The organism is Achromobacter pulmonis (genome assembly GCF_002885955.2).
GTDB classification, from domain to species: Bacteria; Pseudomonadota; Gammaproteobacteria; order Burkholderiales; family Burkholderiaceae_B; genus Achromobacter; species Achromobacter pulmonis_A.
In genome coordinates this window covers 56,014-113,563 of the sequence record NZ_POQS01000001.1, presented here as the reverse complement: position 1 = coordinate 113,563, position 57,550 = coordinate 56,014, and the positions used below count along the sequence as shown (strand labels likewise).

The following is a 57,550-nucleotide window of genomic DNA, read 5'->3' as shown; positions in this document are numbered from 1 at the left end:
TGTGGCCGTCTTCGTGCTGCAGGCCTTCGCCGTTGAGCGTGGTGCGCCCGGCGGTGCCGCCCAGCAGGAAGCCGCGCGCCTGCATGTCGCCGGCCGCCCAGGCCAGGTCGCCGATGCGCTGGAACCCGAACATCGAGTAGTAGATGAAGAACGGGATCATGATGCGGTTGTTCGAGGAATACGACGTGGCCGCCGCGATCCACGAGCTCATGGCGCCCGCTTCGTTGATGCCTTCCTGTAGGAGCTGGCCGTCGGCCGCTTCCTTGTAGTACATGACCTGGTCCTTGTCGACCGGGGTGTACTTCTGGCCTTCCGGCGCGTAGATGCCGATCTGGCGGAACAGGCCTTCCATGCCGAAGGTGCGCGATTCGTCGGCCAGGATGGGCACGACGCGCGGACCGAGTTCCTTGTCGCGCAGGATCTGGTTCAGGATGCGCACGAAAGCCTGGGTGGTGGAGATTTCGCGGCCTTCCGCGGTGGGCTCCAGCACGGCCTTGAAGGCGTCCAGCGCCGGGGCCTTGAGCTGCTCGTCGGCCTTCTGGCGGCGGTGCGGCAGGTAGCCGCCCAGCGCGGCGCGGCGCTCGTGCAGGTACTTCATTTCGGGGGAATCGTCGGCCGGCTTGAAGTACGGCAGATCGGCCAGCTTGTCATCCGGGATGGGGATGGCGAAGCGGTCGCGGAATTCGCGGATGGAATCCAGCTCCAGCTTCTTCTGCTGGTGGGTCGGGTTCTTGGCCTGGCCGACGTGGCCCATGCCGTAGCCCTTGATGGTCTTGGCCAGGATCACGGTGGGCTGGCCTTCGTGCTTGGTGGCCGCGTCGAAGGCCGCGAACACCTTGTGCGGGTCATGGCCGCCGCGGTTCAGGCGCCAGATGTCCTCGTCGCTCATGCGCGACACGGCTTCCAGCAGCTTGGGGTGCTTGCCGAAGAAGTTCTCGCGCACGAACTTGCCGTCGTTGGCCTTGTACGCCTGGTACTCACCGTCCACGGTGTCTTCCATGATCTGGCGCAGGATGCCTTCCTTGTCGTGGGCCAGCAGCGGGTCCCAGTAGCCGCCCCAGATCAGCTTGATCACGTTCCAGCCCGAACCGCGGAAGTCGCCTTCCAGTTCCTGGATGATCTTGCCATTGCCGCGCACCGGGCCGTCCAGGCGCTGCAGGTTGCAGTTGATCACGAAGATCAGGTTGTCGAGCTTTTCGCGCGCGGCCAGGGCGATGGCGCCCAGCGACTCGGGTTCGTCCATTTCGCCGTCGCCGCAGAACACCCAGACCTTGCGCTTGCTGGTGTCGGCGATGCCGCGGGCGTGCAGGTACTTCAGGAAGCGCGCCTGGTAGATGGCCATCAGCGGGCCCAGGCCCATCGACACCGTCGGGAACTGCCAGAAGTCCGGCATCAGCTTGGGGTGCGGGTACGAGGACAGGCCCTTGCCGTCGACTTCCTGGCGGAAGTGGTTGAGCTGGTCTTCGGTCAGGCGGCCTTCGAGGTAGGCGCGGCCGTACATGCCGGGCGAGGTGTGGCCCTGGAAGTAGACCAGGTCGCCGCCGTGGTTTTCGTCCTCGGCGTGCCAGAAGTGGTTCTGGCCGCAGCCGATCATGGTGGCCAGCGAGGCGAAGGAGGCGATGTGGCCGCCCAGGTCGCCGCCGTCGGGCGGGTTGTGCTTGTTGGCCTTGACCACCATGGCCATGGCGTTCCAGCGCACGTACGAACGGATGCGGGCTTCCAGTTCCAGGTTGCCCGGATGCGCCGGCTCCAGGCCGGGCGGGATGGTGTTGACGTAGGCGGTGTTGGGCGAGAACGGGATGTGGGCGCCGGAACGGCGCGCCTCATCGATCAGGCGTTCGAGCAGGTAGTGGGCGCGCTGCGGTCCTTCGCGGTCGAGGACTGCCGCCAGGGCTTCGAGCCACTCCTGGGTTTCTAGGGTGTCTTCGTCGTTGGCGGCCTGCACGGCGCCAGCCTGGGCGAAAGAGGACATCGTGTGTCTCCTGTTGGGTTCGTTCGTGACCACACCCGCTTCTTGTCTGCTCGCGGACATGCCATGGTAGCCGGGATCATCCGGGCTACCATGTCATGCATGGGTCGGGGTGTACAGAGAGCTGCCAGGGGCCCGGTCAGGGGTTCCCTATCAGCCGGCATTCTAAGAAGGAAGGATAACCGGTCGCAAGGAAAATTTCATGTTGCGGTACGGCATTTCATAATATGGAAAATTGACCGGAAGCTGAACGCCATCTTTTCATCCCTTTGGATATGTCCTCCAAAAGGAGGTGTCGATTCCCGGCAATTCACCGCCAATAGGCACTAAAATGCCCGGTCTATCTGGCCCGAATTCCATGTCCAGCGCGCCCAAGTCCAATATACCCACGCCGTTCCACGACCACGCCCGCACGCGCCGACGCGGGGTGTACTGGGTCACGCCCGCCATGGTGCTGATCCTCTATATCTGCGTGATGGCGGTGTTCTTCTGGTTGCAGCGCATCCACGACGACAGCGTCATGTTCGTGACGATCGACCAGGAAATGCGCCAGCAGCGCCTGATCTGGGTGGTGCTGGCGCTGTCCTGCGTGATCGTCATCAGCCTGCTGATGCTGTGGCGCTATACGCGCTTTCGCTCGTCGGCCGAGGCCGCGCTGATCGCGGAAACGGGTTTTCGCCGGGCCATGGAAAACTCCATGTCCACCGGCATGCGCGTGCTCGACATGGAAGGCCGCATCGCCTATGTCAATCCGGCCTTCTGCCGCATGATCGGCTGGAACGAGGCCGACCTGATCGGCCGCAGCCCGCCCTTCCCCTACTGGGTGCCGGGCCGCCACGAGCAGCACCAGCACACGCTGGACGTGCTGATGTCGGGCAAGACGCCCAGCAGCGGCCTGGAAGTCGAGGCCCAGCGCCGCGACGGCTCTCGCTTCACCGCCCGCATGTACGTCTCGCCGCTGCTCGACCCCAACGGCAACCAGATCGGCTGGATGACCTCCATGACCGACATCACCGAACCCAAGCGCATCCGCGAGGCGCTGACCGCCGCGCATGAACGCTTCATGACGGTGCTGGAAGGCCTGGACGACGCCATCTCGGTCACCGCCGACACCCACGACGGCCTGGAGCTGCTGTTCGCCAACCGCACCTACCGCCGCGTCTTCGGCGCCCAGACCGGCGGCCACGACGAGCTGCTGGCCGGCCGCCGCGGCCGCTTCACCGACGAGTCGGTCGAAGTCTTCGCGCCTTCGGTGCAGCGCTGGTTCGAGGTGCACCACCGCATGCTGGCCTGGACCGACGGGCGCCGCGTGCGCATGCAGGTGGCGCGCGACATCACCGAGCGCCGCGTCCACGAAGAAGCCTCGCGCGTGCAGCAGGAGAAGATCCAGCTCACCAGCCGCCTGACCACCATGGGCGAAATGGCCTCCTCGCTGGCCCACGAACTGAACCAGCCGCTGACCGCCATCGCCAACTACAGCATGGGCGCGGTGGCCCTGGTCAAGGCAGGCCACACCAGCCCCAACATGCTGCTGCCGGCGCTGGAAAAGGCCGCCTCGCAGGCCGAGCGCGCCGGCAAGATCATCAGCCGCATCCGCGAATTCGTGAAGCGCAGCGAGCCGCGCCGCCAGCGCGTGGCCATCGGCCGCATCGTCGACAACGCCATCGGCTTCGCCGAGATCGACGCGCGCAAGCGCCGCATCCGCATCGACAGCTTCGTGCCGTCGAACGCGCCGGACGTGCTGGCCGACCCCATCCTGATCGAGCAGGTGCTGCTGAACCTGCTGAAGAACGGGCTGGAGGCCATGGAAAAGAGCGAATCCGACGAGCTCAAGGTCGCCGTGATCCTGCACGACCAGCATATCGAAGTGGCCGTGGTCGACCGCGGCCACGGCCTGGCCGAGCCCGAGCGCCTGTTCGAACCCTTCTTCAGCACCAAGACCCAGGGCCTGGGCATGGGGCTGAATATCTGCCGTACCATTATCGAATCGCACCACGGCCGCCTGTGGGCAGACCCCAACCCCGCCGGCGGCACCATCTTCCGCTTTACCCTGCCCTGCGCTGCGACCCAGACGCAGGCCCAGAACGATCAGTCCGAGGAGTTGCACGCATGAACACGCCCCCCCTGTCGAGCACGGTATTCATTGTCGACGACGACGAAGCGGTACGCGATTCGCTGCGCTGGCTATTGGAGGCCAATGGCTACCGCGTTCGCGCCTACGCCAGCGGCGAATCGTTCCTGGAAGACTACGACGCCAGCCAGGTCGGCGTGCTGATCGCCGACGTGCGCATGCCCGGCATGAGCGGCCTTGAACTGCAGGAACAGCTGATCGCCCGCAATGCGCCGCTGCCCATCGTCTTCATCACCGGCCACGGCGACGTGCCCATGGCCGTGTCCACCATGAAGAAAGGCGCGGTCGACTTCCTGGAAAAGCCGTTCAACGAATCCGATCTGCGCGAAATCGTGGCGCGCATGCTGGAGCAGGCGACGCAGCGCGTCAGCAAGCACCAGGCCCAGAAGGACCACGAAGCCATGCTGGCGCGCCTGACCGCGCGCGAGCAACAGGTGCTGGAGCGCATCGTCGCCGGCCGCTTGAACAAGCAGATCGCCGACGACCTGGGCATCAGCATCAAGACCGTCGAGGCGCACCGCGCCAACATCATGGAAAAACTTGAAGTGACCACTGTTGCAGATTTGATGAAAGTGGCCTTGGCCAAACCCGAGGCTCATGCATGACAGCCAGGATTATTGACGGCGCCGCCCTGTCGCAGCGCATCCGCGAAGAAGTCGCCCAACGCGTCGCCGCCCTGGCCGCCAAGGGCACCCGCCCCGGCCTGGCCGTGGTGCTGGTGGGCGAAGACCCCGCCTCCCAGGTCTACGTGCGCAACAAGGTCGCCGCCTGCGAAAAGGCCGGCCTGCATTCCGTGAAAGAGCAGTATCCCGCCGACATGACCGAGGCCGAACTGCTGGCCCGCATCGGCGAACTGAACCGCGATCCGTCCATCCACGGCATCCTGGTGCAGCTGCCGCTGCCCAAGCACATGGACTCGCACAAGGTCATCGAGGCCATCGCGGCCGAGAAGGACGTGGACGGCTTCCACATCAGCAACGCCGGCCTGCTCATGACCGGCCAGCCGCTGTTCCGCCCCTGCACGCCCTACGGCGTGATGAAGATGCTGGAATCCGAAGGCGTGGCGCTGCGCGGCGCCGAGGCCGTGATCGTCGGCGCCAGCAACATCGTCGGCAAGCCGATGGCCATGCTGCTGTTGCAGGCCGGCGCCACCATCACCATCTGCAACTCCAAGACGCGCGACCTGGCGGCGCAGACCCGCCGCGCCGACGTGCTGGTGGTCGCCACCGGCAAGCCCGGCATGATCGACGGCTCGATGATCAAGCCCGGCGCCGTCGTCATCGACGTGGGCATCAACCGCGGCGCCGACGGCAAGCTCTGCGGCGACGTGGACTTCGCTTCCGCCAAGGAAGTGGCCGGCGCCATCACGCCCGTGCCGGGCGGCGTGGGCCCCATGACCATCGCGATGCTGCTGGTCAATACCGTCGAGGCGGCGGAACGGGCCGCGGCCTGACGGCCGGCGCGCCGGCGGCCGCCCTGGCCGCGGCGCCTGTCCTGCGATCTGCCCTTGCGTTCGGGCAGATCGCCCTCACCTGATTCTCATGCCCTTGCCGGCGCCCGGGCGCCGTTCACCCCTTTCCCGCCTGTAACACCATGACCCAGAATCCCCTGCTCGCCCCAGTCTCCGACCTCGTCGATTACGCGGCCGTCAAGCCCGCGCACATCGTGCCGGCCGTCGAGCAGCTGCTGGGCATCGCCCGCCAGGCCGTGGACGCGGCCGCCGACCCGCAACTGGCGCCGACCTGGGAAGCCGTGGTCGAGCCGCTGGACACCGCCTCGGAACGCCTGTGGCGCGCCTGGTCGGTGGCCGGCCACCTGAACGCCGTGGTCAATACGCCGGAGCTGCGCGAGGCCTACAACGCCGCCCTGCCCCTGGTCACCGAATTCTCCACCTGGGTCGGCCTGCACGAAGGCCTGTACAAGCAATACCAGCGCCTGGCCGCCGCCCCCGATTTCGCGTCCTGGACGCCGGTGCGCCGCCGCATCGTCGACATGGCGCTGCGCGACTTCCGCCTCAGCGGCGTGGAGCTGCAGGGCGCCGACCGGGAACGCTACGCCGCCATTTCCGACCGCGAGGCCCAGGCTTCGCAGAAGTTCTCCGAGAACGTGCTGGACGCGATCGACGCCTGGTCGCTGCTGGTCGAGGATGAATCGCGCCTGGCCGGCATCCCCGCCGACGTGCGAGCCGCGGCCCGCGCCGCCGCCGAGGAAGACGGCAAGCCGGGCTGGAAGCTGACGCTGAAAATGCCCTGCTACCTGCCCGTGATGCAGTACGCGCAGGACCGCTCGCTGCGCGAGGCGCTGTACCGCGGCTACGGCACGGTGGCCTCCGAACAGGGCGACGCGCGCTACGACAATTCCCCGCTGATCGAAGAACTGCTGGCGCTGCGCGCCGAAGAGTCCGGCCTGCTGGGCCTGGGCACGTTCGCGGCGCTGCGCCTGCAGACCCGCATGGCGCGTGACGCGCGCGAAGTCACCGTGTTCCTGCGCGACCTGGCCGCGCGCGCCAAGCCGTTCGCCGAACGCGACCTGGCCGAACTCAAGGCCTACGCCAGCGCCGAACTGGGCCTGGACGAACTGCAGCCCTGGGACGTGCCCTTTGCCTCGGAACGCCTGCGCGAGTCGCGCTACGCCTATTCCGAGGACGAGGTGAAGCAGTATTTCACCGAACCGCGCGTGCTGGCCGGCCTGTTCGAGGTCATCGAGACGCTTTTCGACGTGCGCCTGCAGGAAACCCCGGTCTCGTCCTGGCATGCCGACGTGCGCGGCGTGCGCGTGGAAAGCCCGGACGGCAAGCTCATCGGCCATCTGTACCTGGACCTGTACGCGCGCGCCGGCAAGCAAAGCGGCGCCTGGGTCGACAGCGAGCGCACCCGCCGGGTCGTGGCCGGCCGCCTGCAGACGCCCATCGCCTACCTGACCTGCAATTTCTCGCGCCCCAACGGCGACAAGGCCGCGGTCCTGACCCACGACGACGTCATCACGCTGTTCCATGAAACCGGCCACGCGCTGCATGCCCTGCTGTCCGAGGTCGACGAGCCGGGCGCGGCCGCTTTCGCCAGCGTGGAATGGGACGCCATCGAACTGCCTTCGCAGTTCATGGAGAACTTCTGCTGGGAATGGGCCGTGGTGCAGAAGCTGTCTGCCCACGTCGACACCGGCGAGCCGCTGCCGCGCGCGCTCTACGACCGCCTGGTCGCCGCCCGCAACTACCAGAGCGGCATGCAGACGGTGCGCCAGATCGAGTTCGCTCTGTTCGACATGCTGATGCACGACCGCGCCACCGGCGCCTCGATCGCCGAGGTGATGGATCTGCTGCAGGAAGTGCGCAAGGAAGTGGCGGTGCTGTTCCCGCCGGCCTGGCACCGATTCCCGCATGCCTTCTCGCACCTGTTCGCCGGCGGCTACGGCGCCGGCTACTACAGCTACAAGTGGGCCGAGGTGCTGTCGGCCGACGCCTACGAGGCCTTCGAGGAAGCCGCCGCCCTGCAGGCCGGCAACGCGCTGGGCACGCTGGACCCCGCCACCGGCGCGCGCTTCCGGCGCGAGGTGCTGGCCGTGGGCGGCTCGCGCCCGGCGGCGGAATCCTTCGCCGCCTTCCGCGGACGCGCCCCGCGCATCGACGCGCTGCTGCGCCACAGCGGCATGACGCCGGCCTGATCCCACGACGCCACGACGCCTGACGGCCCGCCGCGCGCGGGCCGTTTGTATTTTGCGGTCACGGCTTGCGGGTAGAATCCAGAGGTTTACCCTGCAACCGGCCTTTGGACTCATGCGACACCTCATTTCCGGCCGCGCCTGGCGTGGCCTGCTGCTGGCTTTCTGCGTATTCCTTGCCGCCTGCGGCGAAAGAAACGTCGACTGGACCCTCTACAACGTCAAGGGCCACCTGCCCGACCTGAAATTCTCGCTGTCCGGCGCGGGCGGCAAAACGGTCAGCAGCGACGACCTCAAGGGCAAGACCGTGCTGCTGTTTTTCGGCTACGCCAGCTGCCCCGACATCTGCCCCACCACCATGGCGCAACTGACGGCCGTGCTGCAGAACCTGGGCGACGAGGCCAAGGACGTGCGCATCCTGTTCGTCAGCGTGGACCCGCACCGCGACACGCCCGACATCCTGCAGGCCTACGTCAACGCCTTCAACAGCAACGCCATCGGCGTGACCGGCGACGAAAAGCAGATCGCCGACCTGGCGCGCCGCTACCGCGTGGCCTACCAGATCGAAAAGCCGCGCCCGGGCGACGACGCCGACATGTACGAGGTCACCCACAGCCGCGGCGTGTACATCTTCGACAAGGACGGCAAGGCCCGCCTGCTGGCCTCGGACACCGACAGCGTCGAGGCGCTGACCAAGGATGTGCGCCAGCTGATCGAGCTGACTTCCTGAGCCGGCGCGCGCCGCATACTTGTTGTTACAGCCGGCGCGACCCGGGCATGGGTATCATCTGTGCACACTGCCCCCTTTTACTCTAGTAAGGAGTACGCGCATGAGCATCATCATCATGATCATCGTCGGGTTCATCGTGGGCCTGATCGCCCGCGCCATCATGCCCGGAGACCAGAACATGGGGATCATCATGACCACGATTCTGGGTATCATCGGCGCCGTCGTCGCCGGCTTCCTCGGGCAATCGCTGGGCTGGTACGCCCCCGGCGAACCGGCCGGCTGGATCGGATCGGTCGTCGGCGCGATCATCGTGCTGTTCGTGGTGGGCCTGATCGCCAAGAAACGGGCTTGACGGTATGAATGGATGAAAAACGGGGCTGGTCTTTCGACCAGCCCCGTTTTTTTTGTAGAGGGTGTTGCCGGCTGGCGCCGGCTGATGGGTTTCGCGCGGTGGATGTCCGGGTTCTTGCTTAGCAGGTCTCGCGCTGCACCCATCCTACGCAGGTAGCGCCGCCAATCGTAGGATGGGTGCAGCGCGGCACCCTGCAGCCAAACCCCCCGGACTCGATCGCGCGAAACCCATCAGGACCCCGCCTGCGCGCTCGCGGTGCGTTCCGTCCAGCCCCCGCCCAGCACCTTGTACAAGGTGACCAGGTTGGACAGGCGGGCCCGCCGGGTCTCCACCAGCGCCTGCTGCGCGCTGTAGAGCGAGCGCTGCGAGTCCAGCACGCTCAGGTAGTCGTCGATGCCCTGGCGGAAGCGCTGGTCGGACGCGTCATAGGCGCGCTGGTTGGCGGCCACCAGCAGGCGCTGGGCCTCGATCTGCTCGTCCAGCGTGCCGCGCCCGGCCAGGGCGTCGGCCACTTCGCGAAAGCCGGTCTGGATGGCTTTCTCGTATTGCGCGACCTGGATGTTCTTCTGCACCTTGGCCAGGTCCAGGCCAGCCAGCAGCGAGCCGCCGGCGAAGATCGGCATCGTGATCTGGGGCACGAAGCTCCAGGCGCCCGAGCCGCCTTCGAACAGGCCGCCAAGGCTGGCGCTGGCGGTGCCGGCCGAGCCGGTCAGGCTGATGGTCGGGAAGAACGCCGCGCGGGCCGCGCCGATGTTGGCGTTGGCGCCCTTCAACTGGTGCTCGGCGGCGCGGATGTCCGGACGCCGCACCAGCAGGTCCGAGGGCAGCCCGGCCGGCAGCGTGGTCGGCAGCATGCCGTCGTCCAGCCGCTGGGCCTGGTCGAGCGCCGCGGTGATTTCGGGCGACAGCGGCTGGCCCACCAGCAGCACCAGCGCGTTGCGGTCCTGCGCGGCCTGCCGCGTGTACTGCGACAGGTTGCGCTGGGCGGTGCGCAGCGAGGTTTCGGCCTGGCTCAGGTCCAGCGCCGTGGACAGGCCCTGGTCGTAGCTCTGCTGGGTGAGCTTGAAGGAATCCTCCTGGCTCTTGAGGGTGTCGCGGGTCAACGCCAGCAGTTCCTGGTCGGCGCGCAGCGTCAGGTAGGCGTTGGCCACCTCGGCGATTAGCGTGAGCTGCGCCGCCGTGCGCGTTTCGTCCAGCGCCAGATAGGTCTCCAGCGCCTGGTCGCTCAGGCTGCGGATGCGGCCGAACAGGTCCAGCTCCCAGGCCGACATCGCGGCGCCCACCTGGTAGCTGTGGCTGGTGGTGGCGCGTCCGCTGGGCGACAGGTCGGCCGGCGTGCGCTGGGCGCTCTCCTGCCCGGCGATGCCGACGCTGGGCATCAGGTCGGCGCGCTGGATGCGGTACTGCGCGCGCGCGGCCTCGACGTTCAGGGCCGCCACCCGCAGGTCGCGGTTATTGGCCAGCGACTGCTCGATCAGCTGCTGCAGCAGCGGGTCTTCGAAGAAGTCGCGCCACCCGATATCGGCCGTGGCCAGGCCGCCCGCGTCGGCCGGCTGGGCCAAGTCGTAGGCCGCGCCGGTGGGATAGGCCGACTCGACCGGCGCCTCCGGCCGTTCGTAGGTCGGGGCCAGTGAGCAGCCCGCCAGGGCCGCCGCCAGGGATACAGACAGCAAGGTTCTCATCGGGTATTTCATTGCGATTGTCCTTCCGTGGCGCTGGCGTCGTGCTCGTCGACGTTTTCGCTCATGCGCTTGACCTTGAACACGCGCAGCATGACCACGAAGAAGGCCGGAACAAAGAAGATGGCCAGGAAGGTGCCGGTCAGCATGCCGCCGATCACGCCCGTGCCGATGGCGTTCTGGCTGCCCGAGCCGGCGCCGGTGGAGATCGCCAGCGGGGTCACGCCCAGGATGAACGCCATGGACGTCATCAGGATGGGACGCAGGCGCTGGCGGGCGGCGTGGATGGCCGATTCCGTCAGGCTGGCGCCGGCTTCGTAGTGCTCCTTGGCGAACTCCACGATCAGGATGGCGTTCTTGGCCGCCAGGCCGATGGTGGTGAGCAGGCCCACCTGGAAGTACACGTCGTTGGACAGGCCGCGCATCATGGTCGCCAGCAACGCCCCGATAATGCCCAGCGGCACCACCAGCATCACCGCCGACGGGATGGTNTGAGCAGGCCCACCTGGAAGTACACGTCGTTGGACAGGCCGCGCATCATGGTCGCCAGCAACGCCCCGATAATGCCCAGCGGCACCACCAGCATCACCGCCGACGGGATGGTCCAGCTTTCATACAGCGCCGCCAGGCACAGGAACACCACGATCAGCGAAATCGCGTAGAGCGCGGGCGCCTGGGCGCCGGACAGGCGTTCTTCGAACGACAGGCCGGTCCACTCGAAGCCCACGCCCACCGGCAGCTTGGCCGCCAGCCGCTCCATTTCCTCCATCGCCGCGCCCGAGCTGTAGCCCGGCGCCGCCTGGCCCTGGATGTTGTACGACGGCACGCCGTTGTAGCGGTTCAGCTTCTGCGGGCCGAAGCTCCAGGTGGCCTTGGAGAAGGCCGAGAACGGCACCATGTCGCCGGCCTTGTTGCGCACGTACCACTTGTCCAGGTCTTCCGGCAGCATGCGCGAGGAAGCCTCGCCCTGCGCGAACACCTTCTTCACGCGGCCGCGGTCGATGAAGTCGTTGACGTACGACGAGCCCCAGGCGGTGGCCAGCGTGGCGTTGATGTCCGACACCGCCACGCCCAGCGCGCGCGCCTTTTCGCGATCGATGTCGAGCTGGTATTGCGGCGCGTCCTCGATACCGTTGGGACGCACGCCGCGCAGCACCGGGCTCTTGGCCGCTTCGCCCAGCAGCTGGTTGCGCGCGGCCAGCAGCTTCTCGTGGCCCACGCCGGCGCGGTCCATCAGCTGGAAGTCGAAGCCGGTGACGTTGCCCAGCTCCATCACGGCGGGCGGCGGCACCACGAACAGCTGCGCGCGGCGCTCGGTCTTGGCGAAGTGCGCATTGGCGCGCGCCGCCACGGCGCCGGCCTTCAAGCTGGCGTCGCCGCGCTCTTCCCAGTCGCGCAGCTTGATGAACAGCATGGAGGCGTTCTGGCCGCGGCCGCCGAAGTTGAAGCCGTTGACCGCGAACACCGACACCACGGCGTCCTTCTCTTCGTTCAGCAGATAGGCGGTGGCGTCGTCGATGACGGCCTGGGTCGCCTGCGCCGTCGAGCCGGCCGGGGCCTGGATCTGGGCGAACAGAATGCCCTGGTCCTCGTCCGGCAGGAAGGCGGTGGGAATGCGCGTGAACATCCAGCCCATGGCGATCACCAGCGCCAGGTAGATCAGCATCAGGCGCTTGCTGCGGTTCAGGCCGCGCGCCACCGTGTTGGCGTAGCCGTTGCTGCTGCGGTCGAAACTGCGGTTGAACCAGCCGAAAAAGCCCTTCTTTGAACCGTGATGGCCCTTGGGAATCGGCTTGAGCAGCGTGGCGCACAGCGCCGGCGTGAACACGATGGCCACGATCACCGACAGCACCATGGACGACACGATGGTGATGGAGAACTGGCGATAGATCACGCCCGTGGAGCCGCCGAAGAACGCCATGGGAATGAACACGGCGGCCAGCACCATGGCGATGCCGATCAGCGCGCCGGTGATCTGCGACATGGACTTGCGCGTCGCCTGCTTGGGCGACAGCCCTTCTTCGGCCATCACCCGCTCGACGTTCTCGACCACCACGATGGCGTCGTCGACCAGCAGGCCGATGGCCAGCACCATGCCGAACATGGTCAGCGTATTGATGGAATAGCCGAACGCCGCCAGCACCGCGAACGTGCCCAGCAGCACCACCGGCACGGCCAGCGTGGGGATGATGGTCGCGCGGAAGTTCTGCAGGAACAGGTACATCACCAGGAACACCAGGATGATGGCCTCGATCAGCGTCTTGAACACTTCATGGATCGACAGGCTGACGAACGGCGTCGTGTCATACGGATAGACGACGTCCATGCCCGGCGGGAAGTAAGGCTTCAGGCTGTTGATGGTGTCGCGCACCGCCTGCGCCGTGTCCAGCGCGTTGGCGCCCGGCGCCAGCTTGACGGCCAGGCCCGAGGCCGGCTTGCCGTTGTAGTAGCTGTCGATGGCGTAGGTCTGCCCGCCCAGCTCGATGCTGGCGACGTCGCCCAGGCGCACTTGCGAGCCGTCGGTGTTGACCTTGAGCAGAATGCGCTCGAAGTCTTCCGGTTTCTCCAGGCGCGACGGGCCGATGATGGTGGCGTTGAGCTGCTGGCCGCGCACCGACGGCAGGCCGCCCAGCTGGCCGGACGACACCTGTACGTTCTGCTCCTTGATGGCGTTGACCACGTCGACCGTGGTCAGGCCGAAGTTCACCAGCTTGGCCGGGTCCAGCCAGATGCGCATCGCGTACTGCGAACCGAACAGCTGGAAGTCGCCCACGCCCTGCGTGCGGCTGATGGGGTCCTGGACGTAGGACGCGACGTAGTCGGCCAGGTCGTCCTTGGTCATCGAGCCGTCGGTGGACACGAAGCCGGCCACCATCAGGAAGTTCTTGGTGGCCTTGGTGACGCGGATGCCCTGCTGCTGCACTTCCTGCGGCAGCAGCGGCTGCGCCAGCGACAGCTTGTTCTGCACCTGCACCTGCGCGGTGTCGGGGTTGGTTCCCTGCGCGAAGGTCAGCGTGATGGACATGCTGCCGTCGGAATTGCTTTCCGAGGAGATGTATTGCAGGCCGTCCAGGCCGTTCATCTGCTGCTCGATCACCTGGACCACGGTGTCCTGCACGGTCTGCGCCGAGGCGCCCGGGTAGGTCACCGCGATGCCGATGGCCGGCGGCGCGATGTTGGGGTACTGGGCGACCGGCAGCCCCAGGATGGACAGCGCACCGGCCATCATCAGCACGATTGCTATCACCCAGGCGAATACCGGCCTATCTATGAAAAACTTTGCCATGCGAGCTCCCTGACTACTGCTTCGCCGCGGCGGCCGCCTGCGGCTGCCCCGCTTGCGGCGCCTTGGCGCTGGCCTCGGTGGCGATCACTTCCACGCCCGGGCGCACCATCTGCACGCCTTCGACGATGACCTTGTCGCCGGCGGCCAGGCCTTCGGTGACCAGCCACTTGTCGCCGATGGCGCGGTCGGTCTTGAGTTCACGCAGTTCGACCTGGTTCTTGGCGTTGACCACCAGCGCCGTCGGAACGCCGCGCTGGTTGCGGGTCACGCCGCGCTGCGGCACCAGCAGACCGTCGGCGGCGACGCCGTCGGCCAGGCGGGCGCGCACGAACATGCCCGGCAGCAGGCGGCGGTCCGGGTTAGGGAACACCGCGCGCAGCGTGACCGAGCCGGTGCCCGGATCGACCGTGACTTCGGAGAATTGCAGCTTGCCCTGCTGCGCGTATTGCGAACCGTCTTCCAGCGTGAGCGTCACCAGCGCGGCCTGTTCGCCGTCGGCCTTCTTCAGCTCGCCGCTGGCCAGCGCGTTCTGCAGGCGCAGCAGCTGCACGGTGGACTGCGTCACATCGACGTAGATCGGATCGATCTGCTGCACCGTGGCCAGCGCCCCGGTCTGGTTGGCCGTGACCAGCGCGCCCTCGGTCACCGTGGAGCGCCCGATGATGCCGTCGATGGGCGACAGCACCTTGGTGTAGACCAGGTTGATGCGCGCCGTGTCCAGCGCGGCGCGCGCCGACAGCACGTCGGCGGCCGCCTGGTCGCGCGCGGCGACGGCGTTGTCGTAGGTCTGCTGGCTGACCGCGCGCGTGGCCACCAGCGGCTTGTAGCGCTCGGCCAGCAGCGCGGCCGTCTTCTGCTGCGCCTGGGCGCGCGCCAGCGCGGCGCGCTGGCTGTCCAGGCTGGCCTGGTACAGCGCGGGATCGATCTGGTAGAGCTGCTGCCCGGCCTTGACCTCGCCGCCCTCGGTGAAGAGGCGCTTCTGGACGATGCCATTGACCTGGGGCCGGACCTCGGCCACCCGGAAGGGCGAAGTCCGGCCCGGCAGTTCGGTGGTCAGGGAAACCGGTTGGGTGGCCAGGGTCACCACGGTCACCTGTGGCTTGCCTGCCTGGGGGGCCTCTTGCTGCTTGCCGCAGGCCGCCAGTGTAAGTGCCGATGCCGTCAGCGTGGCGATCGCCGCGCCGCGCCACATAGCGCTGTTCTTATTCATAGATTGCATTCCCGATTTNACACCGTGCGCCCATCGCCTTCAGGCCACACCACGCGATCCACCCGATAGCCGTCCCAGCCACCCAGGGACTCCAACAGCTTGCGATCCAGCATCGTCCGATCCTCCTGAACACCAGAAACTGGCCTCAAGAGTACGAAATCTGGCCAAATCGCTCCACGCTATTCTGCGATGAACCAAAAAATTACCCATGCCGCACCCGCTGCGCGGGCCCTGCGGCCCGTAGGCGTCGCCTGCCGGGCGGGCCCCGGAAGAAAACGCGTCCCCGGGACCGCTGTCGCGCGGTCCGCGTGGATTGGCCGGATGGATTTGCCTAGAACACGCAGGCTGGGCTTTGTCGCATTGCTGCATTGCAGAACTCGCATTCTGCGTTATCCCGCCCGAGAAACAAAGAGTCATCTAGAGAAAACTTCATTCCATATATGGGACAATTTCCAAGCCCTTGATATGACAGAATTCCGCCATGAAACGCTTGCAAGGCATGGAACTTTTCGTCGAAGTCGCGAAAACCCGCAGCTTCAGCCGCGCCGCGGCCACCCTCGGGGTGCCCAAATCGACGCTTTCGCGCCAGGTCGCCGACCTGGAGCGCTCGGTCGGGCTGCGGCTGCTGAGCCGCACCACCCGCAAGGTCGAGCTGACCGACGCCGGCCGCCTGTACTTCGAACGCTGCCAGCGCATCGTGGCCGAGGCGCAGATCGCCCACGAGGAACTGCAGAACCTGGTGGACACGCCGGCCGGGCCGCTGCGGGTCAACATGCCCGCGGATTTCGGCACGGACTTCCTGGCTGAATCGTTCATGGAGTTTTCCCGCCGCTACCCCGACGTCACGTTTTTCCTGGACCTGGCCAATCCGGATCACGCTTCGCGCGTGTTCCAGACCTGCGATGTTTCCATCGAGATCGGCGAACTGCCCGACTCGACGCAGATCGCGAGGCTGCTGGGCATGCTGCCCGCCTACCTGTACGCCTCGCGCGAATACCTGGAGAAGCACGGAGAACCCCGGCACCCCAGCGACCTGACCCGCCACGAGTGCATCGAGTTCCGCGCCGAAGGCGCAGGACGGGTGACCCGCTGGCCGCTGACCGACGGCATTCAGCACATCGAATTCACGCCGGGCAACCGCTTTTCCGTCAACGGCATGGCCATGGCGCGGCGCCTGGCCATGCTGGGGGCCGGCATCGCGGTGCTGGTGGGTGGCCAACTGGCCGAACAGCAGTCGGGCCAGTTGCAGCGTGTGCTGCCGGACTGGCAACTGGGGCCGTTTCCGGTGTATGCGGTGACCGAGACCCGGCTTCTGCCCGCCAAGACCCGGATCTTCATCGAATTCCTGATGGAGCGCCTGGGAAGCAGCGGGCAGGCGAAGGATACTCCCGGTTTGATGACATAAGCCTGTGCCGGAAACAGACTGAAAAAACTGGCGGGTCCCGACTACAGATGTCGGCGCACACGACCAATCGGGCCGCGCCGCCCGGCGTTCAGAAACGCTCGTCTTCGCGCAGGTAGCGCCATTGCCCCAGCGGCAGGTCGCCCAGCGCCACGCGCCCGATGCGCACGCGCTTCAGGCCCACCACTTTGAGGCCGACCAGTTCGCACATGCGGCGGATCTGGCGTTTCTTGCCTTCGCGCAGCACGAAACGCAGCTGGTCGCTGTTCTGCCAGCGCACCTGCGCCGGGCGCAGCGGCTTGCCATCGAGCGACAGGCCGTGGTTGAGCAGCGCCAGCCCGTTCTCCGACAGGCTGCCCTGCACCCGCACCAGATACTCCTTGTCCACGCTGGAGTCCTCGCCGATCAGGTGCTTGGCGATGCGCCCGTCCTGCGTCAGCACCAGCAGGCCCTGCGAATCGATGTCCAGCCGGCCGGCCACCGCCAGCCCGTCCAGGTGGCCGCGCTCGAACCGGCGCGGTTCGCGGTCGCCCGCATAGCGCGACCGGGCGTCGATCAGCGCGACCGCGGGCGTATAGCCTTTTTCGGCCTGGCCCGACACATAGCCCACCGGCTTGTTGATCAGAATCGTGACGCGCGCGGTCTGGCGCGCCTGCGCGGCGCGCTCCAGCGTAATGACCTGATCGGGAAAGGCCCGGGCGCCCAGCTCGGACACCACCACCCCGTCCACGCGGACCCAGCCGCGCTCGATATAGGCGTCGGCCTCGCGGCGCGAACACAGCCCACGCTCGGACATGAGCTTGGAGATACGTACTTTTTCCATGGGCGGCATTGTAAGCGCAGGCCCGAGGCGGCCAAACCCGGTCCAGTGCCCGCATCGCTTGCAATCCTTGACGGTTGGCCGCTAGCGATACATTGCTACACACTGTAATCTTTTCCGACACAACATTTGCTGCATCCGTTCCACGGTCTCACCCGTCTATGCCCGCAACCCTGCTTGAATGGTCCGTGCCCGCGGCGATCCTGATGTGCGCCATCGGACTCTGGGCCGCGCGCATGGTGGGCTTCAATACCGTCCGGTGGGGCAGCGCCCTCGCCTGCCTGGGCACCGGGTACGCCGTCATGCTCGTGCCGGCCAACGCGCTTTCCCCTTACAAACAAGTGGTCGAGGACGCGTTCATTCTGGGCGGCGTCATATTGGCCTGTCGCGCGCTCCAGAGCCGTCGCCGCGCACCGCCCTCTCCCTACATCGATATTGCGGTCCTGCTGGCCTCGACGGCGATGGTGATCGTCTCGGTCGTCCTGTTCTCCAGCGCAAAACTGGAGACGTTCTTCGTCCAGGCCTGTTGCGCGCTCGTGATCTGGCGGGCCACTGTCTCCTTTGCAAGGCAGGTCGCGACCACGTCGGACAAGGTGCTCACCGCCGCGTTTCTCTTCATCGCGCTGGTGCTGACCGGACAGTGCATCCTGTATATCGCCGCGCCGACGCCTGTCGCCATGGACGAATGGAGGACGTCCGTCTGGGGAACCCTGATCCAATACACGGGGCTGCTGGGGAGCATCGTCCTGACGTTCGCGGTGTTCATCGCGACGAGCTACGACGCCATAGAGAAATACCGCCAACAAGCCCATACCGACGCGTTGACAGGCCTGCTGAACCGACAGGGCCTCGATGGTCTTTTCACCACCGTCGCCAGGTCCGCCACGCCGACCGCGTTGATCATGGCGGACATCGATAATTTCAAGCGCATCAACGATGTCTTCGGGCATCCGTTTGGCGACATGGTGCTGGCGCGATTTGGCGGCCTGCTCAGAACGGCGGCAGAGGCAGGGAATTTCGCCGCCCGGCTGGGCGGAGAAGAGTTCCTGGTGCTGCTGCCGGGAACCAGCCTGGAGCGCGCCGCCGCAGTCGCCGAGGAGATCCGCGCGAACTTCGTGGCGCAGCGCTGGACGCCGCACGCGCCCAATTCGCGTTTCACGGCCAGCATGGGCGTGACGCTGGTGCAGGCGGGGGAACCGTTGGCCCACGCCTTGAAGCGCGCGGACGACCTGCTCTATGCGGCAAAGCGGAAAGGACGGAACTGCACGGTCGCCGGCGCCGCGCTTGGCCTGTCCGCGCCGGTCGACGCGGGTAATTACCTATGAAAACGGCGCGCCGCGTGCCGTATCGATACCGATAAGGTTCTCAATTATTTCGGGGAGGATTTGCCGTGGTCGCAGCGAGTTGCAATGGCGCGGGGTGGTCGAAATGGATAATCCTGGTCGCCTCCGCGACCGGCTTCGCAACCGCCTCGAACGCTCAAACAGTCTCCGGTACGGGGGACGTGCAGCCCGGGACGGTCCAGACGCCGGACTGGTCTGTCGGGGGCGATCTGATCGTTGGCAATTCCCTCACCGGGACCTTGACCATCAGCGATGGCGGAACCGTCCGCAACGACTGGGCATTCATAGGCAATCTCAATGGCGGCGTGGGCACGCTGACGGTGTCAGGCCCGTCGACCTGGACCAGCCTCGGCCCGGTATATGTCGGTACCGACCCCGGCAGTAACGGCACGCTCCGCATTCTGAACGGAGGCGTGGCGCAAAGCGCATCGGGCAGCATCGGCTCCGCCGACGGCAGCATCGGAAGCGTCGTCGTTTCCGGACCGGGGTCGGCCTGGAACCTCGCTCCGGTCAGCGCGTTCGACATCGGCGGGGCCGGCCGCGGCACGCTGCAAATCGACAACGGCGGCGCCGTGCATAGCGGTCAGGGGATCATCGGCTGGGACGCCAGCGGCGATGGACGCGTCACGGTATCGGGCCGCGCATCGGTCTGGGCCCCTCTGAACAACATCTACGTCGGTTTCTACGGAACCGGGGATCTGCGCGTCCAGGATGGCGCCGCCGTGCACACCGAAGGCTCGACCGGGCCCGGCGCCGCGGCGACGGTCTACATCGGGACAGGCGCAGGCGGCGTCGGCACGGTGACCGTATCCAGCGCGACGGCCGACATCTCGACGCTCTCGGCAAGCGACCGCATCGAAGTCGGCTCGGAAGGCACGGGCGCCCTCACGATCGAAAAAGGCGGGCTGGCGGTTGCAGCGAGCAATACGTGGGTCGCCATTGCCGGCACCGCCACCGGCACGCTGAACCTGACCGGCGATGGCAGCGGCCGCGGCGTGCTGGAAACCGGCTCCGTGATCAAGGGCGCCGGCAACGCCGCCTTCAACCTGGATGGCGGCGTCCTGCGCGCCAATCGTGACGAACGCGACTTCCTGAAAGGCTTCGCCACGCAGGCCGTGGGCGGCGAAGGCGCATGGTTCGACACGAACGGACACGACGTCGGCGTGACGACCGCTTTCTCCGGAAGCTCGCGCTTCACCAAGCTGGGCGCGGGCACGCTGACCTTGTCGGGCAACAGCGCCGCGTTCACGGGGACCACCGATGCCCAGGCCGGAACGCTGCAGGTGGATGGCACCCTCGGCGGACCGGTCAATGTGTTCGCGGGCGCGCGGCTCACCGGCACCGGGCGCGTGGGCGCGACGGCCAATCGGGGCACGATCGCGCCGGGTCCGCGCAGCGGCTTCGGCACCCTGACGATCGCCGGCGACTATGCGGCGCAAGGCGGCAATCTGGAAGTCCGCACGCGGCTTGGCGCCGACGATTCGCCGACGGACAAACTGGTGATCACGGGCGACAGCGCCGGCACGACGCCGGTCACGGTGAAGAACATGGGAGGCGTTGGCGCGCAGACCCGGCGAGGCATACAGGTCGTGCAGGTCGATGGCGTCTCGGCGGGACAATTCGACCTGGCCAACGGCGACTACGTCATCGCGGGGCGTCCGGCGTTGGTGGCGGGCGCCTATGGCTATGTGCTGCAACAGGATCAGGCTGACGGCGGCTGGTATTTGCGGTCGTCCCTGACCGATCCAGGCTCCCCGCCGACCGATCCCGGCGCGCCCCCTACCGATCCCGGGGCGCCGCCGGCCGGCCCCGGCGCCCCGCCCGCCGGCGGCGGTTCGCCGGGCGCGGAGCCTCCCCTGCTTTATCAGCCCGGCGTGCCGGTCTATGAAGCCTATGCCAATACGCTGCTTCACCTGAGCCGGTTGCCCACCCTGCGCCAGCGCGTCGGCAATCGCGTCTACGATCCCGCGGACGCGCGCCGCAACGGCGTATGGAGCCGCCTGGAGGGCACGACGAGCCGGCTCGAACCTTCTGTGTCCACCACGGGCGCGCGGCAGGACATCGATAGCTGGAAGGCGCAATTCGGCGTTGACCGCGTCCTGGCCGGTCAGGCAGAGGGCTCCCGTCTGGTGGGCGGCCTGGCCTTTCATTACGGCAAGGCCGACACGCGCGTGTCGTCGGCGTACGGCGACGGCGCGATCGACACCACCTCCTATGGCCTGACGCCGACGCTGACCTGGTACGGCGACAATGGCGTCTACCTCGATACCCAGGCCCAGGCGGCGTGGTTCGACAGCGACCTCGATTCCCGGCTGGCCGGCACGCTGAAGAAGGGCCGCAAAGCCCAGAGCTACGGGCTGGGCGTCGAAGCGGGCAAGGCTTTCGGATTGGCAGAGGGACTCTCCCTGATCCCGCAGGCGCAACTGACATACGCCGCGACCCGCTTCGACAGCTTCAACGACAAGTTCGGCGCGCATATCGAAAGCGACAAGGGCGACAGCTTGCTGGGCCGCCTCGGCATCGCGCTGGACTACAAAAGCAATTGGCAAACAGCCGGCGTGAACAGGTCATCGAACGTCTACGGCGTCGTCAACGTGAAACATGAATTCCTGGATGGAACGCGTGTGCGCGTGGCCGGCGTGCCGGCGGCGAGCCGTATGGCGCGAACCTGGGGCAGCATGGGAGCGGGAGCGGACTACCGTTGGGGAGAGCGCTACGCGATCTACGGCCAGATCGACGTCGATGCGGACTTTTCGGGCAGCTATATTGCCACCGCGACAGCGGGTTTCAGGATGATGTTCTAGGGCTGGACAGGCTGATGGGCGCGCGCACCAAACCCTGTGACCCACCGCTGTTGGCATAATACGCAGCCATGACAAGCCTAGCAGTCCTTTCCCCTCCCCTTGCCCCGGGCTGGCTGGCGGCCGCCCCGCCGCTGTTGCCCGCCGCCATGCGGCACTGGTTGTTCCGTCCCGGCGCGCTGACCGCCGGCCTGCGCCAGGTCGGCCAGGTCCGCCTGCGGGTGCTGGCCGAGTACGCCGACGGCGCGCCGGCCGACGAGGCGCGCGCCATGCGCATCGCGCCCGGCAGCCCGGTCTGGGTGCGTGAAGTCCTGATGTCGATCGACGGCGTGGACAGCGTGCCGGCCCGCAGCCTGACGCCGCTGACGGCCTCGCACGGCGCCTGGCAGGGTATGCGGCGCCTGTCGACGCGGCCGCTGGCGGACATGCTTTATCACGACCGCACCGTGATCCGTTCGCCCTTCGCCTGCCGCCGCCTGGCCGCGCCGGTGCCGTTTTATGCGACAGCGCTGCGGGCGCTGGGCGTCGCGCGCCACGATATCGGCGCCGCCGGAGTCTGGGCGCGGCGCTCGGTGTTCTGGCGCATGGGCCAGCCGCTGCTGGTGGCCGAGTGCTTCCTGCCCGGCTTCTGGACGCTTACCGCCGGGCGCACGCCCCCGCCCCTGCAGGCGCATCAACGCACGCCGGGCGCGCGCTGAGGCGCACCCGGCGCTATCGCGAAAACACCGAGGGCGCGGATTCGATGCGGTTGCGCCCGAGCTGCTTGGCGTTGTAGAGCGCGCGATCGCTGCGGCTCAGCGCCAGTTCGGCGGCTTCGTCCATGGTGTGCATGGTGGATATGCCGATGCTGACGGTCAGCGGAATGTGCCGCCCGCCGGCCTGAAACGGGGCGTCGGCGATGCGCTGCTGCACCCGCGCGGCGAAGGCGTGGGCGCGCTCCATGTCGGTATCGGGCAGCACCACGGCGAACTCCTCGCCGCCTATGCGCCCCACCAGATCCACGGCCCGCAGCTGGCCGCGCAGCGTATTGGCGAAGTGGCGCAGCACGCCGTCGCCGATCGCATGGCCCCAGGTGTCGTTGATCTGCTTGAAATGATCCAGGTCGCACATCAGGACGGCGGCGCAATCGCTGTTCTGCCGCTTGATCCGGGCCAGCTCCGCCTCGATGCGCGACATGAAGTGGCGGCGGTTGGGCAAGGTGGTCAGGGCGTCGGTGGCGGCCAGTTCGCGCAGCTCGAAATCGGCGCGCTTGCGGTCGGTGATGTCGGTGACGAAGCCGTGCCAGACCACCGAGCCGTCGGGCGCGGTGCGCGGGCTGGCGTCGCCCTGGCGCCAGCGCAGGCCCTGGCGCGGCAGGCAGACCCGGAACTCCTGGTGCCAGTGCGTGCGGGCGGCGGCGGCGGCCTGCAGCGAAGCGTGGTAGGAGGGCAGGTCGTCGGGGTGGACGCGCTGCTCGATGGCGGCCGCGCCTTCCTGGACGTCCTGGGGCGTCAGTTCGAACATGTCCCAGATGCCTGCGCTGACGTAGAGAAAGCGCGCCGGTCCGCCCTCGGACCGCTGGCCGCACTGGAACACCATGCCGGGCACGGCGTCGGTCAGGTTCACCAGCAGGTCGGCCGTGCGCTGCAGCCGCTCCGACATGGCCCGCATGGCGCTGATGTCGGTGGTGGTTCCCATCATGCGCAGGGCCCGGCCCTGCGCGTCGCGGCTGACGACCTTGCCGCGGCTGCAGATCCATTTGTAGCTGCCGTCCTTGCAGAGGATGCGGTGCTCGACCTCGTAGCTTTCGGTCTTGCCCTCGAAATGCGCCTGCATGGCCGCGCGCACGTAGTCGGCGTCGTCGGGGTGCAGGCGCTTGTACGCATCCTCGATGCGGTTGGTGAGTTCGGATTCGCCGTAGCCCAGCAGCGCTTTCCAGCCGGCCGAATACGTGATCTCGCCGGTCACGACATTGCGGTCCCAGACGCCGGTGCCGCTGCCGGCCACAGCCATCGACAGGTTGCGGGCCTCTACGCGCCAGCTGTCTTCGGCCGCCCGTTCGGCGGCCAGCGCCCGGCGCTTTTCGACCGCCGCGGCCGCCAGCGCGGCGTAGTCTTCCAGGGACTGGCGGTCTTGCGGGCCGAATTCGCGGGCCTGCCCATGCAGCAGCCGGAACGTGCCCATCTGGCGGCCATCCTCGTCCAACAGCGGGCATTCTGCGGCGAAAGCGGGTTGTGCGGCCGCGGGCGGCGCGCCGGCCTGGGCCTGCCAGAGGCCGTCGGCGTCGCTGCAGGCCACCAGCACCATGTCCACGCCGAACTGGCGCCGGGCCAGCCGGGCGAGCCGGTCCAGCGGGCCGTCCGGCTCGGGCTGCGCCTTGCCCGTGCCGGCGGCGGGCGCGGGACCAGGTGCGCAAGGAAAATCACCTGTAGCAGGCATTTCGGACCATCGCAGCAAGTTCATCGACGCGGTCATGTGCCGGCCGCGGATGACATTTTGTCACGTCCAGCACCAAAATGGCATTGTTTTACACGTTGCGCCGTTCGCGCCGCGATGGCCCCGTCCGCGGGGCGGGGAACGTCGTTAACGCCAGACTTCCGGCTCGATGCTGACTTCGCCCTTGTCGGCCGAGAAGTACACCACGCCGTCCGAGATATTGGCGTTGAGCTGCATGGTGCGCTCGGCCAGCCTGGCCAGGGCCTTGGCCTGATCCGATGGCAGGTTGACGACCTTCAGATTGCGGGTGCGCTCCAGCTTGTTCTTGACGCCGTCCCACCAGATCTTGCTGGCCGAGCCGCCGTAGCAGTAGACGATCACCTCTTCGGCGCGGCCGCAGGCCCGCAGGATGCGGCGCTCTTCCGGCTGGCCGACTTCGATCCACAGCTTGACCGCGCCGGTCAGGTCCTTGGCCCACAGGTCGGGTTCGTCGGTCTCGCTCAGGCCCTTGGTGAAGCTCAGGTCCTCCTGCGCATGCAGGGCGAAGGCAACCAGGCGCACCATCATGCGCTCGTCGGTCTCGGAGGGGTGGCGGGCCACCGTCAGCGCATGGCTGCCGTAATAGTGGCGGTCGGTGTCGGCGACGTTGAGTTCGGCCTTGTAGATCGTGGCGCGCAGGGCCATGGCGGGAATCCGTTGAATGAAGCGTATGACTGAAGGCCGCCATGATACCGCCTGCGGGCGCGCGCCCGCGGCGGCGCTACACTGGCTTTTGCCGCGGCGCCCGCCGCCCGCTTCCTTCCGAGCCGCCCATGACCGCCACCGCCGCCCTGCTCGCCTTCACCCTGGCCGCCGCCATCCTGACCGTCACCCCCGGCATGGACAGCGCGCTGGTGCTGCGCACCGCCGCCGTCGAGGGCGGCCGGCGGGCCTTCATGGCGGGCCTGGGCGTGGCCACGGGCTGCCTGGTCTGGGGCGCGGTCGCCGCCTTCGGGCTGGGCTCGCTGCTGCTGGTCTCCAGCCTGGCCTACGACACGCTGCGCATCTGCGCGGCGCTGTACCTGTGCTACCTCGGGCTGCGGCTGCTGTGGGGCAGCTTCAGGCGCGGCGGCGGCATCGCCGAAGCCGGACTGCGGGCCGCGCCGGCGTCGGCCCCGGCGGCCAGCGCCGGCGGCTGGTTCGTGCGCGGCTGCCTGACCAACGTGCTCAATCCCAAGGTCGGGATTTTCTACATCACTTTTTTGCCGCAGTTCATCCCCGCGGGCGCCGACGTGCTGCGCTTCAGCCTACTGCTGGCCGCGATCCACGCCGTGCTGGGCGTGCTGTGGTTCGCCCTGCTGGTGGCCGCGACCCGGCCGCTGGCGCGCTGGCTGTCGCGGCCGGCCGTGATGCGCGGCCTGGACCGCATGACGGGCGCGGTCTTCATCGCGTTCGGATTAAAGCTGGCGCTGGAGAAGCGCTGAGGGCGCGCGTCAGTCCTCCGCCGGCCCGTGGCAGGCGACGCACAGCTTGTTGCCGTCCGGGTCGCGGAAGTACGCGCCATAGTAGTTGGCGTGATATTGCGGCCGCAGGCCCGGGGGGCCCTCGCAGCGGCCGCCGTGTTCGAGCGCGGCCCGGTGCGCCTGGCGCACGGCTTCTCGCGATGGCGCCATGAAAGCCGTCATCTGCCCGTTGCCGGGATGCGGCGCCCGGCCATCGTACGGCCGGCAGATCACGAAGTACGGACGCTGGCCGCCCGCGCTATGCCATCCCGCCCAGGGGCGGTGCCGGTCCAGGAATCGCAGCTCCAGCCCCAGAGTGTCCATCAGCGCGGTGTAGAAGCCCAGCGCGCGCTCGAAGTCGGTGACGCCGACGAATACGTGGGAAAACACGGTATGGCTCCTTGGTGGACTGGCATACGCCCATGCCTCAATACACTCCTACCGGATGCTGCGCCACGAAATGCCCCTCGCCCACCGCCACCAGCGGCCGGACCAGCGGGTCGTCGCCCAGCTTGCGCACCGGGCTGGGGATTTCGTCGACCAGCAGCGAGCGCTCGCGGTGGCGGCGCTGGGGATCGGCGATGGGTACGGCCGCCATGAGCTTCCTGGTGTAGGGATGCTGCGGGTTCTCGAAGATGGCGCGGCGCGGGCCGATTTCGACGATCTGGCCCAGGTACATGACGGCCACCCGGTGGCTGACGCGTTCGACCACGGCCATGTCATGCGAGATGAACAGGAACGACACGCCCAGCTCGCGCTGCAGGTCGAGCAGCAGGTTGACGATCTGAGCCTGGATGGAGACGTCCAGCGCCGAGACGGATTCGTCGGCGATCACGACCTTGGGGTTGAGCGCCAGGGCGCGCGCGATGCAGATGCGCTGGCGCTGGCCGCCGGAGAACTCGTGCGGATAGCGGTCGATCATCTCGGGCAGCAGCCCGCATTTGTCCATCAGCCAGCGCACCCGGTCCTGCGCTTGCCGGCCGCGCGCCACGCCGTGGATCAGCAGCGGCTCCATGATGGAATAGCCCACCGTCATGCGCGGATCGAGCGAGGCGAACGGGTCCTGGAAGATGAACTGGATGTGGCGGCGCAGCGTCTGCATGGCGCCGCCGCGCAGCGCGCCGATGTTCTGGCCGTCGAACTCGATGGAGCCGCTCTTGCTCTTGACCAGCTGCAGCAGCGAACGGCCGGTGGTGGTCTTGCCGCAGCCGGATTCGCCCACCAGCGACAGGGTTTCGCCGGGATATAGGTCGAAGCTGACTTTCTCCACGGCGTGCACGCGTTTCTGGACCCGGCCGAATATGCCGCCGGTGATGTCGAAGCTGGTGGTCAGGTTGCGCACTTTCAGCACCGGGCCGTTGTCGCGGCGCACGGTGGAGGCCGCCGCAACCGGCTGGCTCGCGGCGGGTTCCGGCGCCGGCGCGTCCACGCGCAACAGCGGGAACGGCGCGGGCTCGTCGGTGCCCTGCATGGCGCCCAGGCGCGGCACGGCCGACAGCAGCGCGCGCGTGTAGGCGTGCTGCGGGCGCGCGAAGACCTCGTCCGAACCGCCCTCTTCCACCTTGTCGCCGCGGTACATGACCAGCACGCGGTCGGCGACCTCGGCCACCACGCCCATGTCGTGGGTGATGAAGATGACCCCCATGTCCATTTCTTCCTGAAGCTGGCGGATGAGCTGCAGGATCTGGGCCTGGATGGTGACGTCCAGGGCCGTGGTGGGCTCGTCGGCGATCAGCAGCTGCGGCTTGCACGAAAGCGCCATCGCGATCATGACGCGCTGGCGCATGCCGCCGGACAGCTGGTGCGGATAGCGGTCCAGGATGGCGCGGGCCTCCGGGATGCGCACGCGCTCCAGCATGCGCAGGGTCTCGGCGCGCGCCGCGGCCGCGTCCAGGCCCTGGTGCAGCTGCAGCGCCTCGGCGATCTGGCTGCCGGCCGTGAAGCTGGGATTGAGCGAGGTCATCGGCTCCTGGAAGATCATCGCCACGTCCGCGCCGCGCACGCGCTGCAGCAGCGAATCCGGGGCGTTGAGCAGGTCCAGCACCTCGCCGTTGCGCCGGCGCAGCAGCATGCCGCCGTTGACGATGCGCCCGCCGCCGTATTCCACCAGGCGCATCAGCGCCAGCGAGGTGACGGACTTGCCCGATCCGGACTCGCCGACGATGGCCAGGGTTTCGCCGCGGTCGACGTGGAAGGAGACGCTGCGCACCGCTTCCACGGTGCGCTCGGGGGTCTTGAAGCGCACGGTCAGGTCGTTGACCTGGACGACGCGTTTGGGGTCCATGGTTGCCATATCGATTACTTGTCCTGGCGCGGATCGAGCGCGTCGCGCAGCCCGTCGCCCAGCAGGTTGAAGCCCAGCACCGCGAGGAAAATGGCCGACCCGGGGAAGATGGACATCCACGGCGCCTGGGTCATGAAGTTCTTGGCCGTGTTGAGCATCGAACCCCAGGACGGGTTGGGCGGCTGCAGGCCCAGGCCCAGGAAGGACAGGCTGGCCTCGGCGATGATGGCGGTGGCGATGGTGATCGTGGCCTGCACGATCAGCGGCGGCATGACGTTGGGAAACACGTGCCGGGCGATGATGCGCAGGTCGGAGGCGCCCAGCGCGCGGGCGCTCTGCACGTAGTCCTCGTTCTTGACGGCCAGCACCTGCCCGCGCGTCAGGCGGATGAACTTGGGCGCGGCCGACACGCCGATGGCGATCATGGCGTTGGTCAGGCTGGGGCCGAGAAAGGCCGCCAGCGCGATGGCCAGGATCAGGAAGGGAATGGCCAGCAGCGCCTCGGTGGCGCGCGAGATGACGCTGTCGGTCCAGCCCCCGAAATAGCCGGCGGCCAGGCCGAACGACACGCCCGCGACCAGGGCGATCAGCACCGACACCAGGCCCGCCATGAGCGAGGCGCGCGCGCCGTAGACCATGCGGCTGAAGATGTCGCGGCCCAGCTCGTCGGTGCCCAGCCAGTAGGCCGCCGACGGCGCCTTGCGGATGGTGGTGAAGCTGGTCTGGAACGGATCGTGGCTGGCGATCAGCGGCGCCAGCGCGGCCAGCGCCACGAACACCAGCACGATGCCCAGGCCCAGCATGGCGATGCGGTTGCGTTTGAACTTGGCCCAGGCGCGATTGCGGCTGCGGGGCGGCGTGACGGCTGCGGCCGTTGCAGGAAATGCGCTCATGAGTGCCTCAGGCGGGGATTGACCAGGATGTACAGGATGTCGGCCAGCAGGTTCATCACGATGAAGCCCACCGCGACGCAGAGCACCACGCCCTGCACCACCGCGTAGTCGCGCGTGAAGACCGCGTCGACCACCAGCTTGCCGAATCCCGGGATCGTGAAGACCTGTTCGGTCAGCACGGCGCCGGCCAGCAGTTCGCCGAACAGCAGGGTCACCAGCGTGACGATGGGCATGAGCGCGTTGCGCAGCGCGTGGCGCAGCACCACGCTGCGCGGCGACACGCCCTTGGCGCGTGCGGTGCGCACGTAGTCGGCCGACAGCGCCTCCAGCATGGCCGAGCGGGTATGGCGCATCAGGTAGGCCGCGATCGCCGTGGACAGCACCAGCGCGGGCATCAGCATGGTCTTCATCGAGAGCCAGAAGTCCTCGGACGGCGACACGTAGCCCGAGGCCGGCAGCAGCCGCCACTGCACCGACACCACCATGATGAGAATGATGCCGAGCCAGAAATTGGGGATGGACATGCCGGACAGCGCCGCGATGTTGGCGCCCATCTCGATGGGCTTGCCTTTGCGCACGGCGGCCAGGATGCCCATGGGGATGCCGATCAGCAGCGCGAAGAACATGGCCATCGCGGCCAGTTGCAAGGTGACGGGCAGCTTCTGGCCGATCAGCGTGGTGACGGGCACGTCGGTGCGCAGCGATTTGCCCAGGTCGCCCTGCAGCACCTGGCTGGCCCAGGCCGCGTACTGCGCGGGTAGCGGATCGTTGAGCCGGTATTTTTCGCGCAGGTAGTCCAGGACGGCCGGGTCGCGTTCTTCTCCGGCCAGCGTCAGCACGGGATCGCCGGGCAGGATTTTTTGCAGCATGAAAACGATCATCGACACCAGTATCAAGGTCGGTATCGCGACGATCACGCGGCGCAGGATGAGTTTGAGCATAGGAAAACCGGGAAACGGGAGCAGCGGCAGGCGCTTGCCGCGGAGCTTGCGGCTGCCACAAAGAATAACCGGACGCGCGCTGCGCGTCCGGCTCGGGCGGCCTCGGACAGCCGCCCCGCGGTCACTTCTTCGCGAAGCTCACGCCCTTGAGACGGACCATGCCGTCCGGATAGGGCGTAAAGCCCTGGACCTTCTTGGCCAGCGCGAACGGCCAGGGCTGGTAGTAGTTGTAGACCCCGGGCAGCTCGTCCTGCAGGATGGTCTGCGCCTGGTCGTAGATCGCCTTGCGCTTGGCCGTGTCGGGCACGGTGCGCGCCTCGTTGAGCAGCTTGTCCACTTCCGGATTGCAGTAATGGCCGTCGTTGAGCGCGCCCTTGCAGGTGACGAAGGCGTGGATGTTGCCGTCCGGATCGACCCGGCCCGACCAGCCCAGCATCACGATCTGGAAGTTGCCGCCGGACGCCTCTTTCTGCAGCGCCGCGTACTCGGTGGGACGCAGCGACAGGTCGAAGCCGGCCTCGGCGGCCATGGCCTGGACGATCTCGGCGATGGACGAGGTAGTGGTGTTGTTGCCGAACACGAGTTCGGCCTTCACCCGTTCCAGGCCGGCCTGCTTGAGCAGGGCCTTGGACTTGGCGACGTCGCGCTGGGTCGGCGGGAACTTGTCGCTGTGGTAGGGGCTGGCCGGCGGGAACGGCTGCTGGGCCGGCTCGAAAATGCCGCCGCCGGCGACTTCGCTGATGGCCTTGCGGTCGATGGCGTACTGGAACGCCTGGCGCACCAGCTTGTTCTTGAACGGATTGTCCTCGGCGCGCTTGCCGTTGGCCACGTTGAACATGAACTGCTGGAAGCCCAGGCCGGCTATCGGCGCGAAGGTCAGGCTGGCGTCGTTCTTGACCTGCGGCACGTCGGAGGGGTTCAGGCGCTCCAGCATGTCCAGGTCGCCGGCGCGCAGGTTGGACAGGCGCACCGTGGTGTCCGGAATGGGCAGGAAGGTGACGCGCTCGAACGCGAAATCCTTGGCGTCGTAGTACTGGTCGAACTTCTCCAGCACGATGCGGTCGTTCTGGATGCGCTCGACAAACTTGTACGGGCCCGAGCACACCGGCTTGCGCCCCACCGCCGCCACGTCGTCGGTGAAGGTCTTGGGCGAGAGCATCATGCCGGCGCGGTCCGACAGCTGCGCCAGCAGCGTGGCGTCGGGTTTCTTCAGCGTCAGCACCAGCGTGGCGGCGTCCGGCGCCTCGACCTTCTCGACCGAGGCCAGCTCGCCCTTGCGCAGGCTGTCCGGCAGGCTCATGGCGCGTTCGAGGTTGGCCTTGGCCGCGGCGGCGTCGAACTTGCTGCCGTCATGGAACAGCGCGTCCTGGCGCAGCTTGAAGGTCAGCACCTTGTTGTCGGGGCTGAACGACCACGAGGTGGCCAGTTGCGGCACGAACTGCAGCTTGGGATCGATGTCGATCAGCTTGTCGCACAGCGAGGTGAAGACGATGCGGCCGACGTAGGTGCGCGCGCGGTGCGGGTCCAGCACGTCGGGATCTTCCTGCAGGCCGATCCGCATGTTCTGCGCGCCGGCCGCGCCGGCGGCCAGCGCCAGCAGGCTGGCGCCCAAGGTCAAGGTCAAGCGTTTCATTGTGTTTTTTCCCCTTGTGTCGGCGCGGGCGTACGCGCCGCGTACGCCCGCGCTGGTTCAGAAGCCCACGGCCTGGCCGTCGCGCCGGCTGTCGCTGGCGGCCACGTAGCCCAGCTCGTTGTCGCTTTCGGACATGCGCCAGATGAACTGGCCCGCGCCGAAGTCCATGTAGGGATCTTCGACGGACTTCAAAGCATGCCCGAGGTCTTTCAGGCCCGCAACCGTCGCGGCCTTCATATTGGTCTCGATGTCCAGCGTGAAGTCGCGGTTGACCTTCCAGCGCGGCGCGCAGCAGGCGGCCTGGGGGTTCTGGTGGTAGTCGATCATGCGGACCACGGTCTGCAGGTGGCCCTGGGGCTGCATGTCGCCGCCCATCACGCCGAAGCTCATGACGGGCTTGCCGCCCTGGGTCAGGAAGCCCGGGATGATGGTGTGGAACGGACGCTTGCCGCCTTCGACCACGTTGGCCGACTGCGGGTCCATCGAGAAGCCCACGCCGCGGTTCTGCATGCTGATGCCGGTGCCCGGCACCACCACGCCCGAGCCGAAGCCCATGTAGTTGGACTGGATGAACGAGATCATCATGCCGCTCTCGTCGGCGGCGGTCAGGTAGATGGTGCCGCCGGCGTGCGGACGGCCGGCCTCGAAATGCGTGGCGCGGTCCAGGCGGATCAGCTTGGCGCGGCTGTCCAGGTAGGCGTCAGACAGCATCTGCTCCGGCGTGACCTGCATGGAGCGCGGATCGGACACGTACTTGTACAGGTCGGCGAAAGCCAGCTTCATGGCTTCGATCTGCACGTGCTGCGACTGCACCGAATCGACCGGCATGCCGGCCATGTCGAAGCGCTCGACGATGCCCAGCGCGATCAGCGCGGCGATGCCCTGCCCGTTCGGCGGGATCTCGTGCAGCTCGTAGCCGCGGTAGGACTTGGAGATCGGCTTGACCCACTGCGGACGGTAGTTGCGCAGGTCTTCCAGCGTCATGGCGCCGCCGCACTCCTTGCTGAAGGCGGCGATGCGCTCGGCCAGCTCGCCTTCGTAGAAGTCGCGGCCCTTGCTGGCGGCGATGCGGCGCAGCGTGTAGGCGGCGTCCGGGAAGCGGAAATGCTCGCCCACCTTGGGCGCGCGGCCCTCGGGCAGGAAGGCCTGGGCGTAGCCGGGCTGGTCCTTGAGTTCGTCGGCGGCGGCCGCCCACTTGTGCGCCACCACCGGCGGCACGGCGTAGCCGCGCTCGGCGACCTCGATGGCGGGCTCGAACAGCTGCTCGAACGGCAGCTTGCCCAGCTTTTCATGCAGCGCGGCCCAGCCGGCGACCACGCCCGGCACCGTCACGGCGTCCCAGCCGCGCTTGGGCTGGACGGCCAGGCCGTTGGGGCCCACGCCGTGCCTGCGCTTGAAGTACTCCACGTTCCAGGCGGCCGGCGCCACGCCGGAGGAGTTCAGGCCGTGCAGCTCCTTGCCGTCCCAAACGATGGCGAAACAGTCGCCGCCCAGGCCGCAGGACACGGGTTCGACCAGGACGATGGTGGCGGCCGCCGCGATCGCGGCGTCCACGGCGTTGCCGCCCTTGAGCAGCATGCGCAAGCCGGCCTGCGCCGCCAGCGGATGCGACGTGGAGACCACGTTGCGGGCGAACAGCGGGATGCGGACGGAAGGATACGGGTTGCCCCAGTCGAAGGCTTTCATGGTGCGAATCTCATAACGGGTTGGTGTGCATGGACCCAGGCGAAAGTACTCTTGTGATCTAATTAAATCAATTTGATTTTTTGTTCCGTCATAAAAAGTTTTTTTATGAGTACGATCCGCTTCCTACGGACGTTCCTGGCGGTGGCGCACCACGGCTCTTTCTCCGAAGCCGCCGAGCAGGTGGCCCTGACCCAGGCGGCCGTCAGCTTCCAGATGCGCTCGCTGGAGGCGGAACTCGGCCGCGAATTGTTCGACCGCAGCGGCCGTCTTGCCATTCTTAACGCAGCCGGCCGCGAATTGCTACCCGAAATCAAGCATTTGCTGGATCTGTACGACCGCATGCGGCGCCCGCCCACCGTGCCGGGCGAACTGGCCGGCTCGGTCGCGGTGGGCAGCATCGTGTCCTGCATGGGCACCTTGTCCAAGGTGGTGTCGGGCCTGAAGAAGGTTCATCCCAAGCTGGACGTGCGCATCCTGTCGGGCAAGGCCAGCGAGCTGGCCGGCAAGGTCGAGGACGGCGAACTGGACGCCGCCTTCCTGGTCGAGGCCGGCCGCAAGATGGCCAGCACCCGCTGGACCCCGCTATATGAAGAAGAACTGGTCGTCATCGCGCCGCGCTCGGCGCGCGGCGCCGACGCGCGCCAGGTGCTGGCGGCCAACCCCTTCCTGCGTTTCGACCGGACCCAGCGCACCGGCCTGCAGATCGACCGGCTGCTGCGGCGCCTGGCGGTGCCGCTGAACGAATTCCTGGAACTGAACGCGATCGAGACGCTGGTGGAACTGGTGCGCCAGGAGGTCGGCGTCACCCTGCTGCCCCTGATCCACGGCTCCAACTGGCAGCAAAGCCCAGAACTGCGGATCCTGCGGCTGCCGCCGGACCTGGGCCCGATGGCGCGGGCGATCGGCATGCTGGAACGGCGCGAACACGCCCGCCAGGGGATTACGGCGGCGATCTGCGCGGGATGCGCGACGGCGTTTCGCGGGAGCGTGGGGCCGACGGCCGCCTGACGACGGCCGACGGCCCCGCGCCTGGCAACCCCTACAGCGCCATCGCCGGATCGGTCACCGACGGCCTGCCGGTTTCCACGCGGCCGGCGAAGCGGCGCAGGTAGGCCGGGTCTTCGGCCAGGCGCGCCGTGAAGTCGTACCAGCTGTGGCTGTCCGCCAGCGCCCAGTGCTGCTCGACCTCGCCGCCGGCGGGCACGGTGAACTTCCAGCGCTCGTGGTTGGCGTAGTAGGCGTTGGGCGCGACTTCGAAGGTGCACGCGCTCTTGCCGCCGTTGATGAAGCTGACGTAGACGTCGCCGTTGGCCACGTCGTAGCAGACGCGGATCTCGGCGGCCAGCTCGGACGTGCGGGCCAGGGCCAGGTCGCCGGCGAAGTGGCGGTGGTAGCCGTTAGGCCCGAGCACCCACAGGTCGTACTTGCCGCCATCGGCCGCCGCGTCCCAGCTGCCTTCGAGCTGCTTGCCCGGCTCCACCGTGTAGCGGCGCGGCAGGCGGTCCAGGTTCAGGCGGTCATAGACGTGAAACACCGCCGCCTGCTTGCCGGTATTGGCGAACACCAGGCGCATGGCGCCCATGGCGGGCTGCGCGCGGGCGCTGGTGTGCAGCTCGTAGGGCAAGGGGCGCGAATGGCGCATGCCCGGCTCCTGCACCGGCCTGGCCTGGGTGCTGGGGTCCGGCAGCGGCACGGCGTTCAGGGCTTCCTGCGCGCGGCGCTTGTCGTCGGACTCGGAACGGGTCTGCAGGTTCAGGTTGGGCAGCTTCTCGTCATTGGGGTTGACGAAGTTGAAGGCCGAGGTCAGGTCGCCCAGCACCGCGCGGCGCCACGGGCTGATGTTGTCTTCGGCCACGCCGAAGCGCGCTTCCAGGAAACGCAGCACCGAGGTGTGGTCGAAGGCCTGGGAGTTGACCCAGCCGCCGCGGCTCCACGGCGACACCACATACATCGGCACGCGCGGGCCGGGACCGTAGACCCGGCCGTCGGCCGCGTCCTGGGCCGAGGGACGCGTGTGGCGGTCGAGGTCGGTGTTGACGGTGGAGGCGCCGGCCATGGAGCCGTCCGGGTTCAGCGAAGGCGCGGCCGGCGGCGGCACGTGGTCGAAGTAGCCGTCGTTCTCGTCGAAGTTGATGAGCAGCACGGTCTTGCTCCAGACCTCCGGATTGGCGGTCAGCGCGTCCAGCGTCTCCTGGATGTACCAGGCGCCCTGGATCGGACTGGACGGGCCGGGGTGCTCCGAATAGGTGGCCGGCGCCACGATCCAGGACACCTGCGGCAGCGTGCCGTTGGCCGCGTCCTCGCGCAGCGCCTGTAGGAAGCCGCCGTCCGGCATGGTGTTGGCCACGCCCTTGTAGAGCGGATTGGCCGCGTCGTCCGACGGCGCCCAGGCCGGGTAAGGCGAGCCGTTGGCGTTGTTGCCGGCCAGTTCGTTGGCGCGGCGGAAATTGCGAAAACCCGCCAGCGAGTTGTCGGTGAAGTTGTCGGGCAGGTTCTGATAGACCTTCCAGCTCACGCCCGCTTCCTGCAGGCGCTCGGGATAGGTTTTCCAGTTCCAGCCGGTGGACGAGGCGCCCAGCGAATCCCATTGGTTGCGGGTGGAGGGGCCGTTGCCCTGGGCCAGCGGATCGTTGGTGCCGGTCCAGAAGAACAGTCGGTTGGTGTTGGTGCCGCCGTGCGAGGAGCAGTGATAGGCGTCGCACAGCGTGAAGGCCTCGGCCAGCGCGAACTGGAACTGCACCTCTTGCTTGCGGTAGTAGCCCATGGACTGGTTCTGCTTGTAGCGCGGCCATTGGTCCATGCGGCCGGCGTCCCAGGCCATCTGGGCGTCCAGGTAGTCGTGCGGGGTGCCGGCCACGCGCTGGGCGTTGCCCTGCGTGCTGTCCAGGTGATACGGCATCACCACGCGCGCGCCGTTGCTCTGCTCCCAGACCGAGCGGTTCTCGGGCAGCGGGATGGTGATGCGGTCGCCGAAGCCGCGCACGCCCTTGAACGTACCGAAGTACATATCGAAGGAGCGGTTTTCCTGCATCAGGATCACCACGTGCTCGACGTCGTTGATGGTGCCGGTGCGGTTGTTGGCCGGGATGGCCAGTGCGCGGCGGATGGCCGGCGGGAACATGGACAGCGCGGTCAGGCCGGCGGTCGAGGCGGCGGCGGTGCGCAGAAAGCGGCGCTTGCCGGCGTGGACCTGGTCTTTATCGGACGTCACGGTTTTTTTCCTATGTGTTGGGTGGGCTGGCGCGGCTCAGGGCGCGCAACGCAATTCGGGCTTGGCCGGCGTGGGCGGCACGGGGGTCGGCGTTTCCGGCTGGCCGCCGGTGCCGGGAGGCTCGCTGCCGCCGCTATCGCCGTCATCGCCGCCGCAGGCGGCCAGCGTGGCGCTCAGCATCAGCACCGCGCCCAGGCGCAGGAACCCGCGCAACATCGTGGATTGGTTCATCGTTTTCTATCCTTGGAACATCAGGGAAACAGTTCGGAGACGGACTTGCCGGACATGGCCAGGGACTTCACTTCGTCTTCCGTGAGCGCCCGCGACCAGAAGGCCAGGTCGTCGAAATACATCGTGTAAGGGCCGTTGGAATACGTGCCGCGGCCGTCTTCGTTCAGGCCCAGGTGCGGGCCGTAGACGCCGGCGATCTGGCCGAGGTCCACCGCGCCCGTGCTGATGGTGCGAGAGGAAAAACCCAGCTCGCTGTCGTAGACCGACGCGGTCATGGTGCGGGCCGTCTTGTCGATCGTCATCGCGATGTAGACCGGCTTGTTGGGCGTGAACTTCACGCCGTTGATGTCGACCCGCCGGCCGCCGCCGGCCAGGTTGAAATACAGCACCGGGCCGGACCATTGCGCGATGGTGATGCCGGGATTGCCGCCGGAGTTGTAGTCCTTGTTGCCCACGATGGAGCGGTCATTGGCGGCGCCGTCGGACTGGTACCAAAAGCCGATGGTGAAGGCCTGGACCGCGTCCAGCTTGCCGGCCGGATAATCCAGCTTGAAGGCGCCCAACGGCGCAGCGCTGCGCTCGTTCTTGAACATCTTGCCGAACACGCCCACGTCGGCATAAGCCGGCGCCTGGGCGCCGTCGAACGGCGTGATGGCGCCGCCGCCGGCGGCCACGTCGGTAAGATTGCCTTCGAACGGGAACAACATGGTCAGCTCGGTACGCAGCGAGGCCAGCAGCTCGGGCGGCTTGACGTAGTTCACCGTGGTGCGCGCCGCGGTCGTGGACTCGCCCAGGGTCACGCTGTAGGTCACCTCGTGCAGGCCCGATGCGTCGAAGACGAGGTTCTCGTCCACGTACCCGGTGTCCGCGCCCGGCACACGCGCGATCTCGACGCCGTCGCGGCGGATCACGGCGTCTGCGGTAGGTTCGCCCACGCGTGTCCAGTTGAGCGTGACGCTCTTGTTGTTGATGGCCGTGCGCGCCGACAGGTTGCGCAGTACCAGCGTGTCGGAAAGCGGAGTGCCCGCCATGTCGTAGCCGGCCGCAGGCGGCAGCGCGCCCAGGTGCTCCAGCACCGTGGGCGCCACGTCGGCCGCGCTGGGCAGCGCATACCAGTTGTTGTCCCACAGGCCGTCGACGACGGCGTCGTCGGCGTTGCCGCCCAGCAGCGACGGCTGGTTGGCCGCCAGCACGATGGTCTTGGTCGACGAGAACGGACGGCTGTCGACGACGCCGTTCTGGGTCAGGCCGTAGCTGGAGGCCACGACCACCAGCCAGTTCTCGCCGGGATGCTCGGCCTTGCGGTCGGCGATCTGCCGGGTCAGTTCGCCGATGGCGCTATCGGCCTGGCGGATGGCCGTGTCGTAAGCGCCGCCGAATCCGGATTCCGAGGCCACGCGCGCCGGCGCGCCGAACTGCGCCACCACCACGTCATAACCTTCGGCGATGCGGTCGCGCGCTTGCGTGGCCACGCAATCGTCGCCGCCCGCGCAATCGGTCAGGGCCTGCAGGCTGCCGTCGTCGCGGTCCTTGGCGAGCAGCCCGGCGACCACGCTGGAATTGAACGCCGCGGCGGTGCGCGCCTCGGGCCTTGCCGACTTCACGCGCTGGAACAGCGTGGGCGTCTTGATGGGCTGGGCCTGTTCGGAGAAGCGCACGCCGTGCTGGTCGGCCCACTGGCCGGTCAGCAGCGTGGCCCAGCCGGGCGCGGGCAGCGTGGGCTGCTGCGTGGGCGCGCCGGTCACGCCGCCGGTCCAGGCGCGGGTGACGGTGAGCTGGCCGATGTTGGACAGCGACCGGTCGGCCACGCCGCGGCGCATCGCGTCATAGGTCAGGCCGTCCACGCCGATGAACAGCACCTTGTCGGCGCGGGTCTGGTCGGGCTCGGTCACCGGCGGCTGTGTGGGCGGCGTGGTCGGCGCCGTGGTCTCTTCGCTGTCGTCGTCGCTGCCGCCACAGCCGGCCAGGACACTGGTCGCCAGCAGCGTGGCGCACCATCTTCTCCAATCGCGTATCTGCATGCTCTTCTTCTTGCCTCATGAGCGGGGTTTGTGTTGCCGCACATGGTGGCCGGCGAACGTGAACCGGCCGTTAAGCAAGCAGGAGAAAGGCTGATCGACGGATCAGGATTTTTTTTGTGTCATGAAACCCCGCTATAGTCGGCGCATCGATTCATGGCCTCGCCATCACCCATGCCCCTGTCCCTGCGTTTCGCCCTGCCCGCCGCGCCCGCGGCGCTACGTATCGCCGCCATCCTGGCGCTGGCCGCCGGCATCGGCGTGTGGGCGTCCATCCTGCTCGCGCCGCAGCCGGCCTCGCTGCCGCCGGCCGTGTCGGCCGCCGCCGCGCCGCGCGCCGTCGACAACGGCCCCGTCGCGCTCTGGTTCGGCAAGGACGAGGCGATGCGCACGCAGATCAGCGTGCTGGGCGTGATCGCGGCGGGGCCGGACGGCGCGGCCGTGCTCAGCATCGACGGCGGCCCGCCGCTGGCCTGGCGCGTCGGCGACGAAGTCGCGCCCGGCATCGTGCTGCGCGAGGTCGCGGCCGAAACGATCACCGTCGAGCAGGCCGGGCGCGCCAGCCGCCTCCCGGCCCCTGCGGCGCCGCCCGCGCCCGCGGGCATCGTGCGGGCCAACGGCTGAAAACCCGCCCGCCAATATTGCTGTCATATTTCATGACCACAATCCTCCGCTTCTACTGAAGACCGGAGTTCAAAGTGCGTCAGTTTCCGCGCGGGCCAGCCCGCCAGCAGGGTTTCACCCTCATCGAGATCATGGTGGTGATCGTGATCATGGGGATTCTTGCGGCGTTGATCGTTCCCCGCGTGCTCGACCGTCCCGACCAGGCCCGCCAGGTCGCCGCGCGCCAGGACATCGCCGGCGTGATGCAGGCGCTCAAGCTCTACCGCCTGGACAACGGCCGCTATCCCACCACCGCCCAGGGCCTGCGCGCGCTGGTCGAAAAGCCCGAGGGCGCCAACAACTGGCGCGGCTACCTCGACAAGCTGCCCAACGACCCCTGGGGCCATCCCTACCAATACCTGAGCCCCGGCGTCAAAGGCGATATCGACGTGTTCTCGTTCGGCGCCGACAACAAGCCCGGCGGAGAGAACGGCGATGCCGACATCGGCTCCTGGGAACTCTGAACGCGGCTTCACGCTGGTCGAAGTCCTGGTCGTGCTGGTGATCGTCGCCATCGCGGCCAGCATGGTGAGCCTGTCCGTCGGCCGCGGCGAGAACCCGCTGCGCAACGACGCCCAACGCCTGGCCGACGCCTTCTCGGTGGCCCAGAGCGAGGCGCGCAGCGACGGCCGCCCGATACGCTGGCTGGCCGGCGCCGAAGGCTGGGCCTTCGAGCGCCGCGGACGTTCCGACAACATCAGCGCCGAGGAAGACGCGCCCCTGCCCGTGGACCGGCTGGAGCGCGACGCGGTGCTGCGCCCGCGCGCCTGGTCGGCCGGCCCGGTGCAGCTGCAGCTCGCGCCGGACCGGCCGCTGGTCTTCAACACGGAATGGGTCGCCGCGCCCATGACGCTGACCTTGCGCGCGGCAGGCGCGCAGGTCGTGCTCCAACGCGACGCCGCCGGACGCTATGAGATCCGCTGAACCGCCCCGCCGCCCGGGCCGCGAACGCGGCTTCACGCTCATCGAGGTGCTGGTGGCGCTGGCCATCATCGCCGTCGCGATGGCCGCCGCGCTGCGCGCGACCGGCGTCATGGCGGCCAACAACCGCAACCTGCAGGACAAGACGCTGGCGCTGCTGGCGGCGCAGAACGCGCTGGCCCAGCTGCGCCTGGAGCAGACGCTGCCGCGCGCCGGCACGCGCAGCATGCCGTGCGCCCAGGGCGGCCGCGCGCTGCAATGCGAACTGGAGTTCACCAATTCGATGAACCGCAGCTTCCGCCAGGTGGCCATCCGCGTGCGCGACGCGTCCTCGCCGCGGCCCGACGCCGTCCTGCTGCAGCTCGACGGCCTGTTGTCCGGCGTGCGCTAGCCATGCGTAGACCGCTGCGATCCCAGGCCGGCTTCACGCTGATGGAAGTGCTGGTGGCGCTGGCGCTGATGGCGCTGGTCAGCCTGATGGCCTGGCGCGGCCTGGCCAACGTATCCAACGCCCGCGACCGGATCGAGGAACAGACGCAGGATATCGACGCCATCGTGCGCGCGCTGGGCCAGATCGCGCGCGACGTGGAGCTGTCCTATACCGGGCCTGCGTTCGAGCCGGCCGGCCAGGACGCGCAGTCCTACACCGCCGGCCTGCGCCTGCTGCGCCGCGCAAGCGGCGGCCAGACGCTGGAGCTGCTGCGCCCCGACCCCGACGGCAACGGCCTGTGGCAGCGCGTGCACTGGCAGGTCCGCAAGGACGGCCTGTGGCGCGCCAGCGGGCCGTCCGCGGCGCGCGGCCCCCTGCCCGCGCCGGACGGCGGCGTCCTGCTGCTGCCGGGCGTGCGCGCGCTGGAACTGCGCGCCTGGGTACCGGGCACGGGCTGGGTCGACAGCAACGCCAGCCTGGCGTCGCCGCCGGCCGGCATCGAGATCACGCTGGAACGCGGCGCGCCCCAGGCGCCGCAGCGCTTCAGCCGCATCCTGGAGCTGCCATGAGCCCGTCCGCCCGCGAACGGGGCGCGGCGGTCATCAGCGCGCTCATCATCGTCGCCATCGTGGCGGCGCTGACCACCAGCCTGTTCCAGCGCCAGACCGCCAGCACGCGGCGGGTCGAGAACGAGCTTGCCCGCGTACAGGCCCGCGCCATGCTGGCCGGCGGCATCGACTGGGCCAGGCTGGTGCTGCGCGACCACGGCCGGCGCGAAGCGGTCACGCGCGGCGACCAGATCTGGGCCACGCCCATCCTGGACACGCGCATCGAACGCCCCGGCGACGAGCGCGTGGCGGTGTTCGCCGGCCGCATCGAGGACGAACAGGGCAAGTACAACCTCTACAACCTGGCCAGCAACGGCGTGCCGCAGCCGCAGCAGGAAGAGGTGCTGCGCCGCCTGCTCAAGCTGCTGCAGCTGCCCGACGCGCTGGCCGCGCAGATCATGGACATCATCGCGGCCGCGCAACCGCCGGCCCCGGCGCCCGACGCCGCCGGCGCGCCCGCCGCCGCGCCCCATGCCCGCGCGCCCCTGCCGCGCGGCGTGGACGAGATCGCGGCGCTGCTGGCGTTGGACCCACCGGCGCGCGCGGCGCTGCGCCGCACGATGACGGTGCTGCCGGCGGCCACGCCGGTCAACGTCAACACCGCGCCGCCCGAGGTCATCGCCGCGCTGGTGCAGGGCATGTCGCTCAGCCAGGCGCAGTCCCTGGCCGGCGAGCGCGACCGCGGCAACTGGTTCAACAATGCCGGCGACTTCGCCAACCGCCTGGCCGGCACCGGCGTCGAGACCGCCGCGCCGACGGTGGCCACCAAGAGCGACTGGTTCATGGCCAGCGGCACCGTCGCCTACGAACGCGCGCGGATCTCCATGCAGGCCCTGATGCGCAGCGCCCCGCCGGCCGCGCCCGACACCCTATGGACAAGAGAAAACCCTTGAAGAACATGCTGCGGATCGCGCTGCCCGCCCTGGCCGAGTTCGGCGAGGACTCGCCCCTGCCCTACGCCTGGTTCGACCGGCGCGGCCGCTGCGCGCGGCAGGGCGAACTCGCTTTGCACGCGCTGGGCCACGCCTATCCGCAGGCCGCCTGCGAAGCCGTGCTGCATCCGGCGGACGTGATCGCCACCAGCGTGCAGATCCCGGCCGTGCCGCGCGCGCGCTACGCCGCCGCGGTCCACGCCGCGCTGGAGCCGCTGGTGCTCAGCGACCTGGACGCCCTGGCGATCGGCTTTGGCCCGCGCGCCGCGGACGGCCGCGTCGAACTGGCCTGGGCGGCGCGCGAACCCGTGCGCCGCGCGTGGAGCCTGTTGAACGCCCAGGGCCTGCGCGTGCAGGCGCTGATCGCGCCGCAGACGCTGGGCGCCGACGCGGGGCCGCTGCGCGAACCGGCCGATCCGCGCTGGCAGGCACCCTCGCCTTCGTGGTCGCTGGCCATGCCGCAGCTGGCGCCGGCGCGCGCCTCGCGCTGGCGCGGCGTCTGGCGCTGGGGCGCGGCGGCCGCCGCGGTATGGATAGGCGGCCTCAATCTTTATGCGTCGCAACTGCGCGCCGAAGCCGACGCGCTGGAGGAAGGCATGCGCCGGCAGGTGCTGGCCGCCTTCCCGGAGCTGCCCGTGCTGCTGGACCCGGCGCGCCAGGCGCGGCAAGGCCTGGACGCGCTGCAGGCCGACCGCGGCGCGCACAACGCCGCCGACTTCCTGCCGCTGGCCCGGGCCGCGGCCCAGGCGCTGCCTTTCGCGGCCGACAAGGTGGCGCGCCTGGGCTACGCCGACCAGGCGCTCACGCTGCAGCTGGCCGACGCCGGCGAGCAGTCGCAACGCGTCGCCGAAACTCCCGCGCTGATCCAGCAGGCCGCCGCGCTGGGCCTGAAGCTGGAACGCACCGACTCCGACCACACCTGGCGCATCCTGCGCGCCCAGCCATGAATACGTTCTCGCACCGCCTGCATGCCGCCTGGCAATCCGCCCGCAAACCCGTGGACCCCTTGCTGGCGCGCGCGCGCCAGCGCTACCAGGCGCTGGCCCCGCGCGAACGCCGGCTGCTGGCGGGCGCTGCGCTGCTGCTAGGCGCGGCGCTGGTGTTCGTCACCCTGATAGAGCCGCCGTTGAACACGATGCGCAAGCTCCACGCCGAACTGCCCGCGCTGCGCGCGAAGGCCGCCACCGTCGCCGACCTGACCGCCCAGGCCCAGGCGCTGCGGCGGCGCGCCGCGGCTCCGGCCGCCGCCCTGCCCGCGCCCGCCGAGCTGGGCGCGTCGTTGGAACGCGCCGGCCTGCCCGCCGCGCAATCGACGCTGGGCGAACCCGAAGCCGGGCCCGGCGTGCTGCTGACCCTGAAAGAAGCGCCCGCCTCGGCGCTGCTGCGATGGCTGGACGGCGGCGCCCGCGACTGGGGCCTGGCGGTGCAGCAGGTCGAACTCACGCGCGCGGCCAATGCCTACGGGCGTCCGCTGCCGGGCCTGGTCAATGGCAAGGTGGTGCTGGTCTTGCCCGCGGCGGCGAAAGGCGGGAACTGACATGGCCGCACCGCGCTTTTCCCGCCGGAACGCCGCGCTGCTGTGCGCGGCCGCCTGCTGCGCGGCCGCCGCCGGCGCCGCGGTCTTGCCCGCGCGCTGGCTGCTGGCCGTGCTGCCCCACGACGCGCCGCTCACGCTGGCCGACGCCGCCGGCACGCTGTGGCGCGGCAGCGCCTGGATCGCGCTGGGTCCGCCCGGCGCGCGCCGCATGCTGCCCCAGCCGCTGCAATGGCGCTGGCGCTGGGACACGCTGGCGCTGGAAATTTCCCATCCCTGGCTGCAAGGCGCGCTGCAGGCGCGCCCGGCCTGGAACGGCCTATCGCTGTCGGCCCAGTCGCTGCGCGCGCCCGCCTCGACCCTGGCCGCGCTGGGCGCGCCGTGGAACACCATGGCGCCCCAGGGCACGCTGGAAATCGCCTGGCAGCCGCTGCGCCTGGGCGCGGCGCTGCCCGCCGGCCCGCTGGCCGAAGTGCGCTGGCGCAACGCCGCCACCGCGCTCGCACCGGTGGCCAGCGTCGGCACCTACGTGCTGCGCGTACAGGGAGGCAAGAACGGCGCCGCGCTGACGCTCAGCACCGAGAACGGCCTGCTGGACGTGACCGGCCAGGGCAGCGCCACTGGCGGCGGGCTGCGCTTCCAGGGGCAGGCGCGCTACGCGGCTTCGGCGGGTGAGGCGGAGCGGGCCGCGCTGGAGGGCTTTATGTCGATGCTGGGACGGCGTTCGGGGGATGTGGTGAGTTTCGGGGTGTAACTGCCTCACGCGTCGCGCGTGACCCGCAGGATTTCCTCGGGCGAGGTCTGCCCGCCATCGACCCAGCGCTGGCCGTCCTCGCGCATGGTCCGCATTCCTGCGGCCGCCGCCGCCCGCCGCAGCTCGCGTTCGTCGCTGCCTTCGTGGATCAGGCGGCGCGCCTCGTCGTCGACGGTGAAGAGTTCGTGGATGCCGGAACGGCCGCTGTAGCCGGTGTGGTTGCAGGCCGCGCACCCCACCGGATGGAACACGCGCGCGCCGTCCTGCGTCGTCGGCCGCTTGCATTCCGGGCACAGCTTGCGCACCAGGCGCTGGGCCAGCACGCCGAGCAGCGACGAGGCCAGCAGGAACGGCTCCACGCCCATGTCGGTCAGGCGGGTCACGGCCGAGACCGAATCGTTGGTGTGCAGCGTGGCCAGCACCAGGTGGCCGGTCAGCGAAGCCTGCACCGCGATCTGGGCGGTTTCCAGGTCCCGGATTTCGCCGATCATGATGACGTCGGGGTCCTGCCGCAGGATGGCGCGCAGCGCCAGCGCGAAGCTCATGTCGATCTTGGCGTTGACCTGGGTCTGGCTGATGCCGGGCAGATCGTATTCGATCGGGTCTTCCACCGTCAGGATGTTGCTGGTGGCCGCGTCCAGCCGGCTCAGCGCCGCGTACAGCGTGGTGGTCTTGCCGCTGCCGGTGGGTCCGGTCACCAGCACGATGCCGTGAGGCTGGCGGATCAGGCGGTCGAGCTGCGCCAGCACGCCCGGGGCCATGCCCAGGCGCTCCAGCTGCAGCCGCCCGGCTTCCTTGTCCAGCAGCCGCAGCACGGCGCGCTCGCCGTGGCCGGTGGGCAGGGTCGAGACGCGCACGTCGATGGGCCGCCCGCCCACGCGCAGCGCGATGCGGCCGTCCTGCGGCAGGCGTTTTTCGGCGATGTCCAGGTGCGCCATGATCTTGATGCGCGAGATCAGCGCCGCGTGCAGCGCCTTGCGCGGCGAGACCACGTCGCGCAGCGTGCCGTCGACGCGGTAGCGCACCACCGAATGGGTCTCGAACGGCTCGATGTGGATGTCGCTGGCGCCGTCGCGCGCGGCCTGCGCGAACAGCGCGTTGATCATGCGGATCACCGGCGCGTCGTCCTGCGCCTCCAGCAGGTCCGCGACCTCGGGCATGTCCTGCAGCAGCCGGTCCAGGTCGATCTCGTTTTCGGCCACGCCCATGACCGAGGCGGCGTCCTCGGAATGGCTGTAGGCCGCCGTCAGCAGCGTCTCCAGCGCCTCGTCGTCGACCTCGGCCACGGCGATATCGCCGTGGCAGCGCCGGATCTCGCGCACGGCCCATTCGGGCGTGCGCGGGCTGACGGTCAGCTGCGCCCGCCCGCCCCGCAGCGACAGCACCGCGCGCTGCGCGCGGGCCCAGGCGTAGGGCAAGGGATGCGCGCTCATAATTGCGAAACCACTTCGCTCTTGAAGCCCAGTTCGCGCAGCAGCGCGGTGGCCGTGGAGATGGTGCCCGGGTCCTTGGCCACCTGGCTGCGCACCACGTAGCCCATGCCGCCGGGGCCGACCTGCACGTAGGCCTGCAGGCCGCTGGCCCGCACCCGCTGCACGATCTTGTCGGCGTCGCTGCGCGCCTCGACCGAGGCGAACTGCAACGTGGCGCTGCTGCGGTCGGCCTCGGCGTAGAGCGACTCGGGGTCCACCGCCACGCTGACCCCGCGCGGCAGGTTCACGCGGATCGGCAGCGACGGGTCCGTGGGCTGCGCCGGCGTGGGGTACTGGCGCACCGCGAAGGACTCGACCGTCACGGGCGGCGGGCGGCGCATGGTCTCGGCCAGCTGCTCCGGGCGCATGTCGTAGGCGTTGTTGGACACCGACGGCGCCGAGCCCGGCGACGGCAGCAGCGGCGCCTGCATGTCGGGCAGCAGCCAGTGCTTGCCCGGCTGCGCGCCGGCCTGGGCGCGGCGCATGTAGTCGTAGCGGTCCATGGTGACGCTGGCGCTGCGGCGCGCGTCGCGCACCACGTAGGGCCGCAGGAACACCATCAGGTTGGTCTTGGTGCGCTTGCGGGTGTCGTAGCGGAACAGCGCGCCCAGCACGGGAATCGAGCCCAGCCCCGGCACGCTGTCCGACGACAGCGAGACGCTGTCTTCCAGCAGGCCGCCCAGCACGATGATCTGGCCGTCGTCGATCAGCACGCTGGTGTCGATGGCGCGCTTGTTGGTCACGATGCCGGTGGTGGCCGAGGAGCGGGCCTCGTCGATGCTGCTGACTTCCTGGTAGATGTCCAGCTTGACCGCCCCGCCCTCCGAGATCTGCGGCCGGATGTTGAGCTTGAGCCCCACGTCCTCGCGTTCGATGGTCTGGAACGGGTTGCTGCTGCCGTTGCTGCCCGAGGTCACGTACTGGCCCGTCACGAAGGGCACCGTTTTGCCCACCAGGATGCTGGCCGATTGATTGTCCAGCGTCATCAGGTTGGGCGTGGACAGGATGTTGGCCTCGCCCGTGTTCTGCATGGCGCGGGCCAGCACGCCGAGGTTGATGATCTCGTTGCCGAGCACGTCCACCGTGCCCTTGACCACACCCAGGCTCAGGCCGTTGGCCAGCGCGTCGATGGTGGTGGGGCCGCCGCCGGTGATGCCGCTGCCGCCCAGGTTGGTGCCGCCGATGAAGCTGCTGCCGCCGTTGCTGATGCTGCCGCCGCCGGTCATCCACTGGATGCCGAACTCGGCGGCCTTTTCCGCGCTGACCTCCACGATCAGGCTTTCCACCAGGACCTGCGCGCGGCGCTGGTCGAGCTGGTCGATGACTTCGCGCAGGCTGCGGTACAGCGGTTCGGGCGCGGAGATGATGAGGGAATTGGTGGCGGGATCGGCCTGGATGGTGGCGCCGCCGGCCGAATACGACACGGCCTGCGTGCCGGTGTCCTCGCGCGCGATGCGCTCCTGCTCGCCCGACAGGCCGCCCTTGCCCGAATTCGATCCGCCGGACATGCCCAGGCCGGACTGCGGCGCGCTCGTGGCCGAAACGTTCTGCGCGCGCGCGCCGGACTGCCCCGCCGCACCCGCGCCGCCGGCCGCGCCCGGCGCGGAATTGGCCTGCCCCGCCAGCAGGCCGCCCAGCACTTCGGCGATGCGCGTGGCCTGCGCGTTGCGCATGTACACCACGTGCAGATTGCCGGCGCGGTTCTGCTGCGCGTCGAGCTTTTCGATCAGGTCGCGCGCCAGCCGCGTGCGCGCCGGGCTGCCGGCGCGCACCAGCACGCTGTTGCTGCGCGGGTCGGCCACGATGGCGATGCGCTGCGTCGGATCGCTGCTTTGCGTATCCAGCAATTGCGAAGCCAGCACGGCAATATCGGACGCTATCCCGGAGCGGATCGGCACCACGTCGGTGTCGATGGAGCTGGGCACGTCGATGCGGGCGATGACGGCCGCGATGCGCTCCAGGTTGTCGGCATAGTCGGTCACGACCAGCGTGTTGTTGCCGGGATAGGCATTGATGGGGTTGTTCGGCGGCACCATCGGCCGCAGCACCGGCACCAGATTGGCCGCGTTCTCGTACTTGAGCGGGAACACCCGGGTCAGCATCTCGCCGCCGGCCCGCTTGGCGAACGCCGCCACCGGCACCGGCCCGGGCGGCGCGCCGGCAGCCGGCCGGGTCCCGCCCACCACCGCGCTGCCCTGCAGCTTGGCGTCGGCCTCGGGCACCACGCGCGTCACGCCGTCGACATCGACGATGGCAAAACCCTGCAGGCGCAGCGCGCCGGTCAGCATCGCCAGCGCCTGTTTACTGTCCACCGGACGGTCCGACACCAGCGTGAGCTTGCCCTTGACGCGCGGGTCCACCAGGAAATTGCGCTGCGTGAACAGCGACAGCGCGCGCAGCACTGCGGGGATGTCGGTGTCGACGAAATTCAGGCTGACGCGGTTGTCGGTCTGCTGGGCGTGAGCCGTGCCGGCCGCGGGTCCGAGTTGGCTTGCGGCAAGCAGAACCGCAAGGCTGAGTGGCGCGAGGTAACGCATGACGGGATCGGTGCCTGGTACGTGAAATCGGGGTGAAAAAACGTGAAAGCGCGTCGGAGTATACGGGGTGACACTGCAACACTACGGTCATAATCCAGAGGCAAGGTGACGGCCTGGAAACCCTTTGAATACGGGCCTTTCGCGCGATCGGACGCGCGCGCGGCCGACGCTTTGCCACCATGCCATCCTTTCGTTACGAAGCCACCGACGCGCTCGGAAAAATCGTCCGCGGCACCATCGACGCAGACACCGACCGCGGCGCGCGCAACCAGTTGCGCGGCCGCGGCCTGCTGCCGCTGTCGACCGCGCCGGTGGCGCGCGCCGAAGGGCTGGGCGCCTCGCTGCGCGCGCGCCTGTCGGACGCCGACCTGGCCTGGATCACGCGTCAGCTCGCCAGCCTGCTGGCCGCCAGCCTGCCGCTGGACGCGGCCCTGAGCGCCACGCTGGAGCAGGCCGAGAAAAAACACATCGCCGCCAGCCTGGGCGGCGTGCGCGACGACGTGCGCGCCGGCCACCGGCTGTCGGTGGCGCTGGCCGCGCGGCCGCGCGATTTCCCCGAGATCTACCGCGCGCTGATCGCCGCCGGCGAGGAATCCGGCGACCTGGCGCAGGTGATGGAAAAGCTGGCCGACTACATCGAAGAGCGCAACGCCCTGCGCAGCAAGGTCATGACCGCCTTCATCTATCCGGCGGTGGTGGCCTGCGTATCGGTCGTGATCGTGATATTCCTGCTGGGCTATGTGGTGCCGCAGGTGGTGTCGGCGTTCAGCCAGGCCAAGCAGGAGCTGCCGCTGCTGACGCGCATCATGCTGTCGCTGTCGGATTACGTGCGCGAATGGGGCGTGGCCACCGGCGCGGCGCTGGCCGCGGCCATCGCGCTGTGGCGCTATGCGCTGCGCGCCCCGGCGGCGCGGCGCGCCTGGCATGCGCGCGTGCTGCGCATGCCGCTGGCCGGGCGCTTCGTGCTGGGCGTGAACGCGGCGCGCTTCGCCTCGACGCTGGCGATCCTGTCGGGCAGCGGCGTGGCGCTGCTGACGGCGCTGGAGGCCGCGCGCCGCACATTGGGCAACGACGTGCTGCGCCAGGCGGTGGACGACGCCGCCGCGCGGGTGCGCGAGGGCGCGGCGCTATCGTCCTCGCTGGGTGCGCAGAAGGTGTTTCCTTCGCTGCTGGTGCACCTGATCGCCAGCGGCGAAAAGACCGGCCGCCTGCCCGAGCTGCTGGACCGCGGCGCGCAGAACCTGTCGCGCGACCTGGAGCGGCGCGCCATGGCCATGACGGCGCTGCTCGAGCCGGCGCTGATCCTGCTGATGGGGGGATTCGTGCTGCTGATCGTGCTGGCCGTGATGATGCCGATCCTGGAGATGAACCAGCTCATCCGGTAGCGGGCGAAGGCCGCGGGCTGAAACTACAGCGCCGCTTCGTCGCTTTCGCCGGTGCGGATGCGGATGGCCTGTTCCACGGGGGTGACGAAAATCTTGCCGTCGCCGATCTTGCCGGTGCGGGCGGCCTTGACGATGGCCTCGATGGCGGCCTCGACCTGGTTGTCCGGCAGCACCACCTCGACGCGGATCTTGGGCAGGAAGTCCACCACGTATTCGGCGCCGCGATAAAGCTCGGTATGGCCTTTCTGGCGGCCGAAACCCTTCACTTCGGTCACGGTCAGGCCGCTGACGCCGACTTCGGCCAGCGCTTCACGGACTTCGTCGAGCTTGAAGGGTTTGATGATGGCGGTGACTTGTTTCACGTTTGTCGTCCTGGATTTTCGATCTGTTGCGGCGCCCGGCCGCCGCGGGGCGGCCAGGCGCGATGGATAAGAGAATACCACCGGCCAGGCCGGCGTCAGCGGGGGCTGCGCGGGGAGGGAAAACCCGCCCGCCTAGGGCCTGTGCATGGCTCCTTTTAGTGTGAACAGGCCCTAGGGCTCCTGGTCGGGAATGCGCTCGGCGTCGCGCATCCACACCACCGACTCGGAGTCGCTGGGCGCGCGCCAGTCGCCGCGCGGCGACAGCGAGCCGCCCGAACCGACCTTCGGGGCGTTCGGCACGCAGGTGCGCTTGAACTGGCTGAGGCGGAAGAAGCGATCCAGGAAGATCTTCAGGTTGCGCTTGATGGCCGCCAGGTCGTACTGGTTGCGGACCACGTGCCCGCCCTCGGGCCAGGCGCCCGCGTCGCGGTCGCGCCAGGCCGCCAGCGCCAGGAACGCCACCTTGGTGGGCGCGAAGCCGTAGCGCAGCGTGTAGTACAGGTTGAAGTCCTGCAGCTCGTAGGGACCGATGGCGTCTTCGCTCTTCTGCCCGGGCTTGTCGTCGGCGCCGCCCGGCACCAGCTCGGGGCTGACGTCGGTGCCCAGCACGTCCAGCAGCACCGCCGCGCCTTCGTCGCCCAGGCGGCCGGATTCGGCCACCCAGCGCACCAGGTGGGTGATCAGCGTCTTGGGCACGCTGGCGTTGACGCTGTAGTGCGACATGTGGTCGCCCACCCCGTAGGTGCACCAGCCCAGCGCCAGCTCGCTCAGGTCGCCCGTGCCGATGACGATGGCGTTGCTGAAATTCGCCAGCCGGAACAGGTGGTTGGTGCGCTCGCCGGCCTGGACGTTCTCGAACGTGATGTCATAGACCGGCTGGCCCTCGGCGTAGGGATGGCCCAGGTCCTTGAGCATCTGCAGGCAGCTGGGGCGGATGTCGATTTCGGAGGCGGTGCAGCCCACCACCGCCATCAGCCGGCGCGCCTGCTGCAGCGTGCGGGTGCTGGTGGCGAAGCCGGGCATGGTGACGGCCAGGATGTTGGAACGCGGCAGGTCCAGCGCGTCCATGGCCTCGGCGCAAACCAGCAGCGCGTGGGTCGAATCCAGCCCGCCGGAGATGCCGATGACCACCTTGGACATGCGGCTGGCCGACAGGCGCTGGACCAGGGCCTGGACCTGGATGTTGTAGACCTCTTTGCAGCGGGCGTCGCGGCGGCGCGGGTCGGCCGGCACGTAGGGAAAGCGCGCCACGCGCCGCTCCAGCGGCAGCTCGGAATCGTCCAGCGGCGGGCGCACCGGCACCGGCACGCTGCGGAACTTGCGCACCTCGTCCTGGTGGCGCCGCGCCGACTGGCCGAAGGTGGTCTGGCGCATGCGCTCGCGCGACAGGCGTTCGAGGTCCACGTCCGAGAAGATCAGGTGGGAATGGCCCAGGAAGCGCTCGGATTCGGCCAGCAGTTCGCCGTTTTCGTAGATCAGGGCCTGGCCGTCCCAGGCCATGTCGGTGGAGGATTCGCCCCGCCCCGCCGAGGTGTACATATAGGCCGACAGGCAGCGCGCCGACTGCTGCGCCACCAGCTGGTGGCGGTATTCCGACTTGCCGATCACGATGTTGGAGGCCGACAGGTTGACCAGCACCGTGGCCCCGGCCAGCGCCGCGAACGAGGACGGCGGGATGGGAACCCAGACGTCCTCGCAGATCTCGACGTGGAACTGGAACAGCGGCAGCTGCTCCATCTGGAAGATCAGCTCCGAGCCGAACGGCGCCGTCTGGCCCAGCAGCCGGATCTCGGACACGGCGGCGCAATCGGCCGCGCTGAACTGGCGGGCCTCGTAGAATTCGCCGTAATTGGGCAGGTAGGTCTTGGGCACCACGCCCAGCACCCGGCCGCCGGCGGCCACGACGGCGCAGTTGAACAGCTGGTGGGCCACGCGCAGCGGCGCGCCGACGATGATCGCGATATCGAGCTCGGCGGTGGCCGCCACCACCTGGCCCAGGGCCGCCTCGCAGGCGTCCAGCAGGGCCTTCTGGTGGAACAGGTCATCGCAGGTATAGGCCGACAGGCCCAGCTCGGGAAACGCCGCCAGCACCGCGCCGCCCTGGGCGGCCTGCTGCGCCAGCGAAATGGTCTGGGCGGCGTTGAAGGCCGGATCGGCGACGCGGCACTCGGGCACGCCCACCGCGACCCGGGCGAAGCCGTGGGAATACAGGTTGAAGAACGGGTTCGACATCAGCTAGGGGCCTATGGACGGCTGTGGGAACGGATGAGCGATTATCTCACCTGCTGCGGCATCCTGGCGTCGGGCAGCCCGCGCTCGGCCGAGGCCGCCAGCGCCGATTGCAGCGCGCCCTCGCGCAGGTTGCTGCCCATCGCGCCGATGTCGGCGCCGGAGGGCTGCTGGTACAGGCGCAGCCCCAGCTCGGGCATGATCGCCAGCAGGTGGTCGAACACGTCGCCCTGGATGCGCTCGTACTCCACCCAGGCGGTCACGGCGGTAAAGCAATAGACCTCGATCGGGATGCCCTCGGAGGTCGGCTCCATCATGCGCACCATCATCGCCATGTCCTGGCGGATCTCGGGATTCTGCTTCAGATAGGCCAGGGCATAGGCCCGCAGGGTGCCGATATTGGTCAGGCGGCGGCGGTTGGCCGGCACGCTGGCCAGCTCGCCCATGGTCTGGTTGGCGTGGGCGATGTCGTGCGTCTTGGCCTGCAGGTAGTCGTGCAGCAGGCGAAAGCGCATCAGCTGCTGCGCCTCTTCCTCGGTCAGGAAGCGCACGCTGGCCGCGTCCACCCGCAGCGTGCGCTTGATGCGCCGGCCGCCGGATTCGAACATGTGGCGGTAGTTGCGGTAGCTTTCCGAGAACAGCTTGTAGGTGGGCACGGTGGTGACCGTGTTGTCCCAGTTCTGCACCTTGACCGTATGCAGCGCGATGTCCTTGACGAAGCCGTCGGCGTTGGCCTGCGGCATCTCGATCCAGTCGCCGATGCGCAGCATGTCGTTGCTGGTCAGCTGGGTGCTGGCCACCAGCGACAGCAGCGTGTCCTTGAACACCAGCAGCAGCACCGCCGACAGCGCGCCCAGGCCGGAGATCATCCACAGCGGCGAGCGGTCGATCAGGATGGAAAGCACCAAAACGGTGCATATCGCCATCAGGACGAGCTTGCCGATCTGGATATAGCCCTTGATGGAGCGGGTCTGCGCCCGGGTGGTGGCCGAATAGGTGTCCTGCCAGGCGCTCAGCACCCCCGAGAGCGCGATGAACACGCAGATCCACGCGCCGGCATGCGCCAGCCGCCCCACGATCTCCACCGCCCGCTCGACGTGCGGCACCAGGTCTATGCCCATCGACACCACGGCGAACGGCACGGCGTACCAGAGGTTCTGGTAGGCGCGGTGGCGCAGCAGCGCCTTGTCCCAGTCGCGCCTGCCGCTCAGCACCAGCACCCGGTGCGCCAGCAGCAGCACCACCCGCGCCACCACCCACTGGATGAACAGCGCCGTCAGGATCAGCACCCCGATGCCGACCAGCGTCTGCGCCCAGGGCTCGCGCGGCAGATGGGCGTCCATTTGGGTGACCAGTTGTTCCCATTCCATGGGCATAGGCTGTATTCCTGCTCGTTATTCTTGAAACCAGTCCGAATTATCCGACAACCGGGCCGGCTGGAGGTTCACCCCGGCCGCCTTGGCCGCCGCCATGCGCAAGGCTTTATAATCCGGGCCATCATGGCAAACACTCCCTCCCCCGATCAAAACCAGTTCGCCAACAAGGCGCAGGCCTGGTCCGCCCGGTTCTCGGAACCGGTTTCCGAACTCGTCAAGCGCTATACGGCGTCCGTGGATTTCGACAAGCGCCTGGCGCGCTTCGACATCCAGGGTTCGCTGGCGCACGCCGACATGCTGGCCGCCCAGGGCATCATCGGCGCCCAGGACCTGGCCGACATCCAGCGCGGCATGACCCAGATCCTGGCCGAAATCGACGCCGGCAGCTTCCAGTGGCTGCTCGACCTCGAAGACGTGCACCTGAACATCGAGAAGCGCCTGGTGGAACTGGTCGGCGACGCGGGCAAGCGCCTGCACACCGGCCGTTCGCGCAACGACCAGGTCGCCACCGACATCCGCCTGTGGCTGCGCGCCGAAATCGACACCCTGCAGGACCTGCTGCGCCAGCTGCGCCACGCCCTGGCCGCGGTCGCGCTGGAGAACGCCGCCACCATCATGCCGGGCTTCACGCACCTCCAGGTCGCCCAGCCGGTCACCTTCGGCCACCATCTGCTGGCCTACGCCGAAATGTTCGGCCGCGACGCCGAGCGCCTGGCCGACTGCCGCCGCCGCGTCAACCGCCTGCCGCTGGGCGCCGCCGCGCTGGCAGGCACCTCGTTCCCGATCGACCGCGAACGCGTGGCCCGGACCCTGGGCTTTGACGGCGTGTGCCGCAATTCGCTGGACGCCGTGTCCGACCGCGACTTCGCCATCGAATTCTGCGCCGCCGGCGCGCTCATCATGACGCACGTCTCGCGCCTGTCCGAAGAGCTGGTGCTGTGGATGAGCCCGCGCGTGGGCTTCATCGACCTGGCCGACCGCTTCTGCACCGGCAGCTCGATCATGCCGCAGAAGAAGAACCCCGACGTGCCCGAGCTGGCCCGCGGCAAGACCGGCCGCGTCAACGGCCACCTGGTGGCCCTGCTGACCCTGATGAAGGGCCAGCCCCTGGCCTACAACAAGGACAACCAGGAAGACAAGGAAGGCCTGTTCGACACGGCCGACACGCTGCGCGACACGCTCACCATCTTCGCGGACATGGCCGGCGGCATCAAGGTCAAGGCCGAGAACATGCGCGCCGCGGCGCTGCAGGGCTTCGCCACCGCCACCGACCTGGCCGACTACCTGGTCAAGCGCGGCGTGCCGTTCCGCGACGCCCACGAAGTAGTGGCGCACGCGGTGCGCGACTGCGAACAGCGCGGCTGCGACCTGGCCGACCTGTCGCTGGCCGACCTGCAGGCCTATCACGCCAGCATCGGCGAGGACGTGCACGAGGTCCTGACCCTGGAAGGCTCGGTCGCCGCGCGCAAGCACGTGGGCGGCACCGCGCCGGAACGCGTCAAGGAAGAAGCCCAGCGCGTGCTGCAGGAAACGGCCGCGGGCTGATTCCTCCGCCGCCTGCTTGCAGCAAAAGGCCCCCATCATGGGGGCCTTGTCGTATCCGAACCCGGCGCTACTGCGCCTCGCGCTTGCGCAGCAGGTACTTCTGCACGCCGTCCATCACGGTTTCGTCGCGCTGGTTGCGCACCAGGCTTTGCATGACCAGCACGCCGGTGCTGCGCCCGGGCGCCAGCTCCGACACCGTCAGCGACGCATAAAGCGTGTCGCCGACATATACCGGCTTGAGGAAGCGGCTGCTCTGTTCCAGGAAGGCCTTGAGCGAATCCTCCACCATGTGCGGGAACAGGCCGGCGCCGGCGGCCGTCTGGATCGCCACCTGGAATCCGTGCGCCAGCATGTGGGGCATGCCGTGGGCGCGGCAGTATTCGACGTCGTAGTGCACCGGATGGTTGTCGCCGCTGGCGAGCTGGAAGGCCGCAAACAGCGCGTCGGTCATGGTGCGCGAAGGCAGCACGAAGACCTCGCCGACTTCGAAGTCCTCGAAATAGCGCTGGGCGCACAGTTGATGCTTGGGCATATCGGGTTTCCTTATCCTAGTTGGCGCTCATGTTGGCGGCGCGGGCGACTTCGCTCCACTTTTTCAATTCGCTTTGCAGGAACGCCGATAATTCCGCCGGCGTCGTGTCCGGCTGCAGCACCAGGCCCATGTCGTAGGCGCGCCGCTTCAGGTCGGGATCGGCCAGCGCGGCGCGCAGCGTGGCGTTGAGCTTCTCCACGATCGGGGCCGGCGTGCCGGCGGGCGCGAACACGGCGTTCCAGGTATAGGCTTCGTAGCCGGGCACCGCGTCGGCGATGGGCGGGGTGTCCGGCGTCTGCGGCAGGCGCTGCGCCATGGAGGTGGCCAGCAGCCGCACCGTGCCCGCCTGCACTTGCGCAAGGCCCGTGGGCGCGCTGTCGATCATGAATTCCAGGTGCCCGCCGATGACGTCCGCCATGGCCGGCGCGCTGCCGCGGTACGGCACGTGCATGGCGCGCACGCCCGCCATGTAGTTCAACAGTTCGCCGCCCAGGTGCGGCGCGCTGCCAATGCCGGCCGATCCGTAATTGACCTTGCCCGGGTTGGCCTTGAGGTAGGCCATGAACTCCGGCAGGGTGCGCGCCGGCACGTTCTTGTTCACCACCAGCACCAGCGGCGCCTTGGCGGCCAGGCCCACGGGCGCGAAGTCCTCCACCGTGCGGTACGGCAGGCTGGCGTGGATGCTGGGATTGACCGCGTGCGCCACCGTGGTCAGCAGCAGCGTGTAGCCGTCGGCCGGGGCCTTGGCCGCGGTCTCGGTGCCCACCAGCGTACCGGCGCCGGTGCGATTCTCCACCACCAGCGTCGCGCCCAGCTTGCGGCTCCAGCTCTCGGCCAGCGCGCGGGCGAAGGTGTCGGTGGGCCCGCCCGCCGCATACGGCACCACCAGGCGCACCGGTTTGGCGGGATAGTCCTGCGCCGAGGCGGCGCCGGCCCCGGCCAACATGCCTGCGGCGATGGCGGCGCCCGCCAGGGCGCGCCAGGGAAATCCATGCTTCATGCCTGTCTCCATAGGTCTTGTGTGTGCGGCACAATATAGAGACGAGGCCGAACCCAGGACCAGTCGAAAGTTTCTTATCCGGCTTAGAGTCCTTCTAACAGCGGCCCGCCCCGGCGCTTTCGCCGCCCGCAACCCAGGTGCCCTCTTGCGTTACGAACTGACCGACCTGCGCGTGTTTGTCGCCATTGCCGAAGCCAAAAGCCTCACCGGCGGCGCTTCCGAACTGCACCTGACGGCGCCGTCGGCCAGCTACCGGCTCAAGAACCTGGAACAGGCCATGGGCGTGCCGCTGTTCGTGCGCACCCAGAAAGGCATGTCGCTCACCGCCGCCGGCATGACCGTGCTGCGCTACGCGCAAACCATCCTGGGCAACGTCGAACGCCTGCAGGCGGAAATGCGCCGCCATACCGACGGCGTCGAAGGCAATATCCGCGTCTACGCCAACAGCAGCACGCTGAGCAGTCTGCCCGGCGCCCTGAGCCGCTTCCTGGCCGCCTACCCCAACGTCAACGTCAACCTCGAAGAGCACCTCAGCGAGGAGACCGTGAAGGCGGTGCTCGACGGCCGCGCCGACGTCGGCCTGGTGGCCGGCGCGATCGAAATGCGCGGGCTGGAATACATCAGCTACGGCCAGGACGAGCTGGTCTTCATCGTGCCGCCGCGCCATCCGCTGACGCTGCACCCGCGCGTTTCGCTGGAAACCGCGCTGTCGCACGACCTGGTCGCCATCGGCCGCAAGACCAGCAATTTCCTGTACCTGCAGCAGATGGCCGAACAGATGGGGCTGGAGCCCCGCGTGCGCGTGCACGCGCCCAACTTCGACGCCGTGCTGCGCTGCGTGCAGGAAGGCGCCGGCATCTCGCTGGTGCCGCGCTCGGTGGCCGCCCCGGCGCTGGCGCAGGGCAAGGTCGAGTGCGTGCAGATCGAGGAGTCCTGGGCCGTGCGCGAACAGCGCGTCGTGATGCGCAGCCAGGACGCGCTTCCGGGCTACGCGCAGGCCTTCGTCAGCTACGTGACGCAGGCCGATCCCGCGCCGGACGGCGATTAGAAAACCTCGAATCCCGCTTTGAAAATATCGACTGGCCGCGCGCGCGCAG

General features: G+C 68.6%; 46 protein-coding genes and 2 pseudogenes (1 of these 48 cut by a window edge). 24 read left to right on the top strand and 24 right to left on the bottom strand.

The window, feature by feature from the left end; translation table 11 throughout:
• Positions 1-1,972, bottom strand: partial view of a pyruvate dehydrogenase (acetyl-transferring), homodimeric type gene (gene aceE, locus C1I89_RS00525; RefSeq protein ID WP_102770875.1) — the 5' portion only. The gene continues 737 nt to the left of window position 1, outside the view; the window shows 1,972 of its 2,709 coding nt (coding positions 1-1,972); the start codon lies at positions 1,970-1,972; its stop codon lies off the left edge, out of view.
• A gap of 355 nt (positions 1,973-2,327) precedes the next feature.
• Between aceE and C1I89_RS00520 the strand changes: the two genes are divergently transcribed.
• From C1I89_RS00520 to C1I89_RS00495, 6 genes are all read left to right on the top strand, one after another.
• On the top strand, positions 2,328-4,082 hold the full coding sequence (locus C1I89_RS00520; protein WP_043545732.1) for a PAS domain-containing sensor histidine kinase: 1,755 nt from the start codon (positions 2,328-2,330) through the stop codon (positions 4,080-4,082).
• On the top strand, positions 4,079-4,705 hold the full coding sequence (locus C1I89_RS00515; protein WP_102770874.1) for a response regulator transcription factor: 627 nt from the start codon (positions 4,079-4,081) through the stop codon (positions 4,703-4,705). Before C1I89_RS00520 ends, C1I89_RS00515 begins: the two co-directional genes overlap by 4 nt.
• Positions 4,702-5,553, top strand: a complete 852-nt coding sequence (folD, locus tag C1I89_RS00510; protein WP_102770873.1) for a bifunctional methylenetetrahydrofolate dehydrogenase/methenyltetrahydrofolate cyclohydrolase FolD — start codon at positions 4,702-4,704, stop codon at positions 5,551-5,553. The genes C1I89_RS00515 and folD overlap by 4 nt, the downstream gene beginning before the upstream one ends.
• A 140-nt stretch (positions 5,554-5,693) precedes the next feature.
• Entirely contained in the window at positions 5,694-7,760 is a 2,067-nt protein-coding gene (locus C1I89_RS00505) for a M3 family metallopeptidase (RefSeq protein WP_102770872.1), read from the top strand.
• 112 nt (positions 7,761-7,872) lie between these two features.
• The gene (locus C1I89_RS00500) at positions 7,873-8,487 is read left to right on the top strand and encodes an SCO family protein (protein WP_102770871.1); all 615 of its coding nucleotides are present in this window, start codon (positions 7,873-7,875) and stop codon (positions 8,485-8,487) included.
• A 100-nt stretch (positions 8,488-8,587) separates the two neighbouring features.
• The gene (locus tag C1I89_RS00495) at positions 8,588-8,839 is read left to right on the top strand and encodes a GlsB/YeaQ/YmgE family stress response membrane protein (protein WP_102770870.1); all 252 of its coding nucleotides are present in this window, start codon (positions 8,588-8,590) and stop codon (positions 8,837-8,839) included.
• Between the two features lie 230 nt (positions 8,840-9,069).
• On the opposite strand, the gene adeC is transcribed toward C1I89_RS00495, so the two are convergent.
• The 4 genes and pseudogenes from adeC to C1I89_RS00475 all read right to left on the bottom strand — a co-directional run bounded on the left by adeC (position 9,070) and on the right by C1I89_RS00475 (position 15,014).
• Positions 9,070-10,533 (bottom strand): AdeC/AdeK/OprM family multidrug efflux complex outer membrane factor, encoded by a 1,464-nt coding sequence (gene adeC, locus C1I89_RS00490; protein WP_102770869.1) that lies wholly within the window; start codon positions 10,531-10,533, stop codon positions 9,070-9,072.
• Positions 10,530-11,009 (bottom strand): annotated as a pseudogene (locus tag C1I89_RS00485) (efflux RND transporter permease subunit); the annotation flags it as partial. The pseudogene C1I89_RS00485 and the gene adeC, both read right to left, overlap by 4 nt.
• 14 nt (positions 11,010-11,023) lie before the next feature.
• Positions 11,024-13,804: pseudogene (locus C1I89_RS00480) on the bottom strand (efflux RND transporter permease subunit); the annotation flags it as partial.
• Positions 13,805-13,817: 13 nt separating this feature from the next.
• Entirely contained in the window at positions 13,818-15,014 is a 1,197-nt protein-coding gene (locus tag C1I89_RS00475) for an efflux RND transporter periplasmic adaptor subunit (protein ID WP_102770868.1), read from the bottom strand.
• 499 nt (positions 15,015-15,513) lie between these two features.
• Here C1I89_RS00475 and C1I89_RS00470 point away from each other — a divergent pair, with 499 nt between their 5' ends.
• Positions 15,514-16,419, top strand: a complete 906-nt coding sequence (locus tag C1I89_RS00470; protein WP_102770867.1) for a LysR family transcriptional regulator — start codon at positions 15,514-15,516, stop codon at positions 16,417-16,419.
• 88 nt (positions 16,420-16,507) lie between these two features.
• On the opposite strand, the gene C1I89_RS00465 is transcribed toward C1I89_RS00470, so the two are convergent.
• The gene (locus tag C1I89_RS00465) at positions 16,508-17,239 is read right to left on the bottom strand and encodes a pseudouridine synthase (RefSeq protein WP_102771801.1); all 732 of its coding nucleotides are present in this window, start codon (positions 17,237-17,239) and stop codon (positions 16,508-16,510) included.
• A gap of 158 nt (positions 17,240-17,397) precedes the next feature.
• Here C1I89_RS00465 and C1I89_RS00460 point away from each other — a divergent pair, with 158 nt between their 5' ends.
• The 3 genes from C1I89_RS00460 (at position 17,398) to C1I89_RS00450 (ending at position 22,078) form a co-directional block, all read left to right on the top strand.
• Positions 17,398-18,561, top strand: coding sequence for a GGDEF domain-containing protein (locus C1I89_RS00460; protein WP_102770866.1), 1,164 nt, complete (start codon positions 17,398-17,400; stop codon positions 18,559-18,561).
• Between the two features lie 65 nt (positions 18,562-18,626).
• Positions 18,627-21,383: an autotransporter family protein gene (locus tag C1I89_RS00455; protein ID WP_440130608.1), complete on the top strand. Its 2,757-nt coding sequence runs from the start codon at positions 18,627-18,629 to the stop codon at positions 21,381-21,383.
• Between the two features lie 68 nt (positions 21,384-21,451).
• Positions 21,452-22,078, top strand: coding sequence for a chorismate--pyruvate lyase family protein (locus C1I89_RS00450; RefSeq protein WP_102770864.1), 627 nt, complete (start codon positions 21,452-21,454; stop codon positions 22,076-22,078).
• Between the two features lie 13 nt (positions 22,079-22,091).
• Here C1I89_RS00450 and C1I89_RS00445 read toward each other — a convergent pair whose 3' ends face one another.
• Together C1I89_RS00445 and C1I89_RS00440 are read right to left on the bottom strand one after the other, a co-directional pair.
• On the bottom strand, positions 22,092-23,798 hold the full coding sequence (locus C1I89_RS00445; protein WP_102770863.1) for a sensor domain-containing diguanylate cyclase: 1,707 nt from the start codon (positions 23,796-23,798) through the stop codon (positions 22,092-22,094).
• Between the two features lie 144 nt (positions 23,799-23,942).
• On the bottom strand, positions 23,943-24,479 hold the full coding sequence (locus C1I89_RS00440; RefSeq protein WP_102770862.1) for a YaeQ family protein: 537 nt from the start codon (positions 24,477-24,479) through the stop codon (positions 23,943-23,945).
• 128 nt (positions 24,480-24,607) lie between these two features.
• Between C1I89_RS00440 and C1I89_RS00435 the strand changes: the two genes are divergently transcribed.
• Positions 24,608-25,258 carry a LysE family translocator gene (locus tag C1I89_RS00435; RefSeq protein ID WP_102771800.1) on the top strand — a complete coding sequence of 217 codons (651 nt, stop codon included), beginning with the start codon at positions 24,608-24,610 and terminating at the stop codon, positions 25,256-25,258.
• Between the two features lie 9 nt (positions 25,259-25,267).
• Here the strand turns inward: C1I89_RS00435 and C1I89_RS00430 are convergent, their stop codons facing one another.
• The 6 genes from C1I89_RS00430 to ggt all read right to left on the bottom strand — a co-directional run bounded on the left by C1I89_RS00430 (position 25,268) and on the right by ggt (position 32,713).
• Complete coding sequence (locus C1I89_RS00430) at positions 25,268-25,666, bottom strand: VOC family protein (RefSeq protein WP_102770861.1); 399 nt, start codon at positions 25,664-25,666, stop codon at positions 25,268-25,270.
• A gap of 37 nt (positions 25,667-25,703) precedes the next feature.
• A complete protein-coding gene (locus C1I89_RS00425; RefSeq protein WP_102770860.1) occupies positions 25,704-27,560 on the bottom strand; it encodes a dipeptide ABC transporter ATP-binding protein in 1,857 nt (618 codons plus the stop codon).
• 14 nt (positions 27,561-27,574) lie between these two features.
• A complete protein-coding gene (locus C1I89_RS00420; protein WP_102770859.1) occupies positions 27,575-28,453 on the bottom strand; it encodes an ABC transporter permease in 879 nt (292 codons plus the stop codon).
• Positions 28,450-29,394: an ABC transporter permease gene (locus tag C1I89_RS00415; RefSeq protein ID WP_102770858.1), complete on the bottom strand. Its 945-nt coding sequence runs from the start codon at positions 29,392-29,394 to the stop codon at positions 28,450-28,452. The genes C1I89_RS00420 and C1I89_RS00415 overlap by 4 nt, the downstream gene beginning before the upstream one ends.
• Positions 29,395-29,515: 121 nt before the next feature.
• On the bottom strand, positions 29,516-31,027 hold the full coding sequence (locus tag C1I89_RS00410) for an ABC transporter substrate-binding protein (protein WP_102770857.1): 1,512 nt from the start codon (positions 31,025-31,027) through the stop codon (positions 29,516-29,518).
• Between the two features lie 57 nt (positions 31,028-31,084).
• Entirely contained in the window at positions 31,085-32,713 is a 1,629-nt protein-coding gene (gene ggt / locus C1I89_RS00405; RefSeq protein WP_102770856.1) for a gamma-glutamyltransferase, read from the bottom strand.
• A gap of 105 nt (positions 32,714-32,818) precedes the next feature.
• On the opposite strand from ggt, the gene C1I89_RS00400 reads away from it, so the two are divergent.
• Entirely contained in the window at positions 32,819-33,721 is a 903-nt protein-coding gene (locus C1I89_RS00400) for a LysR family transcriptional regulator (protein WP_102770855.1), read from the top strand.
• Between the two features lie 31 nt (positions 33,722-33,752).
• Here C1I89_RS00400 and C1I89_RS00395 read toward each other — a convergent pair whose 3' ends face one another.
• The 3 genes from C1I89_RS00395 to C1I89_RS00385 are packed head-to-tail and all read right to left on the bottom strand — an operon-like array spanning position 33,753 to position 38,176.
• Positions 33,753-35,924: a phosphocholine-specific phospholipase C gene (locus C1I89_RS00395; RefSeq protein ID WP_102770854.1), complete on the bottom strand. Its 2,172-nt coding sequence runs from the start codon at positions 35,922-35,924 to the stop codon at positions 33,753-33,755.
• A gap of 36 nt (positions 35,925-35,960) precedes the next feature.
• Entirely contained in the window at positions 35,961-36,155 is a 195-nt protein-coding gene (locus C1I89_RS00390) for a hypothetical protein (RefSeq protein WP_102770853.1), read from the bottom strand.
• Between the two features lie 20 nt (positions 36,156-36,175).
• Positions 36,176-38,176, bottom strand: coding sequence for a LamG-like jellyroll fold domain-containing protein (locus C1I89_RS00385; RefSeq protein ID WP_102770852.1), 2,001 nt, complete (start codon positions 38,174-38,176; stop codon positions 36,176-36,178).
• Between the two features lie 171 nt (positions 38,177-38,347).
• Here C1I89_RS00385 and C1I89_RS00380 point away from each other — a divergent pair, with 171 nt between their 5' ends.
• The 9 genes from C1I89_RS00380 to gspN all read left to right on the top strand — a co-directional run bounded on the left by C1I89_RS00380 (position 38,348) and on the right by gspN (position 44,015).
• Positions 38,348-38,797 carry a general secretion pathway protein GspC gene (locus C1I89_RS00380; protein WP_102771799.1) on the top strand — a complete coding sequence of 150 codons (450 nt, stop codon included), beginning with the start codon at positions 38,348-38,350 and terminating at the stop codon, positions 38,795-38,797.
• A 74-nt stretch (positions 38,798-38,871) separates the two neighbouring features.
• Complete coding sequence (gene gspG / locus C1I89_RS00375) at positions 38,872-39,300, top strand: type II secretion system major pseudopilin GspG (protein WP_102770851.1); 429 nt, start codon at positions 38,872-38,874, stop codon at positions 39,298-39,300.
• Complete coding sequence (gene gspH, locus C1I89_RS00370) at positions 39,272-39,760, top strand: type II secretion system minor pseudopilin GspH (RefSeq protein WP_102770850.1); 489 nt, start codon at positions 39,272-39,274, stop codon at positions 39,758-39,760. Before gspG ends, gspH begins: the two co-directional genes overlap by 29 nt.
• A complete protein-coding gene (gspI, locus tag C1I89_RS00365) occupies positions 39,747-40,148 on the top strand; it encodes a type II secretion system minor pseudopilin GspI (RefSeq protein ID WP_102770849.1) in 402 nt (133 codons plus the stop codon). The genes gspH and gspI overlap by 14 nt, the downstream gene beginning before the upstream one ends.
• Before the next feature lie 2 nt (positions 40,149-40,150).
• Positions 40,151-40,756: a PulJ/GspJ family protein gene (locus C1I89_RS00360; RefSeq protein WP_102770848.1), complete on the top strand. Its 606-nt coding sequence runs from the start codon at positions 40,151-40,153 to the stop codon at positions 40,754-40,756.
• A complete protein-coding gene (gspK, locus tag C1I89_RS00355; protein WP_102770847.1) occupies positions 40,753-41,688 on the top strand; it encodes a type II secretion system minor pseudopilin GspK in 936 nt (311 codons plus the stop codon). Before C1I89_RS00360 ends, gspK begins: the two co-directional genes overlap by 4 nt.
• Positions 41,667-42,674, top strand: a complete 1,008-nt coding sequence (locus tag C1I89_RS00350) for a GspL/Epsl periplasmic domain-containing protein (RefSeq protein WP_181390863.1) — start codon at positions 41,667-41,669, stop codon at positions 42,672-42,674. Before gspK ends, C1I89_RS00350 begins: the two co-directional genes overlap by 22 nt.
• Positions 42,671-43,264: a type II secretion system protein GspM gene (gene gspM, locus C1I89_RS00345; RefSeq protein ID WP_102770845.1), complete on the top strand. Its 594-nt coding sequence runs from the start codon at positions 42,671-42,673 to the stop codon at positions 43,262-43,264. Before C1I89_RS00350 ends, gspM begins: the two co-directional genes overlap by 4 nt.
• A gap of 1 nt (position 43,265) precedes the next feature.
• Positions 43,266-44,015 carry a type II secretion system protein N gene (gene gspN, locus C1I89_RS00340; protein ID WP_102770844.1) on the top strand — a complete coding sequence of 250 codons (750 nt, stop codon included), beginning with the start codon at positions 43,266-43,268 and terminating at the stop codon, positions 44,013-44,015.
• 5 nt (positions 44,016-44,020) lie between these two features.
• Here gspN and gspE read toward each other — a convergent pair whose 3' ends face one another.
• Together gspE and gspD are read right to left on the bottom strand one after the other, a co-directional pair.
• Complete coding sequence (gspE, locus tag C1I89_RS00335) at positions 44,021-45,448, bottom strand: type II secretion system ATPase GspE (RefSeq protein ID WP_102770843.1); 1,428 nt, start codon at positions 45,446-45,448, stop codon at positions 44,021-44,023.
• Positions 45,445-48,024 (bottom strand): type II secretion system secretin GspD, encoded by a 2,580-nt coding sequence (gspD, locus tag C1I89_RS00330; protein WP_102770842.1) that lies wholly within the window; start codon positions 48,022-48,024, stop codon positions 45,445-45,447. Before gspD ends, gspE begins: the two co-directional genes overlap by 4 nt.
• 179 nt (positions 48,025-48,203) lie before the next feature.
• On the opposite strand from gspD, the gene gspF reads away from it, so the two are divergent.
• Positions 48,204-49,409 carry a type II secretion system inner membrane protein GspF gene (gene gspF, locus C1I89_RS00325; RefSeq protein ID WP_102770841.1) on the top strand — a complete coding sequence of 402 codons (1,206 nt, stop codon included), beginning with the start codon at positions 48,204-48,206 and terminating at the stop codon, positions 49,407-49,409.
• A gap of 23 nt (positions 49,410-49,432) precedes the next feature.
• On the opposite strand, the gene C1I89_RS00320 is transcribed toward gspF, so the two are convergent.
• From C1I89_RS00320 to C1I89_RS00310, 3 genes are all read right to left on the bottom strand, one after another.
• On the bottom strand, positions 49,433-49,771 hold the full coding sequence (locus C1I89_RS00320) for a P-II family nitrogen regulator (protein WP_102770840.1): 339 nt from the start codon (positions 49,769-49,771) through the stop codon (positions 49,433-49,435).
• 171 nt (positions 49,772-49,942) lie between these two features.
• Positions 49,943-52,003, bottom strand: coding sequence for an NAD(+) synthase (locus C1I89_RS00315; RefSeq protein WP_102770839.1), 2,061 nt, complete (start codon positions 52,001-52,003; stop codon positions 49,943-49,945).
• 41 nt (positions 52,004-52,044) lie between these two features.
• A complete protein-coding gene (locus C1I89_RS00310; RefSeq protein WP_102771798.1) occupies positions 52,045-53,370 on the bottom strand; it encodes a mechanosensitive ion channel family protein in 1,326 nt (441 codons plus the stop codon).
• A 129-nt stretch (positions 53,371-53,499) separates the two neighbouring features.
• Here C1I89_RS00310 and argH point away from each other — a divergent pair, with 129 nt between their 5' ends.
• Positions 53,500-54,921: an argininosuccinate lyase gene (argH, locus tag C1I89_RS00305; RefSeq protein ID WP_102770838.1), complete on the top strand. Its 1,422-nt coding sequence runs from the start codon at positions 53,500-53,502 to the stop codon at positions 54,919-54,921.
• A 67-nt stretch (positions 54,922-54,988) separates the two neighbouring features.
• Here argH and C1I89_RS00300 read toward each other — a convergent pair whose 3' ends face one another.
• Positions 54,989-55,453 (bottom strand): MaoC family dehydratase, encoded by a 465-nt coding sequence (locus tag C1I89_RS00300; RefSeq protein ID WP_102770837.1) that lies wholly within the window; start codon positions 55,451-55,453, stop codon positions 54,989-54,991.
• Between the two features lie 16 nt (positions 55,454-55,469).
• Positions 55,470-56,453, bottom strand: coding sequence for a tripartite tricarboxylate transporter substrate binding protein (locus tag C1I89_RS00295; protein ID WP_440130607.1), 984 nt, complete (start codon positions 56,451-56,453; stop codon positions 55,470-55,472).
• A gap of 145 nt (positions 56,454-56,598) precedes the next feature.
• On the opposite strand from C1I89_RS00295, the gene C1I89_RS00290 reads away from it, so the two are divergent.
• On the top strand, positions 56,599-57,501 hold the full coding sequence (locus C1I89_RS00290) for a LysR family transcriptional regulator (RefSeq protein ID WP_102770836.1): 903 nt from the start codon (positions 56,599-56,601) through the stop codon (positions 57,499-57,501).
• Positions 57,502-57,550: the final 49 nt, after the last annotated feature.

Bases quoted from the DNA above. Each gene is read 5' to 3' on its own strand.
- C1I89_RS00295 (WP_440130607.1), bottom strand. From the start codon at position 56,453: ATGAAGCATGGATTTCCCTGGCGCGCCCTGGCGGGCGCCGCCATCGCC.
- gspI (WP_102770849.1), top strand. From the start codon at position 39,747: ATGAGATCCGCTGAACCGCCCCGCCGCCCGGGCCGCGAACGCGGCTTC.
- C1I89_RS00425 (WP_102770860.1), bottom strand. From the start codon at position 27,560: ATGGACCCCAAACGCGTCGTCCAGGTCAACGACCTGACCGTGCGCTTC.
- C1I89_RS00460 (WP_102770866.1), top strand. From the start codon at position 17,398: ATGCCCGCAACCCTGCTTGAATGGTCCGTGCCCGCGGCGATCCTGATG.
- gspE (WP_102770843.1), bottom strand. From the start codon at position 45,448: ATGAGCGCGCATCCCTTGCCCTACGCCTGGGCCCGCGCGCAGCGCGCG.
- C1I89_RS00500 (WP_102770871.1), top strand. From the start codon at position 7,873: ATGCGACACCTCATTTCCGGCCGCGCCTGGCGTGGCCTGCTGCTGGCT.
- C1I89_RS00505 (WP_102770872.1), top strand. From the start codon at position 5,694: ATGACCCAGAATCCCCTGCTCGCCCCAGTCTCCGACCTCGTCGATTAC.
- C1I89_RS00315 (WP_102770839.1), bottom strand. From the start codon at position 52,003: ATGTCGAACCCGTTCTTCAACCTGTATTCCCACGGCTTCGCCCGGGTC.
- gspD (WP_102770842.1), bottom strand. From the start codon at position 48,024: ATGCGTTACCTCGCGCCACTCAGCCTTGCGGTTCTGCTTGCCGCAAGC.
- C1I89_RS00380 (WP_102771799.1), top strand. From the start codon at position 38,348: ATGCCCCTGTCCCTGCGTTTCGCCCTGCCCGCCGCGCCCGCGGCGCTA.
- C1I89_RS00385 (WP_102770852.1), bottom strand. From the start codon at position 38,176: ATGCAGATACGCGATTGGAGAAGATGGTGCGCCACGCTGCTGGCGACC.
- gspH (WP_102770850.1), top strand. From the start codon at position 39,272: ATGCCGACATCGGCTCCTGGGAACTCTGAACGCGGCTTCACGCTGGTC.
- C1I89_RS00360 (WP_102770848.1), top strand. From the start codon at position 40,151: ATGCGTAGACCGCTGCGATCCCAGGCCGGCTTCACGCTGATGGAAGTG.
- C1I89_RS00410 (WP_102770857.1), bottom strand. From the start codon at position 31,027: ATGAAACGCTTGACCTTGACCTTGGGCGCCAGCCTGCTGGCGCTGGCC.
- C1I89_RS00350 (WP_181390863.1), top strand. From the start codon at position 41,667: ATGGACAAGAGAAAACCCTTGAAGAACATGCTGCGGATCGCGCTGCCC.
- argH (WP_102770838.1), top strand. From the start codon at position 53,500: ATGGCAAACACTCCCTCCCCCGATCAAAACCAGTTCGCCAACAAGGCG.
- gspN (WP_102770844.1), top strand. From the start codon at position 43,266: ATGGCCGCACCGCGCTTTTCCCGCCGGAACGCCGCGCTGCTGTGCGCG.
- C1I89_RS00435 (WP_102771800.1), top strand. From the start codon at position 24,608: ATGACCGCCACCGCCGCCCTGCTCGCCTTCACCCTGGCCGCCGCCATC.
- C1I89_RS00495 (WP_102770870.1), top strand. From the start codon at position 8,588: ATGAGCATCATCATCATGATCATCGTCGGGTTCATCGTGGGCCTGATC.
- C1I89_RS00470 (WP_102770867.1), top strand. From the start codon at position 15,514: ATGGAACTTTTCGTCGAAGTCGCGAAAACCCGCAGCTTCAGCCGCGCC.
- adeC (WP_102770869.1), bottom strand. From the start codon at position 10,533: ATGAAATACCCGATGAGAACCTTGCTGTCTGTATCCCTGGCGGCGGCC.
- C1I89_RS00440 (WP_102770862.1), bottom strand. From the start codon at position 24,479: ATGGCCCTGCGCGCCACGATCTACAAGGCCGAACTCAACGTCGCCGAC.
- C1I89_RS00420 (WP_102770859.1), bottom strand. From the start codon at position 28,453: ATGAGCGCATTTCCTGCAACGGCCGCAGCCGTCACGCCGCCCCGCAGC.
- C1I89_RS00520 (WP_043545732.1), top strand. From the start codon at position 2,328: ATGTCCAGCGCGCCCAAGTCCAATATACCCACGCCGTTCCACGACCAC.
- gspF (WP_102770841.1), top strand. From the start codon at position 48,204: ATGCCATCCTTTCGTTACGAAGCCACCGACGCGCTCGGAAAAATCGTC.
- gspK (WP_102770847.1), top strand. From the start codon at position 40,753: ATGAGCCCGTCCGCCCGCGAACGGGGCGCGGCGGTCATCAGCGCGCTC.
- C1I89_RS00310 (WP_102771798.1), bottom strand. From the start codon at position 53,370: ATGGAATGGGAACAACTGGTCACCCAAATGGACGCCCATCTGCCGCGC.
- C1I89_RS00450 (WP_102770864.1), top strand. From the start codon at position 21,452: ATGACAAGCCTAGCAGTCCTTTCCCCTCCCCTTGCCCCGGGCTGGCTG.
- C1I89_RS00465 (WP_102771801.1), bottom strand. From the start codon at position 17,239: ATGGAAAAAGTACGTATCTCCAAGCTCATGTCCGAGCGTGGGCTGTGT.
- C1I89_RS00475 (WP_102770868.1), bottom strand. From the start codon at position 15,014: ATGAATAAGAACAGCGCTATGTGGCGCGGCGCGGCGATCGCCACGCTG.
- ggt (WP_102770856.1), bottom strand. From the start codon at position 32,713: ATGAAAGCCTTCGACTGGGGCAACCCGTATCCTTCCGTCCGCATCCCG.
- C1I89_RS00300 (WP_102770837.1), bottom strand. From the start codon at position 55,453: ATGCCCAAGCATCAACTGTGCGCCCAGCGCTATTTCGAGGACTTCGAA.
- C1I89_RS00390 (WP_102770853.1), bottom strand. From the start codon at position 36,155: ATGAACCAATCCACGATGTTGCGCGGGTTCCTGCGCCTGGGCGCGGTG.
- C1I89_RS00415 (WP_102770858.1), bottom strand. From the start codon at position 29,394: ATGCTCAAACTCATCCTGCGCCGCGTGATCGTCGCGATACCGACCTTG.
- C1I89_RS00400 (WP_102770855.1), top strand. From the start codon at position 32,819: ATGAGTACGATCCGCTTCCTACGGACGTTCCTGGCGGTGGCGCACCAC.
- C1I89_RS00445 (WP_102770863.1), bottom strand. From the start codon at position 23,798: ATGCCTGCTACAGGTGATTTTCCTTGCGCACCTGGTCCCGCGCCCGCC.
- gspM (WP_102770845.1), top strand. From the start codon at position 42,671: ATGAATACGTTCTCGCACCGCCTGCATGCCGCCTGGCAATCCGCCCGC.
- C1I89_RS00515 (WP_102770874.1), top strand. From the start codon at position 4,079: ATGAACACGCCCCCCCTGTCGAGCACGGTATTCATTGTCGACGACGAC.
- folD (WP_102770873.1), top strand. From the start codon at position 4,702: ATGACAGCCAGGATTATTGACGGCGCCGCCCTGTCGCAGCGCATCCGC.